The following is a 53529-nucleotide window of genomic DNA, read 5'->3' on the forward strand; positions in this document are numbered from 1 at the left end:
GCCCGCAACGCAGTGGATCAAGTCCACCTACAGCGATTCGCAAGCAGGCCAGTGCGTCGAGTGGGCCCCGGAGCACGCGTCCGGCAGCAACGTCGTCCCCGTCCGGGACAGTAAGGACACCGCGCGGGCGCCGCTCAGCTTCTCCCACGACGCATGGGCGGCCTTCATCCACGACGTACGAAGCAGCGCACTCCGCCACTGAGCATGGAGGGCACGGCATGAGCGGGCAGCTCGCATGGATCAAGTCCAGCTACAGCGACGGCGAGGGAGGGCTGTGCCTGGAGTGGGCACCGGAGCACGCGTCCGGCAGCAACGTCGTCCCCGTCCGGGACAGTAAGGACACCTCGCGGGCGCCGCTCAGCTTCTCGACCGGTGCGTGGGCCGCCTTCATCAACGACGTACGGAGCCACGGACTCTGCCACTGAGTGAGGAATCTCCGGCATGAGCGACAGGCCCGTATGGCTCAAGTCGGGCTACAGCGACGGCGGGGGCGGCAACTGCGTCGAGTTGGGCCCCGGGACTGGCGTGCGGCGGCAACGTCCCCGTCCGGGACAGTAAGGACACCACACGGGCGGCGCTCACCTTCCCCACCGACGCGTGGACGACCTTCATCAACGACCTACGGGACAGCACACCCCGCCACTGAGTGAGGAGCACCCGGCATGAGCGAACAACCGGCGTGGATCAAGTCCAGCCACAGCGACGGTCACGGCACATGCGTCGAGTGGGCCCCGGAACTCGCGTCCGACCGCAGCGTCCCCGTCCGCGACAGCAAGGACACCTCGCGGCCGCCGCTCACGTTCTCCGTCGACGCGTGGAGGACCTTCGTCAACGACGTTCGGATCAGCGCGCTCCCCCACTGAATATGGAGGGCACGGCATGAGCGGCCAGCTCGCATGGATCAAGTCCAGCCACAGCGACGCGCACGGCACATGCGTCGAGTGGACCCCGGAGCACGCGTCCGGCAGCAACGTCTTCCCCGTCCGGGGCAGTAAGGACACCGCGTGGGCGGCGTTCGTCGACGGGGTGCGGGAGCACGCGCGCCGTCGCTGAGCAGGGGCCCCACCCGGCATGAGTGACGAACCGGCGTCCGGCCACAGCGCAGGCGTCGTCCGGGGGCGATGAGTTCCGGGCCCCGCGTCGGTCCATATCCCGTCACCGCATACCGCCGCAGACGAAACGGTGAGGGAGAACCATGAGTACGCACGCGCTACCGCCTGTCGTGGACGCGGAGACCTGGCAGCGGGAGCTGGACGCGCTGCGGGTCCGGGAGAAGGCCGCGACCAGGGAGCTCGACGCGATCGCCGCGCAGCGGCGGCGGCTGCCGATGGTCGGGGTGCCGGACTACACGCTGGAGGGCGAGGACGGGCCCGTCCGGCTGGCCGAGGTGTTCGACGGCAGGTCCCAACTGATCGTCTACCACCACATGTGGTCCCCGGGCGAGGAGTGGCAGTGCCCGGGCTGCACGGGCTACACCTCGCAGTTCACGCGGCTGGGGTTCCTGGGCAACTACGACGCGCGGTTCGTCGTCGTCACGCAGGGCCCGATCGAGGAGGCGCTCGCGTACCGGCGCAAGGTCGGGAACACGATGCCCTGGTACTCGACGGCGCACAGCTCCTTCGGCGCGGACGTCGGGGCGCCGCCGGGCGGCGGGTTCGCGCTCAACGTGTTCCTGCGGGACGGCGACCGCGTCTACCGCACCTGGCACACCAGCGGCCGGGGCACCGAACAGCTGAGCCATTCCTTCGCGTTGATCGACGTACTCCCCTACGGGCGCCGGGAGGAGTGGCAGGACTCGCCGGAGGGCTGGCCGAGCGAGCCCACGTACAGCCGGTGGAGCAACTCGGAGGAGATCGCCGCGCTGTACGGGCCCGAGGCGGGGGCGTAGGGGCTCAGCGCGGGTCGCGGCGCATGCACCAGGTGCGGGGGCCGTCGTCGGGGAGCGGGATCTCGGCGGTGACGGTGAAGCCGAGGCGTTCGTAGAGGCGCACGTTGGGTTCGCTGGAGGTCTCCAGGAAGGCCGGGTGGCCCGCGCGTTGGGCCTCCTGGATGCCGGGGGCCAGCACCGCGCTGCCGAGGCCGCGGCCCTGGGCCTCGGGCGCCGTCGCCACGGTTTCCAGGTACCAGCCGGGCTGCCGGGGGCGGTACGGGGCGACGGCCGCGTCCGCGGCCTCGGCGGCGGAGGCGCGGTCTCCGGCGAGTGCGCCGAGGAGGGGGCCGAGTTCGGCGAAGGCGGGCGACGGGTCCGCTCCCGGCACGGACCAGACGGCCACGGCGCGGCCGCCCTCGGCGGTCCAGACGCGGCCGTACACCATGCCGACGCGGGTGAGGCACAGCTCCTGGTAGCGGCGGACACGTTCCTCGTGCGCCTCGGCGTCGATCACGTGCCGGGTGAAGGGGTGGTCGGCGAAGGCCCGGGCGAGGGTGTCGACCGCGACGGGGAGATCCGCCGCGGTGAGGGGGCGTACGGCGGGGGTGTTCACCCGGTGATCCTGGCACCGGGTGAGGGCCCCGGCAAACGCCTTCCGGGCGGCGCCCGTTGGGTGCTTGCTTCGAGTCCGCTCCAGGGGCTTGGCTTGGCGGTCATGGAGTACACGCAGCTGGGACGTACCGGACTCAAGGTCAGCCGCATCGTGCTCGGCACGATGAACTTCGGGCCGCAGACCGACGAACCCACGAGCCACGCGATCATGGACGCCGCGCTCGGCGCGGGCGTCAACTTCTTCGACACCGCCAACGTCTACGGATGGGGCGAGAACAAGGGCCGCACCGAGGAGATCCTCGGCAGCTGGTTCGCGCAGGGCGGCGGGCGCCGGGAGAAGACGGTGCTGGCCACCAAGGTGTACGGGAACATGGGCCCGGACGGCCCGGCCTGGCCCAACCACGACAAGCTCTCCGCCGCGAACATCCGCCGCGCCGTCGACGCCAGCCTGCGGCGGCTGCGCACCGACCACATCGACCTGTACCAGTTCCACCACGTCGACCGGGCGACGCCGTGGGAGGAGATCTGGCAGGCCATGGACGTCCTCGTCCAGCAGGGCAAGGTGCTCTACGTCGGCTCCTCCAACCACGCGGGCTGGAACCTCGCGCAGGCCAACGAGACGGCGGCGCGGCGCGGTTCGATGGGTCTGGTCAGCGAGCAGTGCCTGTACAACCTGGCGGAGCGGCGGGCCGAGATGGAGGTCGTGCCGGCGGCGCGGGAGTACGGGCTCGGGGTGATCCCGTGGTCGCCGCTGCACGGCGGGCTGCTGGGCGGCGCGATCCGCAAGGAGAGCGCGGGCGGCGCCTCCCGCACGGGCTCGGGCCGGGCGGCCGACGCACTGGCCGACCCCGGCGTCCGCGCCCGGGTGCAGCGGTACGAGGACCTGCTCGCGCAGCACGGGCTCGAACCGGGCGAGGTCGCCCTGGCCTGGCTGCTGACCCGGCCCGGGGTGACGGGACCGATCGTCGGCCCGCGCACCCGGGAGCAGCTGGAGGGGGCGCTGCGCGCGGTCGGACTCCGGCTGGACGACGGGCTGCTGGCCGCGCTCGACGAGATCTTCCCGGGCCCCGGTCCGTCACCGGAAGCCTTCGCCTGGTGACGTTCCGTACTGCGTGACGTCCGTGGCCGGTGACGGAGGGCGGCCCTGCCGCCCGGGGCCCGCGTACGGGGCTTCGGGTCGGTGGGGCTCAGCCGCCGAAGGCGGTGGCGATCGCGACCACGACGAACATCAGCACGAGCGCACCGCTCACGATCCGCATCCTGGTTTTGGCATTCACGCCCCCCACGGTAACCGGACCGCTCAGCTCCCCAGCGGCCAGCCCACCAGCCGCTCGTAGCGCGGCTGCTCGCCGGGCACCCCGCTGACGGGCAGGTGACTGCGGACGAGCACCAGCTCGCCGGCGGTCCACGGGGTGCCCCGGAAGGCGTCCAGCGCGTCGACGTAGGCGGGCAGGTCGACGTCGCGGCGGCGGGGGCGGGTGTACGCGAGCGTCACGTGCGGGCGGAACCGGTGCCCGTCGCCCGCGCCCTCGATCCCGGCGCGACGCCCGGCGGCGGCGCAGGCGCGGGCGAGGCGACGCAGCGCTTCTGTGCCGGGGGCGTCACCTCCGGCCCTGTGCTCCTGCTCGGGGGTGTGCGCGTCGGCGTCGCCCGCGTCACCGTCTCCGTGCTCCGGCCCGGCGCCGTGGACGCCGGCCCGTCCGGGCTCCGGCCCGGCGCTGTGGACGGCGGCCCAGAGGGCGCGGTCGGCGAAGCGGCCGCCGCCGGTGAGGGTGAGGCGGGCGGGGGTCGCGCGGGAGGCGGCGCGGGCCAGGCGGTCGCTGAGCTCGTCCAGCTGCTCGTCGGTGACGCGGGGGTAGAAGGCGAGCGTGAGGTGCCAGTTGCGGCGCTCGGTCCAGCGGAGGTCGCCGGCCCGGGGCAGCGACCTCAACCGGGCGACGGCGTCCCCGAGTTCGTCGAGCGCGTCCTCCGGCGGCAGCAGGGCGGCGAACAGCCGCATCACGGAGTCCATACGTCCATGATGGGCGCCCCGTCAGGGGCGCGGGGAACTGCGCGAACGACCACGACGTACGGGGCGGGCCGGTGACGGCATGGGGCACCCCGCGCCGGGGCTAGGCGCTGCGCTTGCCAGCCCTGCGCCTACGGCGCAGTTCTCCCAAGCGGGGCGGGCCCGCGAAAAAGGGGCGCGGGGAACTGCGCGAACGCCCACGGCGGCGGGGCAGCCGACGAAACGGCGCGAACCCCGAAAAGGGGCGCGGGGAACTGCGCGAAAACCCCAGCCCCGAAGCACCCGCACCCCGCGACGCACCCGCCCGCGAAGAACAGCGCACCCCGCGAAGCACCCCTCACGCCACCGGCGCCACCTGCTCGCGGCGCGGCTCCGCTCCCGACCGCGGGACGAAGGCGACGTGCCGGTGCCCGCGGCGGAGGTCGACGCGGAGGCGGAGCCCGCTCGCGCGGGCCAGGACGAGGCCGACGAGGACGGCGATCCCGGCCGAGATCAGCCCGCCGGAGAGGAAGCCGATCCGCGCGCCGAAGGTGTCGGTGACCCAGCCCATGAGCGGCCCGCCGATCGGCGTACCGCCGACGAAGACCATCATGTAGAGGCTCATCACGCGCCCCCGCATCAGCGGGTCGGAGGCCATCTGGACGCTCGCGTTCGCGGTGACGTTGAACGTCAGGCCCATGATCCCGATGGGCGCCATCAGCGCCGCGAACAGCCAGAACGACGGCGAGACGGCGGCGGCCATCTCCAGCACGCCGAACAGCAGCGCGGCCCCGGCCATCAGCCGCATCCGCGAGCTGCCGCGCCGCGCGGCGAGCAGCGCGCCGACCACGGAGCCGACGGCCATGAGCGTGTTGAGCAGCCCGTACGTCCCGGCGCCCTCGTCGAAGACCTTGTCGGTGAAGGCGGTCAGCCAGATCGGGAAGTTGAAGCCGAAGGTGCCGACGAAGCCGACGAGGACGATCGGCCAGAGCAGTTCGGGGTGGGTGCGGACGTAGGTGAGTCCCTCGCGGAGCTGGCCCTTGCTGCGTGGCGCGCGGTCGGTGGTGAACAGCTCGGAGGTGCGCATGAGCAGCAGTCCGGCAAGCGGCGCGAGGAAGGACAGGCCGTTGAAGAGGAACGCCCAGCCGCTGCCGACCGCGGAGATCATGACGCCGGCGACGGCGGGGCCGATGAGCCGGGCGCTCTGGAAGTTCGCGGAGTTGAGGGAGACGGCGTTCCGTATCTGGTCGGGGCCGACCATCTCGGAGACGAAGGTCTGCCGGGTCGGGTTGTCGACGACGGTGGCGAGTCCGAGGACGAAGGCCAGCGCGTAGACGTGCCAGACGTGGACGTTGCCGCTGAGCGTGAGGGCGGCGAGCGCGAGCCCGGTGAGGCCCATGACGGACTGGGTGACGAGCAGCAGCTTCCGCTTGTTGCAGCGGTCGGCGATGACGCCGCCGTACAGGCCGAACAGCAGCATCGGCAGGAACTGCAGGGCCGTGGTGATGCCGACGGCCGTGGAGGACCCGGTGAGGCTGAGCACCAGCCAGTCCTGGGCGATGCGCTGCATCCAGGTACCGGTGTTCGATATGACCTGGCCCATGGCGAAGAGCCGGTAGTTCCGGACCTTCAGCGAGCTGAACATGGACGGCTTGGGGTCGGTCCCGGGTTCGCGGGCGCGCTCGTCTCGGTGGTCGTGGTGACTGTGGTGGTTCCCGGGTGCGGGTGCGGAGTCTCCTCCGTTGCCCGTACTCACAGCGGGTTCGCCTCCTCGGCTTCGTCCGGCTCGTTACAGGTGCGCGAGCTTCTCCAGTACGGGCGCCGCGTCGCGCAGGCGGGCCCATTCGTCCTCGTCGAGCTGGCCGACCAGCTCGGCCAGCCAGACGTTCCGCTTCTCGCGGCTGGCGGCGAGCATGGACTCGGCCTGCTCGGTCTGGGTGACGACCTTCTGCCGCCGGTCCTCGGGATGGGGCTCCATCCGGACCAGTCCCTTGGCCTCCAGCATGGCCACGATGCGGGTCATGGACGGCGGCTGCACGTGCTCCTTGCGGGCCAGCTCGCTCGGGGTGGCCGAGCCGCAGCGGGCCAGGGTGCCGAGCACCGACATCTCGGTGGGGCTGAGCGACTCGTCGACCCGCTGGTGCTTCAGTCGCCGGGAGAGGCGGAGGACAGCGGAGCGGAGGGCGCTGATGGCAGCTGAGTCGGCTTCGGCTTCGTCGCCGTGTTCGGACAGTTCCGGCATGGTTTTTAGGGTAACTCATTACCCGGTCTAAAGACCAACCGGGGGCCGGTGCGCATCCTCCCGCCGATCCGCCCCGCGGGTCCGGGTGTAAACGGCGCTTCACACATACGGGTGAGCCGAGGGGGAAATCTGACGCACCGCGCCCGCCGGGCCGTGGACCGTGGTGGGCATGACGATGCCCTCCGCCACACCCGCGACGGCCTCGCCCGGGACGCCCTCCAAGGTCCTGAGCCTGCGGATAGACGCCGAACTGTTCGAGCGGCTCCACACACATGCCGCAAAACGCGGAATGAGCGTCCAGGACTATGTCGTCCGGACGCTCATTCGCGATGACTTCGACGAGCGCTTCCGCACCTCGGTCGACGAGACGGAACGCTTCTACGGCACCTCGGCCTAGCGCACCCCGAGGACCTGCTCGATCGGGTCGAGCAGGAAGTAGACGAGGAAGCACAGGCCGACGACGTTCAGCAGCCACGGGACCTCGCGGATCCGGCCGGTCGCGGCGCGGAGCAGGATGAACGACAGCACGCCGATGCCGATGCCGTTGGTGATGCTGTACGTGAAGGGCATCGACACCAGCGTCAGGAAGGCCGGGACGGCGACGGTGTAGTCGCTCCAGTCGATGTCGCGGATGTTCGACGCCATGATCAGGAATCCGACGACCACGAGCGCCGGGGTCGCCGCCTGGGAGGGCACGACCGTCGCGAGCGGGGTGAAGACGAGGGCGAGCAGGAACAGCCCGCCGGTCAGGACGTTCGACAGGCCCGTCCGCGCACCCTCGCCGACGCCGGCCGTGGACTCGACGAAGCAGCTGTTCGCCGAGCAGGAGCCGAGGCCGCCGCCCGCGACGGCGATGCCGTCGACCATCAGGATGCGGCCCATGCCGGGCAGCTGGCCCTTCTCGTCGGTCAGTCCGGCCTCCTCGCCGACGCCGATGATGGTGCCCATCGCGTCGAAGAAGCCGGAGAGCAGGACGGTGAAGACGAACAGGCAGCCGGTCAGCAGTCCGACCTCGCGGAACCCGCCGAACAGGCTGATCTCACCGACCAGTCCGAAGTCCGGGGTGCCGACGACGGAGTCGGGGATGTTCGGCACGGCGAGGCCCCAGGCCTCGTCGGGTATCTCCGCGATCGCGTTGATCACGACGGCGAGGACGGTCATCGCGACGATGCCGATCAGGATCGCGCCCTTGGTCTTCCGCACGACCAGCACGAACATCAGCGCCAGGCCCAGCACGAAGACCAGCACCGGCCAGCCCTGGAGCTGACCGCCCTGCCCGAGGCCGAGCGGGACGGTGGTGTGGGCGGCGTCCGGGTTCCGCGTGACGAAGCCGGAGTCGACGAGTCCGATCAGGCAGATGAACAGGCCGATGCCGATCGCGATCGCGCGGCGCAGCCCGTTCGGGATCGCGTCCATCACGCGCTGCCGCAGCCCGGAGGCGACGAGGATCATCAGCACCAGGCCCGCGAGCACGACCATGCCCATCGCGTCGGGCCAGCTCATCTTGGGCGCGAGCTGGAGCGAGACGACGGCGTTGATGCCGAGCCCGGCGGCGAGCGCGATCGGGACGTTGCCGATCACGCCCATCAGGACGGTGGTCAGGCCCGCGATCAGCGCGGTGGCCGTGACGAGCTGGGCGTTGTCCAGCTGGTGACCGAACTTGTCCTGCCCCGCGCCGAGGATGATCGGGTTGAGCACGACGATGTACGCCATCGCGAAGAACGTGGCGAGACCACCGCGGAGCTCCCGGCTGACCGTCGAGCCGCGCTCGGAGATCTTGAAGTACCGGTCGAGGGCGTTCCTGGCGGGCGGGGGCGGCGACTGCGGAGCGCCTGACGGCTGCTCGGATTCGACCGTGGAGGTGGTCGAAGCGGACATGCGTGACCTCGGTGGTGCGGGCCTGTGGGGGCCGGGGCGGGGATCTGTTTGGAGCATTCGACGAATGATTAAGGACAGATCCAGTGCGGTTCAGTATGAACAAACAACTAACGTGATCGCCATCTTCGCGCGTAGACCCCCGTGAACCCCGGTGCACGCCCGCCCCGGGACGGCTGTGCGCACGCAAAAGCCCCGGACCGGAACCGGTCCGGGGCCCGCTCGCGGAAACGCTCAGCCCGTACGGCCGTCGTCGCCCTCGCTCCCGGCGGCCTCCGCCGCGTCCGCCTCCGCCCGCCGGATCGCCGCGTCGCGCCTGCGCACGTACCAGTAGCCGAGGAGGCCCAGGCCCGCGCCGGCGGCGCAGGTCCACACCCACCAGGTGTGGCCGTGGTCGGCGAACCAGCCGTAGAAGGGGAGCTGGCCGACGAAGAGGACGAACCAGATCACGGTGCCGGTGAGGATCGTCGCGGGCACGTTGCCTTCCAGGGGCTCCGGCGCCTCGCGATCGCCGCTGGTCCACCTGTCCATCAGACCCATTGCCACGGCTTCCTCTCCCTCAACGGTCCCCCGCCTTCTCCCGCAGGGCGCGGGCTCTCTCCACCCGGGGGCCGGGTCAAGGGTAACGAGACGCGATCCCCGAGATTTCCCCGAGGCCCGCCGGAACCCGGGCGTCCGTCGCGAATCGCCCGTACCGTCAGGCTCATGACCTACGGGGCGAAGACGGAGGACGGCGGGGAGCCGGAGGAGGCGGTGCCGCCGGGCGGTGTCCGGGCGGGGCTCAGTGCGGCGCAGGTGCGGGAGCGGGTCGCGCGGGGCGAGGTCAACGACGTGCCGGTGCGCAGCAGCCGCTCCGTCACCGACATCGTCCGCGCGAACGTCTTCACCCGGTTCAACGCCATCATCGGCGTGCTGTTCCTGATCATCCTCGTCGTCGGGCCGATCCAGGACGGGCTGTTCGGCTTCGTGATCGTCGCCAACACGCTGATCGGCATCGTCCAGGAGCTGCGCGCCAAGCGGACGCTGGACAGCCTCGCCGTCGTCGGGGAGGCCCGGCCCACGGTGCGCCGGGACGGGCGGGCCGCGGAGATCCCCACCGACGGCATCGTCCTCGGCGACCTCGTCGAACTCGCGCCGGGCGCCAAGTGCGTCGTCGACGGCGAGGTCGTGGAGGCCGACGGGCTGGAGATCGACGAGTCGCTGCTGACCGGCGAGGCCGATCCGGTGCTGAAGCGGCCGGGGGACGCGGTGATGTCGGGCAGCTTCGTGGTCGCGGGCAGCGGGGCCTTCACGGCGACGAAGGTCGGGCGGGAGGCGTACGCGGCGCGGCTCGCGGAGGAGGCGTCCCGCTTCACGCTCGTCCACTCCGAACTGCGCAGCGGGATCTCGACGATCCTGAAGTACATCACCTGGATGATGGTCCCGGCCGCCGTCGGCCTCGTCCTCAGCCAGCTGCTGGTGAAGCACACCGACCCGGACGACGCGATCCGCCGCATGGTCGCCGGGATCACGCCGATGGTGCCCGAGGGCCTGGTGCTGCTGACGTCGGTGGCCTTCGCGATCGGGGTGATCCGGCTCGGGCGGAAGCAGTGCCTGGTGCAGGAGCTGCCCGCGATCGAGGGGCTCGCGCGGGTCGACGTCGTCTGCCTGGACAAGACGGGCACGCTCACCGAGGGCGGCATGGACGTCACCGAGGTCCGGCCCCTGGACGGCGCCGAGCCCGGCTACATCGGCAGCGTGCTCGCCGCGCTCGGCGGCGCCGACCCGCACCCCAACGCGAGCCTGCGCGCCATCGCCGACGCCTACCCGGACGGCGCGGGGCCGCACCCCGCGAACAGCCCCGCGCACGGCGGCGGTTGGCAGCCGCTGGCCACGCTGCCGTTCTCCTCGGCCAGGAAGTACAGCGGCGCGACGTTCCGCGAGCCCGGCGGCGCGAGCAGCTCCTGGCTGATGGGCGCGCCCGACGTGCTGCTCCCCGAGGCCCACCCGACGCTCGCCGACGTCGAGGCGCTGAACGAGGAGGGCCTGCGCGTCCTCCTCCTCGCCCGCACCGGCCGCGCGCCCGACGCCGCCGACGCCGCGCGGCACGCGCGGCCCGTCGCCCTCGTCGTCCTCGCCCAGCGGCTGCGCCCCGAAGCGCCGGACACGCTGCGGTACTTCGCCGAGCAGGACGTCGCCGCCAAGGTCCTCTCCGGGGACAACGCCGTCTCGGTCGGCGCCGTCGCCGCGAAGCTCGGGCTGCCCGGCGCGGACGCGCCCGTCGACGCCCGGAGGCTCCCCCGGGACGACGCGCGGGCGATGGCCGGAGCCGTCGAAGCGGGCAGCGTCTTCGGCCGGGTCACCCCGCAGCAGAAGCGCGACATGGTGGGCGCGCTCCAGGAGCGGGGGCACACCGTCGCCATGACGGGCGACGGCGTCAACGACGTACTGGCCCTGAAGGACGCCGACATCGGCGTCTCCATGGGCGCGGGCTCCGAGGCGACCAAGGCCGTCGCGCAGATCGTGCTGCTCGACAACAGCTTCGCGACGCTGCCCTCGGTCGTCGCCGAGGGCCGCCGCGTCATCGGCAACATCGAACGCGTCGCCAACCTGTTCCTGACCAAGACCGTCTACAGCGTGCTGCTCGCGCTGCTGGTCATCTGCTGGCAGGTGCCCTACCCGTTCCTGCCCCGGCACCTGACGCTGCTGTCCTCGCTGACCATCGGCGTCCCCGCCTTCTTCCTCGCCCTCGCGCCCAACCGGGAGCGCGCCAGGCCGCACTTCGTACGCCGGGTCATGCGGTACGCCGTACCCGCCGGGATCATCGCCGGGGCCGCCACCTTCGGCACCTATCTGCTGGCGCGGCACCACTACGCGGGCGCGGGGGCGCTGGCGGCCGAGACCAGCGCCGCGACGCTCACGCTGTTCCTGATCGCCATGTGGGTGCTGGCCATCGTCGCCCGCCCGTACACCTGGTGGCGGGTCGGGCTGGTGCTGGTCATGGGCGCCGGGTTCCTCGTCGTCCTGGTCACGCCGTGGCTCCAGGACTTCTTCGCGCTCCGGCTCGTCGGGGTGACGATGCCGTGGGCCGCCGTCGGTGTCGCCGCGGCCGCCGCGGTGGCCCTGGAGATCACCTGGCGCGTGGTGGCCCGCCGGGTGCCGGCCTGAGCGCGCGGCTCAGAACGGGTACCAGCGCACCCTGCGCTCGCCCTCCCGCAGGGAGGCGACGCGGCGGGCGAACTCGCGGCGCGCCGCCGGGTTTCCGGGCGCGTGCTGGGAGACCCAGGCGCAGCTCGCCGTCTCCCGGGCGCCGCGCAGCACGGCGCAGCCCTCCCACTCGCGCACGTCCCAGCCGTAGGTGCCGGTGAACGCGTCGTACGCCGCCTCGGGGACGCCGTAGCGGTCGTGGCTGAGGGCCATCACGACGAGGTCGTGCTCGCGGAGGTCGTCGGAGAAGGTCTCCAGATCGACGAGGAACGGTCCGTCCGGGCCGACGTGCACATTGCGCGGCAGCGCGTCCCCGTGGATCGGGCCCGGCTCCAGCACCGGCTTCAACTCGGCCGCCGCGGCGGCGAAGTCGTCCCGGCGGGCGCGCAGGTACGCGGCGTCCTCCGGCGGCACGGCGTCGCCCGCGAGGCGCAGCCAGCGCTCGATGCCGCCGAGCAGCTCGCGGCGCGGCAGCGGGAACGGGGCCGGGCCGAGGGCGTGCACCTGCCGCAACAGGCCCGCGAGATCGGCCGGTTCGGTCTTCCGGACCGCGTCCGGCAGCCGCTGCCAGCGCGTCACGGGGTGGCCGTCGACCAGGGCCACCGTGTGCGAGGCGGGGCGGACGGCCGGTACGCCGCGGGCCTCCAGCCACACCGCGACCCGCAGTTCGTGCTCGGCCCGCGCGGCCAGCTCGCCCGAGGCGCGGCCGACCCGGACGACGGGTCCGTCACCGTCCGGCGCGAACACCGCGTTCTCGCCCAGGGACAGCAGCCGCGCCCCCGCCTCGTCCTCCCCGGCGGCGGCCAGCACGGCGCGCGCCGCGGCCTCGGTGAATCCCTGGTTGTCGCTCACGCCCGCAGGTTATCCGGTGCCGGGGCCGGGCTGGTGGGGGTGCCGGTCGCCTGACTACAGTCACCACATCGCGTCCCTGTCCCGGCAGGCGACGTCCCCCACCGGAGATCCACGAGAAAGCCGCATGACGACTCAGCTCTCCCCTTCCCCGGCCGGCGACGCCGACAGCACCGACACCCCCGACGACGTCGCGGCACACCCACCGCACCGCGACCGGCCGGACGAGGTGACCGAGGCCGAGTGGGTGCTCGCCATGGTCTTCCTCGTCCCCTCGTTCCTGCTCCTCCAGTTCGTCAACCGGCACGGCTGGAACGTCTCGCTCGCCTGGATCACCTGGACCATCGGCACCGCCCTCCTCGTCTGGGGCTGGACCCGCCTCATCCGCACCCGCGGCCGCGGCGCCTCCGGCTGGCTCATGTTCCTCGCCGCCCACGGCTCGGCGCTCTTCTCCCTCACGCAGCTGCTGGGGGTGTGACGGGGTCGGACTCGTGCCGGGAGCGGGGGCTTCCGGCTCCCGCCACGACCCGTCAGGTAGTTGATCCCGCCCAGGATTCGGATCACCGTGCCGTATGCGTAGGCGGCTGGTGGTGCGGGTGGGGCTCGGGGTTCTCCTGGTGGCGGGTGCCGGGTCCGCGGGGGCTGCGGAGCGGGGGAACGGTCTGCGAAGGTTCCAGGTGAGGCACGGGCTGCCCGCCACGGGGCGGGTGGACCGGCGGACGGCCGCGGCGCTGGGGAAGGCGAGTGATGCCGAGATGGACGAGGTGTTCCGTACCGCGGAGGATCTGGGGCCGGAGCAACGGGCCCACGCGCGGCGGGTGATCGGGGTCGGGAAGGGCGCGGGGATTCCCGGGCAGGGGCAGGTGATCGCGTTGATGACGGCGATGCAGGAGTCCCGGTTCGTGAACCACACGACGCCCCTGGACAACGACTCGCTGGGCATCTTCCAGCAGCGCCCCGGCATGGGCTGGGGCACGCCGGAGGAACTCACCGACGTGGTCACCGCGTCGAAGCTGTTCTACGGCGTCGCGCCGGACGCCGCGAACCCCGGCCTGCTCCAGATCTCCGGCTGGCGGTCGATGCCGCCGGGCGACGCCTGCCAGGCCGTCCAGCGCTCCTCGCACCCCGGCCGGTACGCGCAGTGGGAGGAGTTCGCGCGCGAACTCCTCGCCACCGAGGGCCCGTCGGCCGACCCCGTCACCTGACGGGGTCGGCCGGGGCCCGTCGCCGTCAGTCGAACCAGCGGGCCGTGGCGAGCTCGCCCGCCCGGTCCGGGTCCTCCAGGAGCGCGGCCACCTCGAAGCGGCGGGACCAGTGGCCCGCCGCCCAGGCCAGTCCGGCGGCGACGCCCTCCAGGGTGGCCGCGTGCAGGGTGCCGTCGGCCGCGAGGTGCCAGTCCAGCTCGACGCCGGCGACGGTGAGTTCGTCGTGCTCGACGTACGTGCCGGGCGCCCCGGGCAGCACGGTGCGCACCGGGGGCGGGACCTCGCGCTCCGTGCCCCCGCCGACCGGCTCGGTGCCGACGGACTCGCTCAGCCGGGGCACGTCCAGCAGGGCCGCCAGCTCGGCGGCGCGGTCCGGGCGCACCGGCAGCAGCGGGCGGTCGCCGGCGAGGGGCAGCAGGTCGGGGGCGTCGGCGACGACCGCGTCCGCCGCCTCGACGACGCGCAGCGTGCCGTCGCGGGTGACGGCGCGCAGCGTGTCGGGGAGGGTGACCTCGTTCGGGTCCAGGTCGGCCAGCAGGCCGTACAGGGCGTGCAGTTGAGCGGCTCCGCCGCCGGGCGTCAGCTCCGGGTCGGCCAGCCGGGCGAGGAGTTCGGCGGCGCCGCCCGGCTCGTCGAGCAGCGACTCGGCCGAGGTGCGCACGCCGAGGGCGCGCAGCACCTGCGGGTCGCCGACGGCCGAGGCGTCGGCCTCCTCGTAGAGCCCGTCCAGGGTGGGGCCTCCCCGGACGGAGTCCGGGGAATGGCCGGCGCCGGCGGCGCGGAGGCCGGCCGGGCGGCGGCCGTCGAGGACGGGGTGCCCGCGCAGCCACCAGGCGGTGTACGGGCGTACGGTCTCGGTCCCGCCGTCGGGGAGCAGGACGCGGACGGGGGCGGTGAGCGCGTCGCGCAGCGGCGGCCGGGACAGCATGGCCAGGGCCTCGGGCCAGCGGTCGTCGTCGACGAGGTCGAGGTCGCGGACGGCGACGAGTTCGGTGACCACCGGGGGTACGGGCGTCTCGGGCAGCTGGTCGAGGACGTCCTCGCACCACACGTCGACGGCGTCGAGGAGGCCCGGGTCGTGGGCGTAGTCCGGGTCGGACCAGTCGCCGTCGCGGGGCTCGAACTCGTCCGGGTCGAGCACCACGTCGGTGGCGCGGACCAGGGCGAAGGCGGCCTGCACGCCGACGGCGGTCAGCGGCTGCTCGCCCCAGCGCTCGACGAGCGCGGTGTCGCAGGCGGCGAGCTCGCCCTCGCGGATGACGCGTGCGAACGGGCTGCCGGGACAGACGAGTTCACCCGCGGGTGCCAGCTCGCCGTCCTCGTCGGGGAGGGCGAGCGCGGCCAGCCAGGGCTCGTCGCCGGGGGCGAGCGCGGCGTCGCGGACGAGGCCGAGGACGAGGTCGGCGAGCTCTTCGGCGTCGGGCGCCTCGGCCTGCTCGTCCCAGATCTCGTCGGCCTCCAGCGAGGCGGCGACGGCGGCCCGCACCTGCGGAGTGCCGAGCACGGCGCGCGGGGTGGCCGAGGTCGCGCCGAGCTTCTCCAGCAGGCTGTGCGCCGCGTCCCGGTGCGCGACCTTGAGGCCGAGGCGGGCGAGCAGCGCGGCCCGGTCGGGGTCGCCGTCGTCGGACAGCGGCAGCAGCACCTGGCGGGGGCCGACGGTGGTGCGGCCGTCGGCCAGCGGGACGGGCAGGCCGGTGAGGCGGTCCGGGTCGACCCCGGCGAGCGAGTCGTACAGCCGCCGCCACCACTCGGGGGCGCGTTCGACGCCGGCGAGCCGGTCGATGACCTCGCCGAGCGGGACCCGGGCGACGTCCAGGGCGCGCAGCTCGGTGCGCCGCTCCAGCCCGGCGGGCAGCAGGTTGGGGAACAGCTCGGCGAGGACGCGTACGGTCTCCTCGCCCGCGCCCTCGACGAGCTCGGCGTCCCGCGGCCGCAGCGCGACGGGCGCGCCGTCCTCGGCGGTGGCGGCGCCGGCGAGGAACGGGACGTCGGGCAGCCGCTCCAGCAGCAGCTGCCGCAGCTCGCCGTCGAGTTCACCCCGGCCGAGCGGGCCGGGGACGAGGGCGACGGTGGCGGTCTCGGCCGGACGCCAGTCGCGCAGCAGCTCCGCGTACGCCTCGGCGGCGCGGTGCAGCAGGAAGCCGGTGAGCGGGCCGGGCGCGATCCGCCGCCGGGTGGGCTCCATCGGGAACCCGGCGATCAGCAGCGCGGGCAGCCCGAGCGGCTCGTCGGTGGGCGTGGGCGCGTGGATGTACGGCGCCGTCCCCGGCGGTACGGGCACCAACCGCTCGCCCGGGCCCGCACCTTGGTCCTCCGGCGCCGGTTCCACGGGCACGGCCCAGGTCACGGACCAGGCGGGGCGGCGGCGTTCCTCGACGGGGCGGTCGGCGAGCAGCGCGGGCTCGGCCACGCCCGTCCTGGTCAGCGTGCGCCAGCGGCTGACGTGCGCGGTCCCGTCGGCGTCGCGGTGCTCGATCCGGACGGTGCCGGCCGCCCGGTCCGCCTCCGGCGCCTGCGCGGTGCGGCGCAGGGTGCGGGTGCGGGTGCCGCCGGAGTCCGGGGTGTCGACGGTGACTTCGGTCAGTCCGGGGAGGGTGAGCAGCAGCGCGTCGTCGACGGAGTCGAGGAGGCGTTCGGCGAGTTCCCCGGCCGCCGCGTCGCGCAGCGGGAGGATGACGGCCGTGTCGTAGCCCTCGGGCGCGGTGCCCTCGGCGGGCAACGGGAGGCGCAGCAGCGGCACATGCCCGTCCCGGCGGCGCAGTTCGGCGTCCAGCGCGGGCACGTCGGCGGCGGCCTCCCGCACCAGCCCGGCGGCCTCGGCGTGCGACCAGCGGACGCCGCCCGTCCGGCCGACGACGGCGGGTTCGTCGGTGACGGCCAGCACCGCCGCGAAGCCGACGCCGAACCGGCCGACGGAACCGGCGAGTTCGGGCCCGTCGCCGTGCGGCTGCCCGGGCTCGTCCGGGCGCTTGGCCGAGGCGCGGAGGGTGGAGAGCGAGAGGACGCCCTCGGCGTCGAGCGGCTCGCCGGTGTTGGCGGCGACGAGCACGCCGTCGCTCAGGGTGAGGCGCAGCCGGCCGGGGACGCCGGCACGGGCCGCGGCGTCGGCGGCGTTCTGCGCGAGTTCGACGACGAGGCGGTCGCGGTAGCCGCCGAGGACGAGTTCCTGTTCGGCGTTGGCGTCCTCGCGGAACCGTGCCGGGGAGGCCGCCCACGCGTCGAGCACGCTCTGCCGCAGCCCGGCCGTCCGGAAGACGTCGGCCTCCGGCCCCTCGCCGCGCCCCACCACCGCTTTGCCGCCGCTACCGGTCACGTCGCCGCCTCCTTCGCCATGGCCTGCTCGCGCGGCCCGCCTCCGGTGCGGCGGACGCCGCACCCCGACCCGGTGACGGTACAGGGGCGCGCGCCGCACGCCGGAAACCGACCGGAGGCACCCGGCCCGGGCGCGGTGCGGGGCGGGAAGGGTCAGTCGGCGAGGGAGAGTTCGTCGTTGCGGGTCTCGTCGAGGACCGGGGCCGGCGGCTGGGGCGCCTTCGGCATGACGGCCGCCTCGGAGTGGCCTCCGCAGCCGAAGGCGAGCGAGACGACGCGCCCGTCGGCCGGGCTGAACTCGTTGGCGCACACGCCGAACCCCTGCTTCAGCGAGCCCGCGAGCGGGACGAGGAAGGCGCAGCTCACGCAGGGGCCCGGGGCCGCCTGGGCCATGGCCGTCCGCGGTCCGTGGCTCTCCTCCCAGCGGTCGGCCGCCTCCTGGAGCCCGTACCGGGACAGGACGCGCGCCCGTCCCATGCCGAGCTCCTCGGCGACGGCCTTGACCGAGCCGCGGGAGGGCGCGGGGGTGACGTCCTCGGGTGCCTGCTCCGGCGGCGCTTCGGCCTCGGCGGCGGCCGTTGCGGCCTCCTCGGAGACCGCCGAGTTCGGCGGCGGGGTGTCCTCGCCGCTGAAGCCGGGCTCCAGGCGCAGGTCGTCGGCGTCGGTGGGGAGGAGATCGCCGGGGCCGAGGTCGCCCGGGCGGAGGCGCTCGCTCCACGGCACCCACTCCGGTGCGAGCAGCGAGTCGGGGCCGGGCAGCAGGACGCTCTCGTCCAGCGTGACGACCTTCGCGCGGGACGCCCTGGCCACCGTGGTGGCCCAGCGCCAGCCCCGGTAGGCGGGCTGGAGGCAGGCGAAGTAATGGGTGACGACTCGGTCGCCCTCGGCCACGGCCTCGATGTGCTCACCGACCGTGCCCGGCAGGGCGGTCTCCTCGGCCGCCGCGCGCGCCAGCTCTACGGCCTCCACGCACAGCTTGTCGGGTGCCCGGCGGCTACGGCCGCTCCGCGTCGCGGCACTCATGCAGCACTCACAAGAATCGTCTCTCCTACGCCATAGCGCCGGTTGTCGGCTGTGCTGCGTACCCGTACGGCGCCGTGGAGGGTGACGGGCGGGGTGTGGACGGAGCGGGACCGGGTGGCCGCTGCGACGTCCGCGCCCCGCTCGGGGCCGTGCGGAACGCACCGTCCACCCACGCTACCCCACGGATTAACGGAGGGAGTCAGGAGGGAACCGGGAAGCGCCCCCGAGCGGCCGCCCGGCCCTGAACTGCGCGGACCGACACGCGCCGACGCCACTCCGGTCCCGGCCGCGCCCCGGCGCGCGCACCGCACCCCGGCCGCCTCCCGGACCGAACCGGAACCGGGAGCGGAGGCGGGCTCGGAGGCAGGCCCGGAGGCGGGGGCGCGGCAGCCCGTGCCGGTGCCCGCCGGGCGGGGCAGACTCGGGGATGTGGCGTCCGAGTTCCGCCCGTCCCGTCCGCCGGGACGCTCCCCGCGGCGCTTCCCGAACCGCCCGCGGCGGCTGGGGAGGCGGAGACCGCGACGGCCTTCGCGGGAGCCGCGGGCCGCGCGCCGGACGGACGGGGGCGGTACGGGGCAGGGCGGGCGGCGGGACCGGAGCCGGCCGGTCCGGGTTGCGGGTGCCGTGGGGCGCGCGCCCGCCGGACTCGCCCGTTCCGTGCGGCGCGCGACGCACGCGCAGGGCGCCGGCGAGTCGGGGCTCGGCAAGCTGACGGAGCTGCACGCGGTCAACTCGTCGGGCGACATGATGATCACCGTCGCGCTCGCCTCGACCATCTTCTTCTCCGTCCCCACCGGCGAGGCCCGCGGCCGGGTGGCGCTGTACCTGCTCGTCACGATGGCCCCGTTCGCCCTGCTCGCTCCCGTGATCGGCCCGCTGCTGGACCGGATTCCGCACGGCAGGCGCGCCGCGATGGCCGGCGCGATGCTGGCCAGGGCGCTGCTCGCGCTGGCCCTGTCGGGCGCGGTCGCCTCGGGCGGCCCGGAGCTGTACCCGGCGGCGCTCGGCGTGCTGGTCGCGTCCAAGGCGTACGGGGTGGTGCGCTCGGCCGTCGTACCCCGGCTGCTGCCCGCCGCGTTCTCCCTCGTCCGCGCCAACTCGCGGGTGACGCTGGCCGGTCTGCTCGCGACGGGGGCCGCCGCGCCGGTCGCGGCGGTGCTGCACCGGATCGGTCCGCCCTGGCCGCTGTACGGCGCCTGCGCGCTGTTCTGCCTCGGCGGCTTCCTCGCCCTCCGGCTGCCGCACACGGTCGACTCGGCGAAGGGCGAACGTCCGGCCCATCTCGTGCCCGGACACCCGCACTTCCCGGGCCACGCGCCCGCGTCCGACGGAGCGGAAGGGCGGAAGCGGAACCCGAAGCGGAAGCCGGACGCGCGGCCCGGGCTGCGGACCGTGGGCACCTCCGTCCGGTGCGCGCTCGCCGCCAACTCCGCGCTGCGCGCGCTCTCCGGGCTGCTCACCTTCTTCCTCGCGTTCCTGCTCCGCGAGCACCCGCTGGGCGGGCTGACGGGCGCCTTCTCGCTCGGCCTCGTCGCCGTCGCGGCCGGGACGGGCAACGCGCTGGGCACGGCGACCGGCGCGTGGCTGAAGGCCCGCGTCCCCGAACTGATCATCACCTGTGTGCTGACGGTGGCCCTGGCCGCCGCCGTGCTGTCGGCCCTGGAGTACGGCACCGTCACGGTGGTGGCCGTGGCGGCGACGGCCGGACTGGCGCAGGCGCTGGGCAAGTTGTCGCTCGACGCCCTCATCCAGCGGGACGTCCCCGAGGCGGTGCGGACGTCGGCGTTCGCGCGCTCGGAGACGCTGATGCAGATGTCGTGGGTGGCCGGCGGCGCCGCCGGGATCTCGCTGCCGCTGCTCCCGCCCGCCGGGCTGTGGACCGCGGCGGGCGTGGTGTGCCTCGGCGCGGCCGGCGCGGCACGGGGTCTGCTGGGCGCCGCACGCCGCGGCACGCCGCACCCGCGCGTCATGTGAGAAGAACCGCCCGGTAGCCTGCCCGCTATGAGCTACGCGATCTCCCGGCGGGGTGTCCGCACCGCCACCGCAGTCGGTGCCGTATCCCTCGGACTTCTCGCCCTCTCGGCCTGCGAGAAGCCTTCTCCGATGGCGACCGCGACCGTGAACAGCACGAGCGTGTCCACCGAAGCCGCCTGCTACAACGACGGCGACACCATCGCCCAGTCCGAGGCGAAGTCGTGCCTGTCGAAGGAGGCGGAGAAGTCCGTCACCGCCGGCCCGGGCGACAAGGTCCGCATCGGTGTCGAGCCGGACGTCGCCGAGGGCGGCTGGCTGCTCTTCATCGACGGCCAGCCCGTGCTGCCCGAGCCGATCAAGAAGACCTACTACACCTTCCCCGGCGAGGCGTTCTTCCAGTCGCAGACGCCCACCGGCCAGGCGCAGAAGAAGGACTCCGCGCAGGTCAGCATCGTTCAGGCGGACGGCAGCCAGTTCAAGGGCATCTGGCACCTGAAGCTGAAGAACGGCTCCTGACCCGGAGCGCCGCGTGCCGCACGTACTGATCGTCACCGCGGTCCCGCCCGAGCGGGACGCGGTGACGTCCGCTTTCCGGGGCACCGCGCCCGTCACCGAGGCGCCGCTGCCCGGCGGCCGCAGGCTGCACCGCCTGGCCGACGGCGGCGGCACGCTGGACGTGCTGGCCGGCGGGGTCGGCCCCGCCGCCGCTGCCGCCGCCACCGCCACCGCGCTCACCGCGGCCGACCTCGCCGGGCGCCCGTACACGCTCGTCGTCTCGGCGGGCATCGGCGGCGGCTTCCCGGACGCCGAGGGGGCGCCGGCCGCCCCCGGCGGCGTGATCGTCGCCGACGCGCTCGTCGCCGCCGACCTGGGCGCGCAGACCGCGACGGGCTTCGCGCCCGTCACCGCGCTCGGCTTCGGCACCGACTCCCACCGCTCCCCCGCACCGCTCGTCCGCGCCCTGGCCGAGGCCACCGGCGCCCGCGTCGGACCCGTGCTGACGGTGTCGACCGCGACCGGTACCGCGCGGCGCGCCGCCGAGCTGGCGGACCGTCACCCGGGCGCGGCAGCCGAGGCGATGGAGGGTTTCGGGGTGGCCGAGGCCGCGGCGGCGCACGGGGTGCCGGTGCTGGAGGTGCGGACCGTCTCCAACGCCGTCGGCCCGCGCGACCGGGACGCCTGGCGCATCCCGGAGGCGCTGGCCGCGCTCGGGGGCGCCTGCGCGGCGCTTCCCGGGGTGCTGCGAGCATGGCAGGCATGACCGACAGCACCGAGCCCACCCCGACCGGCGGCACCAGCAGCGGGCAGCCGCTGCGGATCGCCTTCTCGCCCTGCCCCAACGACACGTTCGTCTTCGACGCGTGGGCACACGGCAGGGTCCCCGGAGCGCCGCCGCTCGACGTCACCTTCGCCGACATCGACGTCACCAACGGCCTCGCCGAGGCCCGGGACGAGCGGCTCGACGTGCTCAAGGTCTCCTACGCCGTGCTGCCATGGATCCTGGACGACTACGCGCTGCTGCCCTGCGGCGGCGCGCTCGGCCGGGGCTGCGGCCCGCTGGTTCTGACCCGCGCGCAGGAGACGCCGGTGACGGCCGCCTCGCTGAGCGGGCGCCGGGTCGCGGTGCCGAGCGAACGGTCCACCGCGTACCTGCTGTTCCGGCTGTGGGCGGCGGCCGAAGTCCCGGGCGGGGTGGGCGAGGTGGTCGTCCTGCCCTTCCACGAGATCATGCCCGCCGTGCGGGACGGCAAGGTCGACGCCGGACTCGTCATCCACGAGGCCCGGTTCACGTACCAGGACTACGGGCTGCACCGCGTCGCCGACATGGGCGAGCACTGGGAGAACACCACCGGACTGCCGATCCCGCTCGGCGCGATCGTCGCCCGCCGCTCGCTCGGCGCGGACGCGCTGCGCGCGCTCGCCGAGGCCACCCGCACCTCGGTGCGGATGGCCTGGGACGACCCGGAGGCCACCCGCCCGTACGTCGCCGAGCACGCGCAGGAGATGGACCCGGCGGTCGCCGAGCAGCACATCGGCCTGTACGTCAACGAGTTCACGGCCGACCTCGGCGAGGACGGGTACGCCGCGATCCGCGGGCTGCTGACCCGGGCCGCCGCCGAGGGCCTCGTCCCGCCGCTGTCGCCGGACGCGCTCAGCTTCCCGTGAGCCGCCGGACGTGACGCCAACACCCCGGTGTCCGCCGGGGTGTTGGGGTGCGGCGGGTCAGACGTCCAGCTGGTCGGCGACGGCGCGGAGCATGCCGGCGATCTTCTGGCCGCTCTGCTTGTCCGGGTACCGGCCGCGCTCCAGCGACTGGGAGACGCCGTCGAGGAGCGTGCTCAAATCCTGGACGATGGAGGCCAGTTCGTCCGGCTTGCGGCGCTGGGCCGCGGCGACGGACGGGGCGGGGTCGAGCACGGTGACGGACAGCGCCTGGTCCCCGCGCTGTCCGGCGACGACACCGAAGTCGACGCGCTGTCCCGGCTTGAGCGCGTCCACTCCGTCCGGCAGCACGGAGGAGTGGACGAAGACGTCGCCGCCGTCGTCACGGGAGAGAAAGCCGAAGCCCTTCTCGCTGTTGAACCACTTGACCTTGCCGGTAGGCACGTCGCGTCCTCGTCCTCGTACTCGTCCGGGCAGCCGGGCTGCTGTTGCTGGTGACTGATGTTGCCGCTGGGGGTTTCGACCGCCCAGGTTATGCGCGCGGAACCCGGTGTCACCAGCGACTTCCGCGCCGCGTGTGACGTGATCCCGCCGAGCGCCCCCTCCGTGCGGTTGCTGACCGATCTACCCTGGGCGGGTGAACACTGAAACTCCCTCCGCCGGTGATCTTCTCGTACGTATCGGCGGGATCGTCTTCCTCGTCGGCGCCGTGGCCACCGTCGTCACGGTGGCACCGCTGTTCCTCGGCACGGAGCCGTTCCCGGCCCCCGCCTACTTCGTGTGCATGCTCATGGGGCTCGGGTTCGTGATCGCCGCGGCGGGCGTGCTGCGGTCGGCTGCCGCGGAGCGGCGGGCCGCGAAGCCCGCCGCCGGTGAGGTTCCCTCGGCCTGACGCCGGCTACCGGCGCGGGTACCCGGCGAACCACTCCGGGAACTCGGCCAGTCCGCCCTCCAGGACGACGTCGGCGCCCGCCTCGCGCAGCTCGTCCGCGCTGATCGGGCCCGTCGGGACGGCCACGGACAGCGCGCCGGCGGCCTTCGCGCCGCGCACATCTCCGATGTGGTCGCCGACGTACACGCTCGCGCCGTGCTCGCGCAGCGCCTCGGCCTTCGCCTCCGCCCACAGCCAGCCGATCACGGCGGCGGGGTGGATGCCCAGGTGGGACAGGTGCAGCGCCGCGTTCGGCTGGTGCTTCGCCGTGACGACGACGGCGCGGCCGCCCGCCGCGGCGACGGCGTCGACCGCCTCGCGCGCCCCGGGCATGGCCAGGCTGGGCTCGATGGCGTACTCGGGGTAGAGCGCGCGGTAGCGCTCCCCCGTCTCCTCGATCCGGTCCGCCGGGAACCAGTGCGCGAGCTCGACGTCCAGCGGCGGGCCGAGGCGGGTGACGGCCAGGTCCGCGTCGATGAAGGTGCCCGTCTCCGCCGACAGCGCCTCGTACGCGGCCTTGATGCCGGGCCGCGAGTCGATCAGCGTCATGTCGAGGTCGAAGCCGACGGTGACGCCGCCGGGTGCGGCGACCTGCGGGACCTGCGCGGACGAGGCGTGCGGAGCGTGCGAAACCATGCCCGCCATTCTGCCCTGCCGCCGCCGGGAAACTCCCCGGCCCCGGCGTCACCCCTGGCCCTTACACTTAGGCCCCCCTTACCTTGGGGGCGCTCCGGGGGACGCCTTCGGGGCCCGGGCATTCCCCTGCCCGGGTCCCCTCCCCGGTCACGTACCGACACCGCTCGCACCGACCGAGGACGCCATGCCCGCCGTCACGGCCCCGCCCCAGCCCCAGCCCCCGGCCGGCTCCGGAAGACCAGGCAGTTCCGGCAGCGCCGACGGTTCGGGGGCGCGGCGCGGGCCCACCCGGGGCGCGGCGGTGCGACGCACCGCGCTGCTGCTCGCCGCCGCCCTGCTGCTCGCGGTGTCCGTGCTGCTCAGCCTGGCGCTGGGCGCCCGCTCCATACCGCCGGCACAGGTGTGGGACGTGCTGGTGCAGGGGCTCGTGCACGGCGACGCCGGGGCCGCCGGGGACAAGGCGGCCGAGGTCATCTGGTCGCTGCGGCTGCCGCGCACCGTCGTCGGACTGCTGGTCGGCGCGGGGCTCGGGCTCGCGGGCACGGTCATGCAGGGCCTGACCCGCAACCCCATCGCCGAACCGGGCATCCTCGGCATCAGCCAGGGCGCCTCGGTCGGGGTCGTCCTGGCGATCGCCTTCGCGGGCGTGCACACCCTCGCCGGGTACGTGTGGTTCGCGTTCCTCGGCTCGGCCGTCGCCGGGGTCGCGGTGTACGCGATCGCCGTGCGCGGGCGGGGCGGCGCGACGCCGGTGAAGCTGGCGCTGGCCGGGGCCGCGGTGAACGCGCTGCTGGTCTCCGTCATCTCCGGCGTCCTCACCACCCGCGCCGCGACGCTGGACGAGTTCCGGTTCTGGCAGATCGGCTCGCTGGCCGGGCGCGGACTGGACGTGGCCGGGCAGATCTGGCCGTTCCTGCTGGCCGGGCTGGTGCTGGTGCTGTCCGTCGCGCGCGGGCTGGACGCGCTCGCGCTGGGCGAGGACGTGGCGAAGGGCCTCGGCCAGAACGTCGCCGCCGTCCGGATCACCGGCGGGCTCGGCGCGACGGTGCTGACCGGCGGCGCCGTCGCCGCCGCCGGGCCGATCGCCTTCGTCGGCCTCGCCGTCCCGCACCTCGCCCGCGCCCTCGTCGGCACCGGGCACCGCTGGCTGCTGCCGATGGCGGCGCTGCTCGGCCCCGTCATGCTGCTCGTCGCGGACGTGGTGGGGCGGCTGGTGCTGCCGCCGGGCGAGGTACCGGCCGGGGTGATGACGGCCCTGATCGGCGTTCCGTTCCTGGTCACCCTCGTCCGCCGGAAGGCGGTGGCGGCATGACGCTCCGCGCTCCCTCCCCCGCTCCCGCCGCTTCCGGTCCGCGGTCCGGCACGGCTTCCGGTTCCGGGCGGTCCGCGGTGCCCGCCGGGTACCTGGCCGTGCGGGCCCGGGACGCCTCGTTCCTGGTGCACCGGCGGTCGGCCGCCGTCGTGGGCGGGCTCCTCGCCCTGCTGCTCGCCGCCGTCGTCGCGAACCTGACGCTGGGCGAGTTCACCGTCTCCCCGGCCGAGGTCGTGAAGGTGCTGCTCGGGCTGCCCTCCCCGGACCAGCTCGTGGTCGGGACGCTGCGGCTGCCCCGGCTGGTGGTCGGGCTGATGGTCGGCGCCGCACTCGGCGTCGCGGGCGCGCTGATCCAGACCGTCGCGCGGAACCCGCTCGCCAGCCCCGAGATCATCGGCGTGACGCACGGCGCCTCGGCGGTGACCGTCGCCGGGATGACGTTCGGGATCACCTCGTACGCGGTGCTGCCGTACCTCTCCGTCGCGGGCGGGGTGCTGGCGGCCGCGCTCGTCTATGTCTTCGCGTGGCGCGGGAACCTGCACGCCACCCGCTTCGTGCTGATCGGCATCGGCTTCGCCGTGGCGCTGCGCTCCGTCACCCAGCTGTTCCTGACCAAGGGCGACCATCTCGTCGCGCAGCAGGCCAAGGTGTGGATGACGGGCTCGCTCAACGGGCGCGGCTGGGAGCAGGCCGGGCCGCTCGGCGTCGCGCTGCTGCTGTGCCTCCCGCTGGTGCTGTGGGCGGCCCGCGCCCAGCGCAACGTCACCCTCGACGACGGCACCGCCACCGCGCTGGGCGTGCGGCTGGGCCGGACGCGGCTGGGGCTGGTGGTGACCGGCGTCGTCCTCGCCTCGGTCGCCACCGGCGCCGCCGGTCCGGTCGACTTCGTCGCCCTGCTGGCGCCGCAGATCGCCCGGCGCCTCACCCGCACCGCGCAGATCCCGCTGCTGTCCTCGGCGCTGCTCGGCGCGTTCATCGTGACGCTGGGTGACCTGCTGGCGCGGCAGCTGTTCTCGCCGACCGAACTTCCCGTGGGTGTGCTGACGGCAGCGGTCGGCGCCCCGTACCTGATCTGGCTGATCGTCACCAGCAGCAGTCGTCCCGGAGCGCAGGCATGACAGACACCACCCCGCCCACCCTCAGCACGCCGAGCGCGGACGCGCCGTCCGCGCAGGCTCCGGCGACGCGGCTCGCGGCGCGCGGGCTCACGCTCGCCTACGGCGACCGCCCCGTCGTGGACGGCCTCGACCTGGACGTGCCGGACGGCGCCGTCACCGTCGTCGTCGGGCCGAACGCCTGCGGGAAGTCGACCACGCTGCGTGCCCTCGGGCGGCTGCTCGCGCCCCGCTCCGGGTCCGTCCTGCTCGACGGCGAGGAGCTCTCCCGCGTCCCGACCCGGCGGATCGCGCAGTCCGTCGGGCTGCTGCCGCAGGCGCCCGTCGCGCCCGAGGCGATCACCGTCGCCGACCTCGTCTCGCGCGGACGGCAGCCGCACCAGCGGTGGTGGCGGCAGTGGTCGGAGGCGGACGAGCGGGCCGTGGCGGACGCGATGGAGCGCACCGACGTCGCCGCGCTCGCCGACCGCCCCGTCGACGAGCTGTCCGGCGGGCAGCGGCAGCGCGTCTGGATCGCCATGGCGCTCGCGCAGGAGACGGAACTGCTGCTGCTCGACGAGCCGACCACCTACCTCGACATCGCGCACCAGGTCGAAGTCCTCGACCTCGTCCGGCAGTTGAACCACGAACGCGGCCGCACGGTGGTGATGGTGCTGCACGACCTGAACCAGGCCGCGCGGTACGCCGACCACCTCGTCGCCATGCGGGACGGCCGGATCGCGGCCCAGGGCCCGCCCGCCGAGGTCGTCACCGCCGGGCTGATGCGCGAGGTCTTCGGGCTCGACTCGGTGGTCGTGCCCGACCCGGTCACGGGGTCGCCGCTGGTCGTTCCGGGGACCCCGTGGTCGGCGAACGGTTCCGGTTCCGGGCCGGCCGAAGGTTCCGGTTCCGCCCCGTCCCCCGCTATGTCACCCCCCACGCCGTCCGACACCCGCTCCGGAAAGGCCCGCCCATGAGTCCGCTGACGCCCCCCGAGTCCGCCCACCCGTCCCGTTCCTCCGCTTCCCGCCGCCGCCTGTTCGTGGCGGGCGCGGTGGCGCTGTCCGGTTCGCTGCTGCTGTCCGCCTGCGGTGCGGGCGGTGACGGCGGCGCGGGCGCGGAGAAGAGCGCGGGCGGGACGCACCCCGTGAAGACCGTCAAGGGCTTCGTATCGGTGCCGAACCACCCGAAGAAGGTCGTCGTCCTCGACACCGCCGAGCTGGACTCGGCGATCACGCTCGGCGTGAAGCCGGTCGGGGCGACGCGTGCCGACGTCGGCACGTCCTTCCTCAGCTACCTGTCGAAGGACCAGGTCAAGGGCATCGAGAACGTCGGCACCATCGGCGACCCGAACCTGGAGAAGATCGCCGCGCTCCAGCCCGACCTGATTCTCACCAACGCCGAACGCGACGCGAAGAACTACGACAAGCTCAAGGAAATCGCGCCGACGGTCATGACGAAGACGACCGGCTACCCGTGGAAGGACAACTTCCAGGTGCACGCCGACGCGCTCGGCAAGAAGAAGGAGGCCGAGAAGACCGTCGCCGACTACGAGAAGCGCGCGAAGGACGTGCGCGCGGCGCTCGGCGGCGAGAAGGAGACGAAGAAGCTGGAGACGAACGTCGTCCGCTTCGTCGAGGGCGCGGACACCCGCGTCTACGGTCAGAAGAGCTACATCGCGACGGTGCTCGGCGACGTGGGCCTGGGCCGCCCGCAGTTCGCGCGGGACGCCAAGGGCTTCGGCGGCCTCGGCACGGACATCAGCCCCGAGAACATCGACAAGGCCGAGGCCGACGTCGTCTTCTACACCTCCTACGGCGACGCCGCGAAGTCCGGCGAGACGAAGACCGTCAAGGGCCCGCTGTGGAAGGGCATCACGGCCGTCGAGGAGGACCGGGCCTTCCACGTCGACGACGAACTGTGGATCCAGGGCATCGGCTACACCGCGGCAGGCAAGATCCTCGGCGAGATCGAGGAGGACCTGGGGGGCTGAGGGGCGCTTGCGGCCCGGGCCCGAGTCTCCTGTCCGACGATCCGGCTCAGAGGTCGTCGGGCAGGAGGCGGAAGGCGTGGTCGCCCGTCAGGGGCGTGATCGCGCGGAAGTCCCGGCGGTCGAGCGTCAGCACGGCCTCGGTTTCGTACGCCTCCGCCAGGACGACGTTCACCGCGTCGGTCAGGTCCAGCCGCAGCGCGGCGTAGCGCCCCTGTACAGCCCGGGCCCCGCGCATGCGCGCGGCGGACAGCGGAGGGACGGCCACTCGTCCGCTCCGTTCCTGCGCCAGCAACCAGTCGTTCACCGCATGCGCGGAACGACGGTCCACGTTCCGCGTGGTGATGTGCTCGATCTCCAGCAGCACCAGGGGCGAGACGACGAGCAAGGCCGCGGCACGCATCGCGGCGCGGGCCGCGGCGTGTTCGTGATCCGCGGAGTTCAGGGCGGCGACGAGGCCCGACGTGTCGCCGATGACGATCACTCGGTGTCCGCCCGGGTGTCTGCGTCCCCGTCGGTGCCCGTCACAGCGTCCGACACCGCCCGGTCGATCTCGTCAGCCGTCACCGGGTGTCCGAAGTCGAGGGCGGGGATGTCCCACTCCTCGTCCCATCGCTGCGAGCGGAGCGCCACCAGGTGGAACGCCTCCCGGAAGTACTCCGACTCCGAGCGTCCCTCCCGCGCCGCGGCCTCCTTGACCTTGGCCAGGTCCTCCTCGTCGACCATGACGGTCGTCCTCTTCAGAGCCATGAGGTTATGGTACCGGCACCATAACCTCCTGTGCCGGGTGGCTGTCAGGCCCCCGGGGACGGGCGGCGGGCGCGCCAGAGGAGGTAGAGGGCGCTGGCGACGGCGGCCACGCGGAGGAGGGTCGGGAGGGCGTCCGTCAGGGCCTGGAACAGGGCCTCGCCGCCGCCCTTCGCGCGCTCGCCCCCCTGGCTGTCGAGCTGTCCCCACAGCCACACCGCCGTGGCGGCCGCGACGAGGCCCGGCATGCCCGCCGCCGCCCACTTCGCCTCCGTGCGGCTGAGCTTCGGCGACCACCAGGCCGCGAGCCAGCCCAGGCCGAGCGGCAGCAGGGAGCCCATGACGGCGCCCGCCAACAGCAGTGCTGCGGCGGCGAGTTCGACGAAGCCGCCCGCGCGGGGGCCGGCCGCCGCTCCGGCGGGGCGGAGCCCGGCCGTGAGCCTGGCCAGCGGCGAGCGCGGGGCTTCCGGTTCCGCTGCGGGCTCGTCCTCCGCCTCGGCGTCCCCGGCGTCCTCTTCGTCCCGCTTCGGGGGCTTGAGGACCTCGGGGATCTCGATGCCGCCGGTGAAGCCGGGCACGGCCTCGCCCAGGCCGCCGTTGCCGCCGCCCTCGGCGTACGGGGACGGGTCGAGCCGCCACCAGTCGGGGTTCGACTCCTCGGGGCCGAGCTCGTCGATGCCCGCGAGGTGCGGCGGGTTGGCGCCGCCGGGGCCGCTGTTGAAGCCCCCGCCGTGCGGCGTGGGGCCGGCCGGGGCCTCCGGTTCCGGCTCGGTCCGCGGGCGCGGTTTGCGGAGGCTGGGGCGCACCCGCTTGCGCAGGCTCGGGCCCTCCCCGTCCCTGGGTGCGGGGACCTCCGGGCCGGAGTCCGCGCTCCCCTCCCGCTGGCCGGGGACCTGCGGCGGGGCCGCCTCGTACCCCGGCACGGACTCGGGCCCCGGCACGGACTCCGGGCCCGGGACCGACTCGGGGCCCGGCACGGACTCGGGCCCGGGCACCGCGGCCTCCGGCCCGTCGCCCTCGCCCGGGGCGGGGACGGGGTCGGGGTCGGGGGTGCGTACGGGCGCGGGGGCGCGGGCCGGGCCGTGGGCCGCGACGAGTTCCTCGGGGGTGCCGAGCCGCTTGAGGATCTTCCGGACGGCCGGTTTGCTCCGGGCGCCGCCCTCCTCGGCACGCATCCGGTCGATGCGGCCGCGCAGCTCGCCCACCAGCCGGGCACGCTCGCTCGCCGTCATCGCCGTGCCGTGCGCCAGGTCCCCGACCCGGCTCAGATAGTCGAATACGAGCTGATCGCTCTCGATCCCCACCAAGTCCCCAACGGCTGCTCGCTGTTGCACCACCGCACCGCCCCGGCCTCATCCCCGCGGCTGCGCCACCGCACGACCGTACCGGCCCGTGGTCGCCCGTGGACACCCGCTGCCGGACGGCGAGCCCGTACCCCCCGCGCCCGCCCGCAGGGGGTCACACCCGCCGTGGCCCGGCTACCGTGTGACGGATGAGCACCGAGCACAGCGACGGCCCCCCGCGTTCCGCACCGCGCACGCTCGCCGACGACCTCCGCGCCCGCGACGACGCGGCACTCGCCGAGCTGCTGCGCACCCGGCCCGACCTGCTCTCGCCGGTGCCGGGCGACCTGACGCAGCTCGCCACCCGCGCCGGTACCCGGGCCTCCGTCGTCCGGGCCGTCGAACGGCTGGACCGGTTCGCGCTCCAGACCGCCGAGGCGCTGGCCGTCGCCCCCGACCCCAGCCCGTACGCCACCCTCGCCTCCCTCCTCACCGGGGACGACGGGGACGGCGGGGAGGACGCCGAGACGCGAGCCGCCGTCGCCGAGCGGCTGCCGGACGCGCTCGCCGCGCTGCGCGCGCAGGCCCTGCTGTGGGGCGGCGGCGACCGGCTCCGGCTCGTCCGCACCGCCCGCGAACTCCTCGCCCCGGGCCCGTCCGCGCCCTCCCCCACCGGGCTCGGGCCGACGCTGGCCGAGGCGACCTCCGGCATGTCACCGGGGCGGCTCCAGGAGGTGCTGGCGGCCGTCGGCCTGCCGGGCACGCACGACCCCGTGAGCGCCCTCACCGCCCTCACCGGACTCTTCGCCGACCGCGCCCGGCTGACCGCGCTGCTCGCCCAATCCCCGCCCGGGGCACGGGAGATGCTGGAGCGGCTGCTCTGGGGCCCGCCGTACGGAACGATCGGCTCCGCCGAGCCTTCGCCGCCCGTCGCGTGGCTGCTGGAGCGGTGCCTGCTGGTCCGCTCCGGCCCCGGCACGGTCGTGCTGCCCCGCGAGACGGCGCTCAGCCTGCGGTCCGGGCGCGCGCACCGGCACCTGGAGCCGGTGCCGCCCGCGCTGGAGGTGCGCCGCGCCCACCCGGTGGCGACGGCGGACGCGACGGCGTCCGGACAGGCGTTCACCGCGCTGACCACCGTCGAGGAGCTGCTCGCGCGGTGGGAGGAGGAGCCGCCGCCGGTGCTGCGCGCCGGCGGCCTCGGCGTACGCGAGCTCAAGCGCACCGCCACCGCCCTCGACCTGCCCGAGCCGACCGCCGCCTTCTGGATCGAACTCGCCTACGCGGCGGGCCTGTTGGCCTCCGACGGCGCGGCGGACGAGGCGTACGCGCCGACCCCCGCCGCCGACGAGTGGCTGCGGCTCACCCCCGAACAGCGCTGGACGCGGCTGGCCACGGCCTGGCTCGCCGGCACCCGCGTCGCGGGCCTCGCGGGCGGCCGGGACGCGAAGGGCCGCAGCCTGTCCACCCTGGGCCCGGGGCTGGACCGCGGCCTCGCCCCCGACGTCCGGCTCCGCACGCTGCGGCTGCTCGCCGGGCACGTCGAGGCCGGCACGGCGCCGACCCGCGAATCCGTCCTCGCCCGGCTGGGCTGGGAGGCCCCGCTCCGCGGCGGCGCCCCGCGCACCGACCGCGAGGAGGGCGACGGCGAACCCGCCCTGCGCGACCGGATCGCGAGCTGGTCACTGGACGAGGCGGAACTGCTCGGCCTCACCGGCCGCGGCGCCCTCGCCTCCTACGCCCGCCCGCTGCTCCCGGAACCGGACGACGCCGCCCAACGGGCCGCCGCCGCAGGCGAGTCGGCGTCCCGCACCGGAAAGCGGAAGCCCGGCGCGCAGAGCCGCGCCGCGGCCCCCGCCCCCGCCGGCGACCCGGACGAGGCCGCCGCACGGCTCGCCCCGCTGCTGCCCGAACCCCTCGACCACGTCCTCCTCCAGGCCGACCTGACCGCCGTCGCCCCCGGCCCGCTGAAGCGGCCCCTCGCGGACGTGCTCGGCACCCTCGCCGACGTCGAGTCCAAGGGCGGCGCCACCGTCTACCGCTTCACCCCCGACTCCGTCCGCCGCGCCCTCGACGCGGGCCGCAGCGCCGCCGACGTGCACGCCTTCCTGGCCGCGCACTCCACCACCCCCGTGCCGCAGCCGCTCAGCTACCTCGTCGACGACGTCGCCAGGCGGCACGGCCGCGTCCGCGTCGGCGCCGCCTCCTCCTACGTGCGCTGCGACGACGACCAGGTGCTCGCCGAGATCCTCGCCGACCGCCGCGCCGCCGAACTCCGCCCCCGGCTCCTCGCCCCGACGGTGCTCGCCTCCCCGCTCCCCCCGGACCGGCTGCTGACCCGCCTCCGCGAGATGGGCTACGCGCCCGCCGCCGAGACCGAGGAGGGCGACGTGCTGATCGCCCGCGCCGAGGCCCACCGCACCCCGCCCCGCGCGGCCCCCGACCCCGTCCCCGACGGCCCGCCCGTCCCCGACCCGGCACTCCTCGCCGGCGCCGTACGCGCCATCCGCGCCGGCGACCACGCCGCGGCCGCCGCCCCGCCCGACGCCGCCCGCAAGGCCAAGGCCACCCGGAACGCCGCACCCCCCGGCGGCGGCCTCCCCCGCACCACCTCGGCCGACACCCTCGCCACCATGCAGACCGCCGCCCTCACCGGCACCGCCGTCTGGTTCGGCTACGTCAACGCCGACGGCGCCGCCTCCCAACGCGTCATCGCCCCCGTCCGCGTCGAAGGCGGCTTCGTCACCGGCTACGACCACACCGCCGACGAAATCCGCACCTACCCCCTGCACCGGATCACGGGGGCGGCGGAGGTGGAGGAGGGGTGAGGGGGGACGTTCCGAGGAGTTCGGTGCTCCGCTGACGGCCCGGCCCCAGATCCCCGGCGATCCGAGCGGACTCCCCGGCGCGGGCACCGTCCGTCACCGGCTCCCGCCGTTCCGTCGACCGAGGCCGCCCCCGCCCACCCATCCTGCACACTGGACATTTGGCCGTTCCCGCCCCCGTTCGGTCGGGGCCGGTGGGGAGGGGCCGTGAGATGGAGGGAGAGGCGCGTGGCCGGTGGGCCGTTGATTGTGCAGAGTGACAAGACGCTGCTGCTCGAGGTCGGTCATGAGCAGGCCGACGAGTGCCGGCGCGCGGTCGCGCCGTTCGCCGAGCTGGAGCGGGCGCCCGAGCACATCCACACGTACCGGCTGACGCCGCTGGGCCTGTGGAACGCGCGTGCCGCGGGGCACGACGCGGAGCAGGTCGTGGACGCGCTGGTGACGTACGCGCGCTACCCGGTGCCGCACTCCCTGCTCGTGGACATCGCCGAGACGATGGACCGGTACGGGCGGCTGCGGCTGCTCAAGCACCCCACGCACGGGCTGGTGCTGGAGAGCAGCGACCGGCCGGTGCTGGAGGAGGTGCTCCGGTCGAAGAAGATCCAGCCGCTGGTGGGCGACCGGATCGACGAGGCGACCGTGGTCGTGCACCCCTCCGAGCGCGGCCAGATCAAGCAGACGCTGCTGAAGCTGGGCTGGCCCGCCGAGGACCTGGCCGGGTACGTGGACGGCGAGGCGCACCCGATCGAGCTGGACCAGGGCGACTGGTCGCTGCGCCCCTACCAGGAGCAGGCCGTCGAGGGCTTCTGGCACGGCGGCTCCGGTGTGGTGGTGCTGCCGTGCGGCGCGGGAAAGACGCTGGTCGGCGCGGGCGCGATGGCGAAGGCGCGGGCCACGACGCTGATCCTGGTGACGAACACCGTCTCGGCGCGGCAGTGGAAGTCGGAGCTGGTGAAGCGTACGTCGCTGACCGAGGACGAGATCGGTGAGTACAGCGGTACGCGGAAGGAGATCCGGCCGGTCACGATCGCCACGTACCAGGTGATCACGACGAAGCGGAAGGGCGTCTACCCGCACCTGGAGCTGTTCGACTCCCGCGACTGGGGTCTGATCGTCTACGACGAGGTGCACCTGCTGCCGGCGCCGGTGTTCAAGTTCACCGCCGACCTGCAGGCGCGGCGGCGGCTCGGCCTGACGGCGACGCTGGTGCGGGAGGACGGCCGGGAGTCGGACGTGTTCTCGCTGATCGGCCCGAAGCGGTTCGACGCGCCCTGGAAAGAGATCGAGTCGCAGGGCTACATCGCGCCCGCCGACTGCGTCGAGGTCCGCGTCAGCCTGACCGACTCGGAGCGGCTGGCGTACGCGACGGCCGAGGCGGACGAGAAGTACCGCTTCTGCGCGACGACGGACAGCAAGCGGCGGGTCACCGAGGCGCTGGTGCGGCAGCACAGCGGTGAGCAGACGCTGGTGATCGGCCAGTACATCGACCAGCTGGACGAGCTGGGCGAGGACATCGGCGCTCCCGTGATCAAGGGCGACACCAGCAACGCGCAGCGCGAGAAGCTGTTCAACGCCTTCCGCGAGGGCGAGTTGACGTGCCTGGTGGTGTCGAAGGTCGCGAACTTCTCGATCGACCTGCCGGAGGCGACGGTCGCGATCCAGGTCTCGGGCACCTTCGGCTCGCGGCAGGAGGAGGCGCAGCGGCTCGGCCGGGTGCTGCGGCCGAAGGCCGACGGGCACGAGGCCCGCTTCTACTCGGTCGTCGCCCGCGACACCATCGACCAGGACTTCGCGGCGCACCGCCAGCGCTTCCTGGCCGAGCAGGGCTACGCCTACCGGATCGTCGACGCGCACGACCTGCCGGAGGGGTCGCCGGACTGACGGTCCTCCGGTTCCGCCCGCCGCCGGGGTTCCGGTTCCGGCCGGGTGCGGCGCAGGCACAGCGGGACGGCGGCGAGCAGGACCAGGCCGAGCAGCGGGTAGGGCGAGGCGAGGGGCTGCTGCCACCAGGACAGGTGCAGATCCAGGTCGCCTTCTTTGGGCAGCAGCCACATGCTGCGCGCGGTGAACAGCACGGTGAGCGCGGCGGCGAGGGCCGTACGGGCCCGGCCGGCCGTCGTCCAGGTGAGGACGATCAGCGGGACGCACCAGACCCAGTGGTGCGACCAGGAGATCGGGGAGACCAACAGCGCGGTCACCGCCGTCAGTTGGACGCCCCACGCGTCGTCGTACCGCAGGCTCACGTGGCGGGCCAGCAGCAGGCCGGCGAGCGCGACCACGGCGGCGGGGACCAGCCAGAGCAGGCCGGGGTGGGCCGCGTGGTCGAGGCGGGCGACGAGGCCCTGGAGCGACTGGTTGTCGACGATCCACGCCTTGCCGACGCGGGAGGTCTCCCACAGCCGCCGCGTCCAGAAGTCGACGCCCGCGCCGGGCAGGAAGGCCGCGCCCAGCACGACCGTCCCCGCGAACCCGGCGACCGCCGTGAACCCCTCGCGCACCCGCCCGGTCAGCAGCAGGTGGACGGCGAAGACGGCGGGGGTGAGCTTGATGCCGGCGGCGACGCCGATGGCCAGGCCCTTGCCGCGCGCCCCGTCGGGGCGGCCCAGGTCCCACAGCACCAGGCAGGCCAGCAGCAGGTTGATCTGCCCGAACACGAGGGTCTGGAAGACCGGTTCGAGCCACAGACCGAGCGCCGTCGCCGTGCACAGCACGGGCAGGCTGCGCGCGGCGCCCGGGCGTCCGGCGGCGCGCAGCGACAGGTGCACGAGGAACGCGAGGAGCGCCGCGTTGCCCGCCGCGAAGAGCACCTTGACCGCCGCGAGCGGCAGCAGCGCGAAGGGCACGAAGAGCAGCGCGGCGAACGGCGGGTAGGTGGCCGGGAGTTCCCACTCGGTGACGGTGAACCCGTACAGGTCGCCGCCGTCCAGGACGGCCTGCCCCTCGGCGCGGTAGACGTGCACGTCGGCCATGGGGACGCGCAGGGCGACGCAGAGCGCGGTGAACGCGGCGAGGGAGAGGGCCAGCAGCCCGGCGGCGGCCCAGCCGGCCCGTCCCCGCCGAAGTCCGCCGCGCCAGGGGCCGGTTCCGGTTTCGTCCGCCGTTCCGGTTCCGGTTCTGGTCCGGTCCGGCGGGGGTGTGCTGTCGGCCTTCGTCACCCGCGTCGCCTCCGTCCGGCAGGGGTCATCCGCTCCGGCGGGCCAGGCTAGCGGGAGCCCGGCCCGCTTTCAGCACGGCAAGCGCGGCCTGCGCGGCGAGCTCCGGCCGAAGGCGTACGTGACCGGCCGCGGTGTTGACGTCGCGGAGTCCGACGTCGCCCTGGAGCGCGGCGGCCTCGGAGCCGAGCTCCTCGATCTGCCCGACGACTCCGCCGGCGGCCCCGTCGGCACCCAGTTCGCGGGCGCACGCGCCACCTGTTCCACGGCTGCCGCCCGCGACCAGCGCGGTACGCCCTTCGGGCAGACGGGGCGCCGCCACGGACGAGGTCATGCGGCTCCCCGGGGATCGCTTCGGACGCCGGGCACGGACCGCCCGGACGGATGGGCCCGTGCCGCTGAACTCCAGCTCCGCCGAGGGCCGTTGGGGCACGGGACGGGGCCGCGCGCGGGACCCGGGCATCGGAGGAGAGCCGTCCGATACCCGGGTCCTTCGATACAAGATCCGGGCAGCCGCCGGCCGCACGTACCGGCGGAAAAGGGTTCGCCCCGGAACGTGGAGGCGGCGTACACTCCCGGGCCTTGCCTCCTCCCGCGCCGCATCCGGCCGGCAGGACCCCGGCCGCACGGAAACCGGCCGGCACCTTCGCGTACCCCTCGGCCGCACGACGGCCGCCCGCCGACCACGCGTTCCGACGCGTCCTGCCCGGAGGCAGCAACACCGTGAGCACCGCGCCCGCGCACGCCCACCCGTCCGACCCCGACCCCTACGAACCCGGCCCGCCCGGCACCGACCCGCTGGAGACCGAACGGGCCCACCTCGCCGCCGCACGCGCCGCCCTCCGCGCCATGCGCGAGGACGCCGAAGCACTCGACACCAGCGACGTCGCCACGGACTGGGTGAACGCCGCGATCCTCCGCTCCGACATCGACGCCCGCATCCGCGCCCTCGCCGACCTCAGCGACACCCCGCTCTTCTTCGGCCGCCTCGACTACCTCGACCACCGGACGCACACCGGCACCGAGGACGAGAGCGCCGACGGCACCTCCTTCCACATCGGACGACGGCACGTCCACGACGCCGAGGGCGACCCGATGGTCGTCGACTGGCGCGCCCCCGTCTCCCAGCCCTTCTACCGCGCCTCCGCGAAGGACCCCCAGAACGTCGCCCTCCGCCGCCGCTTCGGCTACGCGGGCGGACGGATCACCGCCTACGAGGACGAGCACCTCAGCGATCCGGGCGAGGCCGCCCGCTCCTCCCGGCTCCTCCAGGAGGAGATCGAGAAGCCGCGCGTCGGCCCCATGCGGGACATCGTCGCGACCATCCAGCCCGAACAGGACGAGATCGTCCGGTCCGGCATCGAGGGCACCGTGTGCGTCCAGGGCGCGCCCGGCACCGGCAAGACCGCCGTCGGCCTGCACCGCGTCGCCTACCTGCTCTACACCCACCGCGAACGGCTGGCCCGCACCGGCACCCTCGTCGTCGGCCCGAACGCCTCCTTCCTGCACTACATCGAGCAGGTCCTCCCCGCACTCGGCGAACTGGAGGTACGGCAGGCCACGGTGGACGAACTCGTGGCCCACGTCCCGGTACGGGGCACCGACAGCCCCGCCGCGGCCCGCCTCAAGGGCGACGCGCGGATGGCCACCGTCCTGCGCCGCGCCGTACGCGCCGGGGTGACCCCGCCGGCCGAAGCCTGCGTCGTCGTACGCGGCTCGCGCCGCTGGCGGGTACCCGGGTACGAACTCGCCGAACTCGTCGAGGAGTTGCTCAGCCGCGACATCCGCTACGGCGCGGCCCGCGAGGCACTGCCGCAGCGCATCGCGCACGCCGTGCTGACCCGGATGGAACAGGCCGGCGAGGCGCCCGACGACCGGGTGCAGGACGCCGTCGCGCGGAACGCCGCCGTCAAGGCCGTCGTCAAGACCGCCTGGCCCGCGGTCGATCCGGCGAAGCTGGTGCTGCGGCTGCTCTCCGACCCCGAGTTCCTGGCCACGCAGGCCGAGGGCGTCCTCGACGCGGACGAGCAGCGGCTGCTGCTGTGGGAGAAGCCCGCCAGGGGCGTGAAGTCGGCCCGCTGGTCGGCGGCCGACGCCGTACTCGTCGACGAGGCAGCCGACCTCGTCTCCCGCACCGCCTCGCTCGGCCACGTCGTCGTCGACGAGGCCCAGGACCTCTCCCCCATGCAGTACCGCGCCGTCGGCCGCCGGTGCAGCACCGGCTCCGCGACGGTCCTCGGCGACATCGCGCAGGGCACCACCCCGTGGGCGACGGCGAGTTGGCGCGAGGCGCTGCACCACCTCGGCAAACCGGAAGCCGTCGTCGAGGAGCTCACTCAGGGCTTCCGCGTACCGCGCGAGGTCATCGCGTACGCCTCCCGGCTGCTGCCCGCCATCGCGCCGGGGCTGCGGGAGGCCACCTCGGTGCGTGAATCCGCGGGCGACTTCGCCGTACGGACCGTACCCGACGGGGTCCTCACCGACGCCGTCGTGCACGCCTGCCGGGAGACGCTGGAGCGGCGCGAGGGCTCGGTCGGCCTGATCGCGGCCGAGTCCCGGCTGCCGGAACTGGCCCACGCGCTGGACGCCGCCGGAATCCCCGTCCTCGCGCCCGGCGAGGAGACCAGCGAACAGCGCCGCCTCACCCTCGTCCCCGCCACCCTCGCCAAGGGCCTGGAGTACGACTACGTCGTCCTCGACGAACCGGACGCGATCGTCGCCGCGGAAGCGGAGGCGCCGGACGGGGCCGGGCCCCGCACCGGGCTGAGGCATCTGTACGTCGCACTCACCCGCGCCGTCTCGGGCCTGACGATCCTGCACAGCCAGCCGCTCCCGGAACCGCTGCGGGACACCGGAGCGGAGTCTTGACTTGAAGTGACGTTCAACTCCTAACGTCCGAGGTGCAGTTCCACACCGCGGACCACAGGAGCACCCCATGAACGACACCACCCGCCCCACACTGAGCACCGACCCCGCCGCCCAGGCCGCGGCCGAAGAAGCCGCGGCCCGCTTCGCCCAAGAACTCCAACGCGGACTCGACACCGGCGACGCCGACATCTTCGACGGCCCCTTCGCCGCCGACGTCCTCTGGGGCAGCCCCTACGGCGCCACCCTCGACCACTACGCCGAACTCAACGCCACCCACCACCGACTCCTCGCCGCGGAAACCGCACCCCCCTCCCGCTTCGACGTCGTCGCCGTACGCGCCCCCGCCCCCGGCGTAGCCCTCGCCCACATCCGGCGACAGGCCCAAGACCCGGACGGATTCTCCGAGATGGCGCTGTACACCCTCGTCGAACGAGACGGTCGGTGGTGGCTCGCGGGGGCACAGAACACGCCGATCGCGGTGGGAGCTTGAGGGGGGGCGGGGGGCCGCCCCCCTCCCCCCCCTCCCCCCTCCCCCAGTGCCCCCGTCTACCAGTACCCCCCGTCCGTCCACCCCTCGAAGGTCGCTGCGTCGAGGGGGTCTTCGGCGTCGTGGGGGGTCAGGCCTTCGGTTCGGTAGGTGCCGCGGAGCCAGCCGAGGAGCATGTCGGTGAGGCCGCGGTCGAGTGGTGGTCCTTGGTCGGCGTGGCGGGGCCAGAAGACGAGTGGCCAGTCGTCGGGGTTCTTTTCGGTGGTGAGCCAGCCGAGTTCGTCGCCGTCGACGGAGTTGGCGAAGGGCAGGAAGCCTCCGGGCTCGGGCCAGACGGCGAGGGGGTACCACTCGGGGAAGTCGTCGCGCAGTGAGCGGTACGCCTCGGTGATCTCGGTGAGGTGGGAGGCCATGCGTCGTTCGCCGGTGCGGAGCGGGGTGAGGAAGCGCAGCCAGCCGGCCCAGCAGCCGGCGCCGTATTCCTCCATGAGTGCCGTGTATTCGCCGGGAAGTGCGGTGCCGAGTTCGTCGAAGAGCGCCTGCCAGGCGTCTTTCGGTTCGGTGGTGCCGTTTCCCAGGTAGGGGCGGTCGGGTGGCGGGCAGAGCAGGCGGAGTGCTTCGAGTCCGGTACCGGTTTCCAGTGCGTGGCGTCGTTTTTCGCCGGTGAGCCGGGGCGGTTCGGGTCGGGGCGGGGTCCAGGGGCGGACGGCTGCCAGGTAGGCGGTGCGGGCGACGGTGCCGCGCAGCGGGCCGATCAACGGGCCTGGTGGTGTGGGGACTTCGTCGGGTGCCCGGACGGTGTGCCGCAGGTAGCCGGTGAGGTTGAGGTCGTAGTGGTGCCAGGGTTCGAGGCCGCTGCCGGGGACGGCGCCGAGGTGCCGGACGACGACGGGCCAGGCGTCCGGGTTCTCGGAGGCTGAGGTGTCCCAGAACAGCAGGTCGCTGCCGCGGCTTTCGCCGAAGGCGAGCAGTCCGCCGGGGGCGGGGTGGAGGGCCGGGTGCGGGTGTTCCGGTTCGTGGCCGTCCTGTCCCGCGTGGTCCTGGGCTTCGTTGTCCTCGGCGCGGACGCGGCGGCGTACGCCGTGCAGCCAGGTGCCGTAGTCGAAGCGCTCGCCCTGGGCGCAGGGGACGTGGATCCACAGGTATTCGCCGAAGTCCAACGGGCCGTAGGTGTCGGCGAGTTGTTTGTAGTCTCCGGGGAGTGGGAGTCCGAGCCATTCCTCCACTTCTGCCCAGTCCACCCCGACGGGTGCGGGCGGGCGTTCGTGGTTCACCTCCGTGTATTCCGCGACGTCCACGTATGCGCCGACCTCCACAGTCCAGCCCCTCCCCGATGTGCCGTCGACCGGCCGCTCCGTCATTCCCCGGCTCCCTTGCCGTGGGTGACTGATCCTTCCGGGATCATGGAAGCGGCCTGTGACACCGCCGTGGGCGCCGACCGGGTGTGGTGCGGCGCGTGTTGGCGGTTGTCGTGTGTCCACCCAATCGTCGGGAGCGACAACCGTCCACACCCTGTGGAAAACCCGCCGTGCACCACAGGTCGCGCGGGTAACTCCATTACTCGTGCGGGTGACGGTGGGCGGGGTGGTCGCCAACCTCCGTACCTGCCGGCCGTGTTCGTCGCGTTTCTCAGGTTCACCGGGTTCACCGTTTCGTCCCCTTCGTCGCGTACACCGCAGTAACGCGGGCGGTGCACCGAGGTGATGGCCGGTCACCCGAAGATGTCATCCACGCGGTGCGTGCCCCTTCTCCACCAGGCCCCCCGTGGCCCTGGTGGAGAAGGAGCCGCAGTCGTGCCGGGAGGGTCAGTCCCAGCTGCCGTGGCGGAGGTGCTTCCAGGTCGTGGGGCCGACGACGCCGTCGACGGCGCGCTTGCCGCCGACCTTCTGGATCTTCTTGACGGCCCTCTCGGTCCCGGCTCCGAAGACGCCGTCGACGGAGACCGTTCCGGCGACGGGCTTCCAGCGCTTGTTGACCAGGCACTGGATCTCCTTCACCGCCTTGGTGTTGCCGCTGCCCCGGGCGATGACGGCCTTGTTCCCCTTGTAGTGGCCGCAGTAGCCGGAGACGGCGGTGGTCGCGGCCGTCCCCTTCCCGCCGGCCCCTTCTCCGGCGGTGGCCGTGGGGGCGACGAGTCCGACGCCCAGTCCTCCGGCGAGGAGGGCGGTGGCACCGGTCAGCGCGAGGCGCTTGTACTTCTGCATGACGTTCGGTCCTTCCCCGTGCACGTCGGCGTGCACGTCCCGGATGCGCATACGGTCGGCGTCCGCGGGCAGGAGCGGCAGGGCGTTCCCCCGTGCCGGCCGCTCCCGCCGTGGACGTTCCGATCGTGCGCCGTTCCGCGCCCCGGGGCCCAGCCCGTCGGCCGTGCCTGGGAGAGCGGGGGACGTTCCACCCTCCGGCCTGCGGGGATGCCGGTGCGGACGTCGCCGGCCGGGGACGCGGTGGGACGCCCGTCAGGGAACGGGCGGACCGGGACCGGGATTCCACACCCTGTGGACAAGCTCAGATCCCCGTCCCTCCGTCGACCGCCTGGCGCAGGAGGTCGGCGTGGCCGTTGTGGCGGGCGTACTCCTGGATGAGGTGGAGCATGATCCGGCGGAGGGACATCTCGGGTGCGCCTTCGCGGCGGCGGGCCGTGGTGTCGAGGGACGGTACGGCGGGCTCGATGCGGCGTGCGGCGGCGACTTCGGCGTGCCAGGCCGCGAAGGCGTCCTCGCGGGTGGCGTCGGTCGCGTCGTAGGCGGCCTGGAAGTCGCCCTCGTCGGACCAGACCAGGGGCAGGTCCTCGGAGTTCAGCACGCGGCGGAACCAGACGCGTTCGACCTCCGCCATGTGCCGGACGAGGCCGAGGAGGGAGAGGTCGGAGGGCGGGGCCGCCTGGAGGCGGAGCTGTTCGTCCGTCAGGCCCTCGCATTTGAGGGCGAGGGTGCTGCGGTGGAAGTCGAGGTAGCCGCGCAGGCTTTCGCGTTCGCCGCCGGTCAACGGCGGGTCGGTGCGCGGGAGAAGTAAGGACCGTTCCCCGGCCGCGGTGTCGTGTTCAGGGTTCACGCACCCCTCCTACCTCCGGTCCTTCCGACGTACACCGCGCGGCGTACGGGCGAGTCACAACTCGCGCAGGAGTACACATCCGACGCACAACGGGCGGCACCCACAAGCCGTGCACACAATCCGTACGAACAACTCACGGCATCCGCGCGGAGCTTGGGCCATGGCTGTGCGCGGTCCGCGTGCCTCCGTCCGACCTCCGTGAGCCGCGTGACGCGGGGTGCTGAGCAGGGCGCATGGCGGACATGTCCCGGTATCACACCGGCAGGATGTGACCGGTGCCCTTGGCACTCTGTCCCCGGACCACAGGTATCACGGCTAACGTCAGGTGAGGAGACAATGTCCTGACGGCAGTTGAGCGGATGAGGTCGAGGGGGATCGCCCGGCATGAGCATCGGCGGCGACGGGTTCGGCGAGCGTGAGCGTACGGGCGAGGACGGCCCGGCGTACGGTCACGGCTCCGGCCGGCTCACTACCCGCACCCACCTCCCCGAGGGGGAGGGCGGTGGCAGACCACCCGCCAAACCGGCGCGCAGCCTGGTCACCGTGGTGGGCGTCGTCGTCCTGCTGATCGCGGCGATCGCCTTCGCGAACCAGAGCGGTGACAGCACGGAGAAGGCGGGCGAGGAGCCCGGCAAGAACGCCGAGCAGGCCCGCCCGACGGCCCCCACCGGCGAGAAGCCCGTGGACAACCCGGGCGGAGGCATCCCCTCCGGCTTCCCGCACACCCGCCAGGGGGCGGAGAGCGCGGCGGCGAACTATGCGGTGGCGCTGGTCTCCTCCGACATCATCAAGCCGGGCACCCGTGACGGCGTCGTCGAACAGGTCTTCACCGCCTCCGAACAGACGGAGATGAAGGCCAAGTTGGACAAGGCGTACGCCCCGTCGTTCCTGAAGAAGCTGGGCCTGGACGAGAACGGGACGGCCAAGAAGGGCACGTACATCTCCCGGACGGCCCCCGTCGGCACGAAGGTGCTCGACTACGGGAAGCGGACGGCCGAGCTGGAGGTCTGGTGCACGGGCGTGTTCGGCACCGCGGGTGAGGGCTCGACCAACCCGGTGGCCAGCGACTGGTTCACGATGCGGCTGAACCTCCAGTGGTCGGACGGCGACTGGAAGGTGCAGGGCTTCAGCCAGAAGGACGGCCCCGCCCCGGTGGAGGGCGACAACAGGGCCTCGAGCGCGGACGACATGGCCGCCGCGGTGGAGGAGTACGGAGGGTTCACCTATGCCCGCTAATTCCCGACGGCGCACGGCCACGGTGCTGACCGCGCTGGGCGGCGTCCAGGCGGCCCTCTTCGCCGCGGCCACCCGCGCGACGGCGGCTCCGGAGGACGACTGCAGCCTCTATGTGGGGCAGGCCAAGGAGTACTGCGAACGCGGGGACAACGGAAGCAGCGGCGGCGGGAGCGGGAGTCCGGGCTCCAGCGTCACCGACTCCCTCGACCCCCTCCAGTCGCTGGCCAAGGGCTGCGCGGAGGCGGCGGCGTGGACGGTGAACAAGCTGGCGGATCTCGTGAACGCGACCACCAAGGTCGACTTCACCAATCCGGAGTTCCTGCGCCAGTACGCCGTGGTGTTCGCCGCGTCGACGATCCTGACGCTGACGCTGTGGCTGCTGGCCGTGGCGAAGCGGGCGATCCGCGGGGTGCCGCTGGTGGAGGCGCTGACGGAGGCCATCGGGTTCCTGTGGCTGACGGTGCTGGCCTCGGCGTTCACCCCGTTGATCCTGCACACGCTGGTGTCGGCGACGGACGCGGTGACGGAGGTCGTGGCCTCGGGCACGGCGGAGCAGACGGACAACTTCTTCGGCACGTTCTCGGAGGCGCTGGAGAAGGGCGAGGACATCGGCGGCGGCCCGATCATGCTGATCGTGGTCTCGCTGATCTCGGTGCTCGCCGCGGGCGTGCTGTACATCGAACTCGTGGTCCGCGCGGCCCTGTTGTACGTGGGCGCGCTGCTGGGCACGGCGGTGTACGCGGGCATGGTGGACAAGAACCTGTGGGGTCACGTCCGCCGCTGGGCCGGGATCATGGTGGCGGTGATCCTGGTGAAGCCGGTGATCGTGATCGTGCTGGGGCTGGCGGGCGCGCTGTCGTCGGCGGAGGGGCCGAACGCGTTCTCGGCGATCGTGTCGGGGCTGGCGATCATCCTGCTGGCGATCTTCGCCAGCGCGATGATCTACCGCTTCGTGCCGGGCTTCGGTGACGAGATCGTCAACCAGCGCAATTCCAGCCGCGATCCGGCGTCCCGTTCGGCCGCCGCCGTCGTCTCGTCCCCCGCCGCGCTCGTGAGGCAGGGCATCAACACGCACAGCGCGCGCGGCAACGCCGGAGGCTCCGCTTCCGGGGGTTCCGGCGGCGCGAACCCGGGCAACCCGGCGGCGGGCGGTGTCGCGGCGCACGCCTCCCGCGGCTCCGGCGGCGAGGGCGCCGCGGCGAAACCGCCGCCGCCTCCGCGCGCCCCCGAGCGCCCGTCCGCCGGCGGCGCGGCCGGTTCGCAGACCCCGCACAGCAGCCGCGCGCCGCGGTCCGGCGGGGGTGAGCGCGGGTGACGACGCCGACGCAGGCCACGGGGCTGCACGCGCCCCGCCGTACGTACATGGTCGGCCGGGCCAGGCCGAACGCGCTCATCGGCAAGAACCGGGAGAACGGCGAGATCGTGCTGATCATCGCCGGTGCCTTCCTGGGCATGATGTCCGGGCTGCTGATCCCGGTGCTGTCGTTCCGTATCCCGGCGCTCGTCGGCTTTCCCATGCTGGCGCTGGCGGCGGTCTACGTCCCGTACAAGGGGCGGACGTTCTACAGGTGGTACGAAATCAACCGCTCGTACAAGCGCATGGTGCGCAAGGGCTCGCACGTGTACCGGAACGGCGCCGCGGAGGCGGGTGTCCGGCTGGACGGCCGGGAGGTGGAGATCGGCCCGCCGCCCGGCGTCGGCCGGATCACCTGGCTGTCGGCGCCGTTCGGCCCGGACGAGCTGGCGGTCCTGCTGCACGCCGACCGGCGCACGGTCACGGCCGTCGTGGAGATCGAGGGCCCGGGGGTGGGCCTGCGGGACAGCGAGGACCAAGAGGCGCTGGTCGACCGGTTCGGCACGCTGCTGAAGCACGTGGCGAACGGCGACGGTTTTGTCACCCGGCTCCAGATGCTGGCCCGTACGCTGCCCGCCGATCCGGACGCGCACGCGAAGGACGTGGAGCAGCGCGGTGACGCGACGGTGGCGCCGTGGCTGCGGGAGTCGTACGACCAGCTGCAGTCGATGGTGTCCACGTCCAGCGAGCAGCACCGCGCCTATCTGGTGGCCTGCATGCCGTACGGGCGTGAACTGGCCGCGGAGGGCGCGACGATCGCGAAGGCGGCGCGGCGCAGCGCGGGCCGGAAGGTGTCCAGGGACGAGGGCCTGGCGATCATCATGGCCCGTGAGCTGACGGACATCTGTGCCCGGCTGGCGGAGGCCGACATCCGGGTGCGGCAGCCGCTGGGGCAGGCCCGGATGGCGTCGCTGATCCACTCCATGTACGACCCGGACCATCCGATCGACCATCTTCAGGCGATGTCGAAGCGGAACGCGTGGCCTGCCGAACTGGACGCCATGGAGCCGACGTTCCTCCAGGCGAAGACGCGGGAGTCGGTGACGCGAGAACCGTGGTGCCACTCGACGGCGTGGGTGAAGGAGTGGCCGATGACTCCGGTCGGGGTCAACTTCCTCGCCCCGCTGCTGGTGCACACCCCGGACGTGATCCGGACGGTGGCGGTGGCGATGGATCTGGAGCCGACGGAGCTGGCCATCGAACGCATGCTGACGGAGAAGACGAACGACGACGCGGAAGCGAGCAGGCAGTCGAAGATGAACCGCACCGTGGACCCGCGCGACATCGCCGCGTCGGGCCGGGTGGACCAGCGCGGCGAGGACCTGGCGTCCGGCGCGGCCGGGGTGAACCTCGTCGGGTACATCACGGTCTCGTCGCGTTCGCCGGAGGCGCTGGCGCGGGACAAGCGGACGATACGGGCTTCGGCGGGCAAGAGCTATCTGAAGCTGGAGTGGTGCGACCGGGAGCACCACCGGGCGTTCGTCAACACACTGCCGTTCGCGACCGGCATCCGCTGAGGGAGTTCCGTATGCCCACCGAGTTCCAGCTGAGAGGGGGAGGGGCCCGATGCCCGCGCGCGATCCACTGACCGCTCTGACGGAGGCGTTCACCAGCTTCCTCTTCGGCAAGACGGAGACGACCCGGCTGCCGGTCCGTACGTCGACGGGCCAGGCGCAGGCGGTGTACCTGCCGACGGCCGCGCCCGGACTGGGCGATTCCGGCGTCATCATCGGCCGCGAGGTGTACAGCGGCAAGGGCTACATCTACGACCCGTTCCAGCTGTACGGCCAGCAACTGCCCGCGCCGCACTGGCTGGTGCTGGGCGAGTCGGGGAACGGCAAGTCGGCGCTGGAGAAGACGTACGTGCTGCGTCAGCTGCGGTTCCGGGACCGTCAGGTGGTGGTGCTGGACGCGCAGGGCGAGGACGGGGTCGGCGAGTGGAACCTGATCGCCGAGGAGATGGGCATCACGCCGATCCGCCTCGACCCGACGGCCGCGCTGGACCAGGGCATCCGCCTCAACCCGCTGGATCCGGCGATCACCACCACGGGCCAGCTGGCGCTGCTGCGCACCATCATCGAGGTGGCGCTGGGGCACGGCCTGGACGAGCGTTCCGGTTTCGCGCTGAAGGTCGCGCACGCGTATGTGAACGCGACGACGGCGGGCCGCCAGCCGGTGCTGACCGACATCGTGGAGCGGCTGCGGCATCCGAAGCCGGAGTCGGCCGAGGCGATGAACGTGGCGCTGGACGACGTGCGTGCCTGGGGTCTGGACGTCGCGCTGGTCCTGGACCGGCTCGTCGACGGTGACCTGCGCGGCATGTTCGACGGGCCGACGACGGTGGGCATCGATCTCGATTCGCCGCTGATCGTCTTCGACCTGTCGCACATCGACCGGAATTCGATCGCGATGCCGATCCTGATGGCGATCGTCGGCGTGTGGCTGGAGCACACCTGGATCCGCCCCGACCGGAAGAAGCGCATCTTCCTGGTCGAGGAGGCGTGGCACATCATCAACAGCCCGTTCGTGGCGCAGCTGTTCCAGCGGCTGCTGAAGTTCGGCCGCCGGCTCGGCCTGTCCTTCGTGGCGGTGGTGCACCACCTGTCGGACGTGGTGGACGGCGCGGCCGCGCGGGAGGCGGCGGCGATCCTGAAGATGGCGTCGACGCGCACGATCTACGCGCAGAAGGCCGACGAGGCGAGAGCGACGGGCAAGGTCCTGGGTCTGCCCCGCTGGGCGGTGGAGATCATTCCGACGCTGTCGCCGGGTATCGCCGTGTGGGACGTCAACGGCAATGTCCAGGTGGTCAAGCATCTGGTGACGGAGGCCGAGCGTCCGCTGGTCTTCACCGACCGCGCCATGACGGAGGCCTCGGAGGGCCCGTCCGACTTCGCCGCCGGTCTGGAGGCCGATCTGGAGGCCGAAGCGGAGGCCCGGGCCCTGAGCATGGAGAAGGATCTGCCGCCCGGGGCCGCGTCGGCCAACTCGACGGTCGCGTAGGCGGCCGGGCATGTCCGCACGCGAACGGCACGGCTCCGCACGTCCCGACGGCGACCGCCGCGAGGGCCGCAGGCAGGGCGGGGTGCCGGACGGACTGCTCGTCGGCGGCCTGGCGTTCCTCCTCGGCTTCACCGTCCTCACCTGGACGGCGACCGGGCTGGCCGGGCTGTTCAGCCACGGCGCCTGGCCCACCGGCGTGACCTTCGCGCGTACCCCGGCGGCGCTGCGGGCGCTGGCCACCGAGCCGCACGACCTCGCGGGCGCCTGGCCGGGCACCCCGTCCGGGCAGCTGTCCGGGTACGGCCTGTTCTGGGGCCTGGTCCTGGGCCAGCTGCTCGTCGCCGTGGTCCTGACGGTCTTCGTGCTGGGCACGGTGGCCCGCGCCCGCGCCGTCCACGCGGCCCGCAAGGCCGAACGGGCCCGGGAGCCGGAGCCCGCGAACCCCCTCCACAAGCCCGAACCGGAACCGCAACCGGAACCCGTACCGGAACCTCGTCCGGAACCCGCGGCCAGCCCCCAGGTCCCGCTCACCGCGCCCCCGGTGGCCGCCCCCGCGCATCAACCCGCCCCCGCCGACCCGTACGCCCGCGTCCGCGAGGCCCCCGGCGCCGCGCTGGTCGCCACCCGCGACCCGGAGCTGTGGGCGGCGACGAAGGACGCCCGCGCCAAGCTCGGCCCCGTGCACGTCTTCGACCCGACGCACCGCTGCGACACCCCGGCCCGTATCCGCTGGTCACCGCACCACGGCTGCACCGACCGCGCCACCGCCGCGGCCCGCGCCACCGCCCTCCTGGAGCCGCTGCGCGGCTGGCGCCCCCCGCGGCCCGTCGACGCGGACGTGCACACCGCAGCCGAGACCCTGCTGCGCTGCTGGCTGCACGCCGCCGCCCTCGACAACCGGCCCTTCCGCGAGGTGCACCGCTGGGCCCAGGCGTCCGGAAGCAACGCCTCCGGCCCGGTGCGCATCCTCCGCACCCACCCCGAGGCCGGCGCCGGCACCGCGGGCGAACTGGAGGCCACCCTCACCGGCCACCCCGAACGCCGCCGCGCCGCCACCGAGTTGGTACGCCGGGCCCTCGCGCCCCTGACCCGGCTGCACGTCCGCGACGCCTGCACCGCGGGCCGCGCCGACCGCGTCGCCCTCGCTTCCTTCCCCGCCGAGACCGGCACCCTCTACGTCGTCGGCGACGACCCCGAGATCATGCCGCTGCTCAACGCCCTGGCCCGCGCCGTCGCCGACGAGGCCCGCAGCGCCACGGCCCCCCGCCTCGACCCGCCCCTCACCGAGATCGACGACCTCCGCACCCCGTCCTGAGCCGGGCCCGCCCCGTCACGGATCGAACCGCAGCTCCATCTCGTACTGGTTCAGCGCCGGATTCTTCGGGTCCGCGTCCGCCTCGCCCGTCCGCACGTAGCCGAGCCGCCGGTACAGCGCCTCGGCCCGCGGGTTGTCCTCGTGGACGTGCAGCCGCATCCGCCGCACCCCGATCCGCCGCAGCGGACGCGCCCACTCCTCCGCCGCCGCGAACAACTGCCCCGCCAGCCCCGTCCCCCGGTGCTCGGGCCGCACGTACACCCCGACGACGTCGACGCTGTCCTTCTCCACCAGCACCGTCACCATCCCCGCCCAACGCGCCACGCCGGCCGCTGAGTCGGCGCCGGCCGGCTCCCCGACGAAGGTCTGCGCGACCCGCCCCCGGTCGCCCTGCGCCGCCCGACGCCGCCAGAACTCGTCGCTCTGCGCGACCGCCTTCGCGTACGGCTCGGTGAACGCCACGGGCGCCGCCGGATCGGCCAGCGCCGCCAGCCGCAGATCCTTCAACTCCCGCCAGTCCTCGGCGCGCACGGCGCGGATCAGGTACGTCATGGCCCCGATACTGCCCCGTCACCGCGCACACGGCAGCGGAAACGCCGATCCGGTCCCACCCCCGTGCACCCCGGGGCGCCTCCCGGCGCACCACCGGCGCACCCCGGCCCACCCGGACCCGTACGCGCGGCCCTCCGTGCTCCCCCGGGTGAACCCCGGCGCCGCTGAGCTCACTTCCGTCCCGGGCACGGCTCCCCCACAATGTTCGCCATGCCCACACGCCGCAGCAGCACCAGCAGCGACGCAGAGCTGACCGCCCGAATACGGGACGCGCACGAGACCCCGCGGGGGCCGGAAGGCGGAGCCGACGGCGAGGCCGGTGACGGCGCCGCGCTCGACGAGCTCTTCCGCCGGCACCGCCCCGCCGTCCTCGCCTACGCCCGTACCTGCTGCCGCGACCCGCACACCGCCGAGGACCTCGCCTCCGAGGCCTTCACCCGCACCCTGAGCGCCGTACGCGCCGGCGGCGGCCCCACCGACGCCTGGCGCCCGTACCTGCTCACCACCGTCCGGCGCACCGCGGCCGCCTGGGCCGACACCGCCCGCCGCACCCAGCTGACCGCCGACGTCGAACGCGAACTGGAGGGCACCCCCGCCGCGGACAGCGGCGAGGACCGGATGCTCCAGGCCGAGGACGGCCAACTCGTCCTCCGCGCCTTCCAGTCGCTCCCCGAGCGCTGGCAGGCCGCGCTCTGGCACACCACCGTCGAGGAGGAGCCCGCACCCCGCGTCGCCGAACTCCTCGGCATCAGCCCCAGCGGCGTCACCTCCCTCACCGCACGCGCCCGCGAGGGCCTGCGCGAGGCCTACCTGACGGTGCACGCCGAACGCACCGACGGCGCCGGCGGCAACGACGAATGCCGCCGCTACACCGGCCTGCTGGCCGCCTCCGTCCGCCGTACGGGCCGCCGCCCGAACAAGGACCTCGAACGCCACCTCGCCGACTGCCCCCAGTGCCGGACGGCCCGCCTCGAACTCACCCAGCTCAACAGCAGCCTCCGCGCCGTCCTCCCCACGGCCCTGCTGCTCTGGGGCACCACCGCGTACCTCACGAAGGCCACGACGACGGCCGTCACGGCGACGACCACCGGCACCGCGACGGGCGCCGTCTCCGGAGCGGGCGGCATCTCCGCCAAGACCGCGGGCGTCCTCGCCGCGTCCGCCGCCTCGGTCGCCGCCCTGACCGTCGGCGGCTTCCTGCTCTTCTCCGGCGGCGACGACACCTCGGCCCGGGCCCCCGCCGCGTCCCCGCCGGTCACCACCCCCGCCGTCCCCACCGACCGGCCCACCACGAGCCCGCCGTCCCGCGACCGGAAACCCGCCAGGGACGCCCCCACCACCTCCCCCGCGCGGACGTCGGCACCGCCCAGCTGGTCCCCCGGCGCCGACGCCCGCACCCGGCTGCGCGTCATGGCCACCGGCCGATGCATGGACATCGCCCCGCAGGAAGGCGCCGCGCCCCGCGAGACCACCTGCGACGGCGGCACCTCCCAGCGCTGGGAACTCCTCATCGACCGCCCCGCGCAGGAAGCCCGCATCCGCAACCTCGCGACGGGCATGTGCCTCACCCACACCGACTCCACCGCCGACGGCGCCCCCGTACGCCAACGCCCCTGCGACGACGCCGAGTCGGCCCCGTACACCCGCTGGACGTACTTCCAGAAGCCGGACAACATCGTCTTCGCCCAGAAGGCCAACCGCCTCTACTTCCTCGGCCTCGACGACTGGCACGCCGCGGCCCAGGGCAAGCCCCACCAGCCCACCATCGGCACCACGGCGAACTACTACAACACCGAGTCCCTCCGCTTCCGCTACGACGGCGACCTGACCGACGGCTGACCCGCACGGCAAAGGGGCCGGCCCCACCACGGCGGGACCGGCCCCTCACTCAACTCCCGTACTACGCGGACCGCATGACGAACGTGTCCGCTCCCCCGACCGTCACCGGGTCACCGCCCGAGCGGTGCACCACCTGGTAACCGTCCTTGTTCTCCCCGGCGTTGGCCGTCATCCACCAGTGCTGACCCGCCGCACCGGCCTTGCAGTCCGCCAGCCGCGCCGCGCCTCCCTCACTCCGGGTGAGGCACTTCCCCGCCAGCTTGAGCTTGAAGTAGCCGCGGCCGCCGATGCTCCGCACCCACGTCCGGCCGTCGCCCTCGCAGTCCGCCAGCACCGGCGAACCACCCTTCGCCGCCAGACACTTACCGCTCTCCTGATCCACCAGGGACGTCGCCACCGGCTTCGCCGGCCGGTTCCGCATCAGGTACGGGCTCCGCGCCACGTTCTCCTCCGGATGCTCCGCCAGGTACGAGCCCTTCGCCGGACGCGGGTGGAAGTACCGGAACGTGTCCAGCCCGCAGTCGAGCACCGCACCCGAACGGGGTCCGTCACAACGCGGCGTCTCGTCGTAGCCACGGCAGATCGGGTCGTTCCCCTGCGACTTGTCCTCGTCGCAGTGCGTCACCCCGAACTGGTGGATCATCTCGTGCGTCATCGCCGACTCACCAGTGCAGCCCCACGACACCTCGGCCCAGCCGCTGTGCATGTCCGCCCGCGACTCCGGCCCCGGCGCACCCGCCGTACCGCACCCGTCCGGCTTGCCGGTGTCGTAGAAGAACAGCTTCCGGTGCGTACTGTTCCACTCCTCCTGCTCGGCCTCCGTCCCGCCGACCTTCTCGTCGACGGCCCGCTGCGCCAGGTCCCGCACCTCGCTCATCGAGTGCTCCTCACCGAGCCCCGAGACCTCGACGCTCATCACACTCGGCCGGCAGTTCTCGTCCTGCACCATCCGCGGCCGACGCGAATCGTCAAAGCCCGCATAGCGCTTGGCGCTCGCCTCGAAGGTCTGGTCGATGTCCCACAGCACCCGCTGCACGGTCCGCGGCCCCTCGGCGCTCTGCCCGCCGCCGGCACGCTGCACATAGACGGCCTGGTAGCGGCCCTTCCCGTCCCCGTCCTCACCGTCGTCACAGGCGACGGCACCGACCGGGTCCGTATCGACGGCGGCCGCCGCCTCCGCCGCACTCCTCGGCGCCGGCACCTCGTCCGCCCAGCCCGGCATGCCCATCGCGCTCCACACGAGCGCGAAAGCCACCGCCGCGGCACCACCCGGCGCCGCGAACTTCCAGCGTGACGCCCTGTGTCGTCCTTCTCGTCGCACACTTCCTCCTGTTGTGGGGGTCACTGAGGAAGAGCGACGAACACGGACCCGGTCCCGCGGGTATACCAACCCGTTACCAACAGCCCGGCGGCCAGGGACAATTCGGACCCCTGGAACGCGAAAAAGGGCTGTTGTCCCGGAATCAATCCGGGACAACAGCCCTTTCTCTAAAAGGAGTTCGGCGGCGTCCTACTCTCCCACACGCTCCCGCATGCAGTACCATCGGCGCTGAAAGGCTTAG

50 protein-coding genes and 1 pseudogene are annotated in these 53529 nt (G+C 73.8%); 30 read left to right on the top strand and 21 right to left on the bottom strand.

The window, feature by feature from the left end:
• From HCC30_RS27355 to HCC30_RS27380, 6 genes and pseudogenes are all read left to right on the top strand, one after another.
• A partial coding sequence (locus tag HCC30_RS27355; RefSeq protein ID WP_169445601.1) for a DUF397 domain-containing protein occupies positions 1 to 202 on the top strand: 202 nt, incomplete at its 5' end.
• 16 nt (positions 203 to 218) lie between these two features.
• The gene (locus HCC30_RS27360; RefSeq protein WP_169445602.1) at positions 219 to 425 is read left to right on the top strand and encodes a DUF397 domain-containing protein; all 207 of its coding nucleotides are present in this window, start codon (positions 219 to 221) and stop codon (positions 423 to 425) included.
• Positions 426 to 441: 16 nt separating this feature from the next.
• Positions 442 to 646 (top strand): annotated as a pseudogene (locus HCC30_RS27365) (DUF397 domain-containing protein).
• 16 nt (positions 647 to 662) lie between these two features.
• On the top strand, positions 663 to 863 hold the full coding sequence (locus tag HCC30_RS27370) for a DUF397 domain-containing protein (protein WP_169445603.1): 201 nt from the start codon (positions 663 to 665) through the stop codon (positions 861 to 863).
• 16 nt (positions 864 to 879) lie between these two features.
• Entirely contained in the window at positions 880 to 1053 is a 174-nt protein-coding gene (locus HCC30_RS27375) for a DUF397 domain-containing protein (RefSeq protein WP_169445604.1), read from the top strand.
• A 142-nt stretch (positions 1054 to 1195) separates the two neighbouring features.
• Positions 1196 to 1888 (top strand): DUF899 family protein, encoded by a 693-nt coding sequence (locus HCC30_RS27380; protein ID WP_169445605.1) that lies wholly within the window; start codon positions 1196 to 1198, stop codon positions 1886 to 1888.
• A gap of 4 nt (positions 1889 to 1892) precedes the next feature.
• Here HCC30_RS27380 and HCC30_RS27385 read toward each other — a convergent pair whose 3' ends face one another.
• Positions 1893 to 2483: a GNAT family N-acetyltransferase gene (locus HCC30_RS27385; protein WP_169445606.1), complete on the bottom strand. Its 591-nt coding sequence runs from the start codon at positions 2481 to 2483 to the stop codon at positions 1893 to 1895.
• Positions 2484 to 2585: 102 nt separating this feature from the next.
• On the opposite strand from HCC30_RS27385, the gene HCC30_RS27390 reads away from it, so the two are divergent.
• Positions 2586 to 3581, top strand: coding sequence for an aldo/keto reductase (locus HCC30_RS27390; RefSeq protein WP_169445607.1), 996 nt, complete (start codon positions 2586 to 2588; stop codon positions 3579 to 3581).
• Between the two features lie 201 nt (positions 3582 to 3782).
• Here the strand turns inward: HCC30_RS27390 and HCC30_RS27395 are convergent, their stop codons facing one another.
• From HCC30_RS27395 to HCC30_RS27405, 3 genes are all read right to left on the bottom strand, one after another.
• Positions 3783 to 4493, bottom strand: coding sequence for a 2'-5' RNA ligase family protein (locus HCC30_RS27395; protein WP_240979947.1), 711 nt, complete (start codon positions 4491 to 4493; stop codon positions 3783 to 3785).
• A 334-nt stretch (positions 4494 to 4827) separates the two neighbouring features.
• The gene (locus tag HCC30_RS27400) at positions 4828 to 6225 is read right to left on the bottom strand and encodes an MFS transporter (protein WP_169445608.1); all 1398 of its coding nucleotides are present in this window, start codon (positions 6223 to 6225) and stop codon (positions 4828 to 4830) included.
• A gap of 33 nt (positions 6226 to 6258) precedes the next feature.
• On the bottom strand, positions 6259 to 6711 hold the full coding sequence (locus tag HCC30_RS27405; RefSeq protein ID WP_169445609.1) for a MarR family transcriptional regulator: 453 nt from the start codon (positions 6709 to 6711) through the stop codon (positions 6259 to 6261).
• Positions 6712 to 6880: 169 nt separating this feature from the next.
• On the opposite strand from HCC30_RS27405, the gene HCC30_RS27410 reads away from it, so the two are divergent.
• Positions 6881 to 7108 (top strand): BrnA antitoxin family protein, encoded by a 228-nt coding sequence (locus HCC30_RS27410; RefSeq protein WP_240979948.1) that lies wholly within the window; start codon positions 6881 to 6883, stop codon positions 7106 to 7108.
• On the opposite strand, the gene HCC30_RS27415 is transcribed toward HCC30_RS27410, so the two are convergent.
• Entirely contained in the window at positions 7105 to 8589 is a 1485-nt protein-coding gene (locus HCC30_RS27415; RefSeq protein ID WP_169445610.1) for an NCS2 family permease, read from the bottom strand. The two genes, HCC30_RS27410 and HCC30_RS27415, sit on opposite strands and share 4 nt — an antisense overlap.
• Before the next feature lie 231 nt (positions 8590 to 8820).
• Positions 8821 to 9117 (bottom strand): DUF2530 domain-containing protein, encoded by a 297-nt coding sequence (locus HCC30_RS27420; RefSeq protein WP_206324408.1) that lies wholly within the window; start codon positions 9115 to 9117, stop codon positions 8821 to 8823.
• 174 nt (positions 9118 to 9291) lie between these two features.
• On the opposite strand from HCC30_RS27420, the gene HCC30_RS27425 reads away from it, so the two are divergent.
• Positions 9292 to 11733: an HAD-IC family P-type ATPase gene (locus HCC30_RS27425; protein WP_169445611.1), complete on the top strand. Its 2442-nt coding sequence runs from the start codon at positions 9292 to 9294 to the stop codon at positions 11731 to 11733.
• A 9-nt stretch (positions 11734 to 11742) separates the two neighbouring features.
• Here HCC30_RS27425 and HCC30_RS27430 read toward each other — a convergent pair whose 3' ends face one another.
• On the bottom strand, positions 11743 to 12624 hold the full coding sequence (locus HCC30_RS27430; protein ID WP_169445612.1) for an aminoglycoside phosphotransferase family protein: 882 nt from the start codon (positions 12622 to 12624) through the stop codon (positions 11743 to 11745).
• Between the two features lie 124 nt (positions 12625 to 12748).
• Here HCC30_RS27430 and HCC30_RS27435 point away from each other — a divergent pair, with 124 nt between their 5' ends.
• Positions 12749 to 13099: a hypothetical protein gene (locus HCC30_RS27435; RefSeq protein ID WP_169445613.1), complete on the top strand. Its 351-nt coding sequence runs from the start codon at positions 12749 to 12751 to the stop codon at positions 13097 to 13099.
• 94 nt (positions 13100 to 13193) lie between these two features.
• Positions 13194 to 13826 (top strand): peptidoglycan-binding domain-containing protein, encoded by a 633-nt coding sequence (locus HCC30_RS27440; protein WP_169445614.1) that lies wholly within the window; start codon positions 13194 to 13196, stop codon positions 13824 to 13826.
• A 25-nt stretch (positions 13827 to 13851) separates the two neighbouring features.
• Here the strand turns inward: HCC30_RS27440 and HCC30_RS27445 are convergent, their stop codons facing one another.
• Together HCC30_RS27445 and HCC30_RS27450 are read right to left on the bottom strand one after the other, a co-directional pair.
• Positions 13852 to 17112 carry a molecular chaperone Hsp90 gene (locus HCC30_RS27445; protein ID WP_169445644.1) on the bottom strand — a complete coding sequence of 1087 codons (3261 nt, stop codon included), beginning with the start codon at positions 17110 to 17112 and terminating at the stop codon, positions 13852 to 13854.
• A 179-nt stretch (positions 17113 to 17291) separates the two neighbouring features.
• Positions 17292 to 18161 (bottom strand): DUF3027 domain-containing protein, encoded by an 870-nt coding sequence (locus HCC30_RS27450; protein WP_169445615.1) that lies wholly within the window; start codon positions 18159 to 18161, stop codon positions 17292 to 17294.
• A 624-nt stretch (positions 18162 to 18785) separates the two neighbouring features.
• Here HCC30_RS27450 and HCC30_RS27455 point away from each other — a divergent pair.
• Genes HCC30_RS27455 through HCC30_RS27470 form a run of 4 tightly spaced genes read left to right on the top strand, consistent with a single transcriptional unit; the run spans position 18786 to position 22301 of the window.
• A complete protein-coding gene (locus HCC30_RS27455; RefSeq protein ID WP_169445616.1) occupies positions 18786 to 20135 on the top strand; it encodes an MFS transporter in 1350 nt (449 codons plus the stop codon).
• 27 nt (positions 20136 to 20162) lie between these two features.
• A complete protein-coding gene (locus HCC30_RS27460) occupies positions 20163 to 20651 on the top strand; it encodes a DUF2771 domain-containing protein (protein ID WP_169445617.1) in 489 nt (162 codons plus the stop codon).
• A gap of 13 nt (positions 20652 to 20664) precedes the next feature.
• Positions 20665 to 21396: a futalosine hydrolase gene (locus tag HCC30_RS27465; RefSeq protein WP_169445618.1), complete on the top strand. Its 732-nt coding sequence runs from the start codon at positions 20665 to 20667 to the stop codon at positions 21394 to 21396.
• Positions 21393 to 22301 (top strand): 1,4-dihydroxy-6-naphthoate synthase, encoded by a 909-nt coding sequence (locus tag HCC30_RS27470; protein ID WP_169445619.1) that lies wholly within the window; start codon positions 21393 to 21395, stop codon positions 22299 to 22301. Before HCC30_RS27465 ends, HCC30_RS27470 begins: the two co-directional genes overlap by 4 nt.
• Before the next feature lie 57 nt (positions 22302 to 22358).
• On the opposite strand, the gene HCC30_RS29105 is transcribed toward HCC30_RS27470, so the two are convergent.
• Positions 22359 to 22742 (bottom strand): cold-shock protein, encoded by a 384-nt coding sequence (locus HCC30_RS29105; RefSeq protein ID WP_169445620.1) that lies wholly within the window; start codon positions 22740 to 22742, stop codon positions 22359 to 22361.
• A gap of 193 nt (positions 22743 to 22935) precedes the next feature.
• Here HCC30_RS29105 and HCC30_RS27480 point away from each other — a divergent pair, with 193 nt between their 5' ends.
• The gene (locus HCC30_RS27480; protein ID WP_169445621.1) at positions 22936 to 23190 is read left to right on the top strand and encodes a hypothetical protein; all 255 of its coding nucleotides are present in this window, start codon (positions 22936 to 22938) and stop codon (positions 23188 to 23190) included.
• Between the two features lie 6 nt (positions 23191 to 23196).
• Here the strand turns inward: HCC30_RS27480 and HCC30_RS27485 are convergent, their stop codons facing one another.
• Positions 23197 to 23865: a haloacid dehalogenase-like hydrolase gene (locus tag HCC30_RS27485; protein WP_277348098.1), complete on the bottom strand. Its 669-nt coding sequence runs from the start codon at positions 23863 to 23865 to the stop codon at positions 23197 to 23199.
• A gap of 184 nt (positions 23866 to 24049) precedes the next feature.
• On the opposite strand from HCC30_RS27485, the gene HCC30_RS27490 reads away from it, so the two are divergent.
• Genes HCC30_RS27490 through HCC30_RS27505 form a run of 4 tightly spaced genes read left to right on the top strand, consistent with a single transcriptional unit; the run spans position 24050 to position 28264 of the window.
• Positions 24050 to 25177 (top strand): iron ABC transporter permease, encoded by a 1128-nt coding sequence (locus tag HCC30_RS27490; protein ID WP_169445623.1) that lies wholly within the window; start codon positions 24050 to 24052, stop codon positions 25175 to 25177.
• Positions 25174 to 26295, top strand: coding sequence for an iron chelate uptake ABC transporter family permease subunit (locus tag HCC30_RS27495; protein ID WP_169445624.1), 1122 nt, complete (start codon positions 25174 to 25176; stop codon positions 26293 to 26295). The genes HCC30_RS27490 and HCC30_RS27495 overlap by 4 nt, the downstream gene beginning before the upstream one ends.
• Positions 26292 to 27248: an ABC transporter ATP-binding protein gene (locus HCC30_RS27500; RefSeq protein WP_169445625.1), complete on the top strand. Its 957-nt coding sequence runs from the start codon at positions 26292 to 26294 to the stop codon at positions 27246 to 27248. The genes HCC30_RS27495 and HCC30_RS27500 overlap by 4 nt, the downstream gene beginning before the upstream one ends.
• Positions 27245 to 28264, top strand: a complete 1020-nt coding sequence (locus tag HCC30_RS27505; protein ID WP_169445626.1) for an iron-siderophore ABC transporter substrate-binding protein — start codon at positions 27245 to 27247, stop codon at positions 28262 to 28264. Before HCC30_RS27500 ends, HCC30_RS27505 begins: the two co-directional genes overlap by 4 nt.
• 46 nt (positions 28265 to 28310) lie before the next feature.
• Here the strand turns inward: HCC30_RS27505 and HCC30_RS27510 are convergent, their stop codons facing one another.
• The 3 genes from HCC30_RS27510 to HCC30_RS27520 are packed head-to-tail and all read right to left on the bottom strand — an operon-like array spanning position 28311 to position 30312.
• A complete protein-coding gene (locus HCC30_RS27510; protein WP_169445627.1) occupies positions 28311 to 28745 on the bottom strand; it encodes a PIN domain-containing protein in 435 nt (144 codons plus the stop codon).
• On the bottom strand, positions 28742 to 29011 hold the full coding sequence (locus HCC30_RS27515) for a ribbon-helix-helix protein, CopG family (protein WP_169445628.1): 270 nt from the start codon (positions 29009 to 29011) through the stop codon (positions 28742 to 28744). Before HCC30_RS27515 ends, HCC30_RS27510 begins: the two co-directional genes overlap by 4 nt.
• A 44-nt stretch (positions 29012 to 29055) precedes the next feature.
• A complete protein-coding gene (locus HCC30_RS27520) occupies positions 29056 to 30312 on the bottom strand; it encodes a hypothetical protein (protein WP_169445645.1) in 1257 nt (418 codons plus the stop codon).
• A 188-nt stretch (positions 30313 to 30500) separates the two neighbouring features.
• Between HCC30_RS27520 and HCC30_RS27525 the strand changes: the two genes are divergently transcribed.
• Together HCC30_RS27525 and HCC30_RS27530 are read left to right on the top strand one after the other, a co-directional pair.
• The gene (locus HCC30_RS27525) at positions 30501 to 33116 is read left to right on the top strand and encodes a helicase C-terminal domain-containing protein (protein WP_169445629.1); all 2616 of its coding nucleotides are present in this window, start codon (positions 30501 to 30503) and stop codon (positions 33114 to 33116) included.
• A 225-nt stretch (positions 33117 to 33341) separates the two neighbouring features.
• Positions 33342 to 34994: a DNA repair helicase XPB gene (locus HCC30_RS27530; protein WP_169445630.1), complete on the top strand. Its 1653-nt coding sequence runs from the start codon at positions 33342 to 33344 to the stop codon at positions 34992 to 34994.
• On the opposite strand, the gene HCC30_RS27535 is transcribed toward HCC30_RS27530, so the two are convergent.
• Positions 34946 to 36139 (bottom strand): glycosyltransferase 87 family protein, encoded by a 1194-nt coding sequence (locus HCC30_RS27535; RefSeq protein ID WP_277348102.1) that lies wholly within the window; start codon positions 36137 to 36139, stop codon positions 34946 to 34948. The two genes, HCC30_RS27530 and HCC30_RS27535, sit on opposite strands and share 49 nt — an antisense overlap.
• Before the next feature lie 154 nt (positions 36140 to 36293).
• Positions 36294 to 36599 carry a hypothetical protein gene (locus tag HCC30_RS28330; protein ID WP_206324405.1) on the bottom strand — a complete coding sequence of 102 codons (306 nt, stop codon included), beginning with the start codon at positions 36597 to 36599 and terminating at the stop codon, positions 36294 to 36296.
• A gap of 464 nt (positions 36600 to 37063) precedes the next feature.
• On the opposite strand from HCC30_RS28330, the gene HCC30_RS27545 reads away from it, so the two are divergent.
• Positions 37064 to 39133 carry an AAA family ATPase gene (locus tag HCC30_RS27545; protein WP_240979951.1) on the top strand — a complete coding sequence of 690 codons (2070 nt, stop codon included), beginning with the start codon at positions 37064 to 37066 and terminating at the stop codon, positions 39131 to 39133.
• Between the two features lie 67 nt (positions 39134 to 39200).
• A complete protein-coding gene (locus tag HCC30_RS27550; protein ID WP_169445631.1) occupies positions 39201 to 39623 on the top strand; it encodes a DUF4440 domain-containing protein in 423 nt (140 codons plus the stop codon).
• Between the two features lie 56 nt (positions 39624 to 39679).
• Here HCC30_RS27550 and HCC30_RS27555 read toward each other — a convergent pair whose 3' ends face one another.
• The 3 genes from HCC30_RS27555 to HCC30_RS27565 all read right to left on the bottom strand — a co-directional run bounded on the left by HCC30_RS27555 (position 39680) and on the right by HCC30_RS27565 (position 42671).
• Positions 39680 to 40981, bottom strand: coding sequence for an SMI1/KNR4 family protein (locus tag HCC30_RS27555; RefSeq protein ID WP_169445632.1), 1302 nt, complete (start codon positions 40979 to 40981; stop codon positions 39680 to 39682).
• Between the two features lie 444 nt (positions 40982 to 41425).
• On the bottom strand, positions 41426 to 41875 hold the full coding sequence (locus HCC30_RS27560; RefSeq protein WP_169445633.1) for a peptidoglycan-binding domain-containing protein: 450 nt from the start codon (positions 41873 to 41875) through the stop codon (positions 41426 to 41428).
• Positions 41876 to 42125: 250 nt separating this feature from the next.
• On the bottom strand, positions 42126 to 42671 hold the full coding sequence (locus HCC30_RS27565; protein WP_169445634.1) for a DinB family protein: 546 nt from the start codon (positions 42669 to 42671) through the stop codon (positions 42126 to 42128).
• A gap of 384 nt (positions 42672 to 43055) precedes the next feature.
• Here HCC30_RS27565 and HCC30_RS27570 point away from each other — a divergent pair, with 384 nt between their 5' ends.
• From HCC30_RS27570 to HCC30_RS27590, 5 genes are read left to right on the top strand one after another with little or no spacing between them, the layout of a single operon-like run.
• Positions 43056 to 43907: a hypothetical protein gene (locus HCC30_RS27570; RefSeq protein ID WP_169445635.1), complete on the top strand. Its 852-nt coding sequence runs from the start codon at positions 43056 to 43058 to the stop codon at positions 43905 to 43907.
• Positions 43897 to 45222 carry a hypothetical protein gene (locus HCC30_RS27575; RefSeq protein ID WP_169445636.1) on the top strand — a complete coding sequence of 442 codons (1326 nt, stop codon included), beginning with the start codon at positions 43897 to 43899 and terminating at the stop codon, positions 45220 to 45222. The genes HCC30_RS27570 and HCC30_RS27575 overlap by 11 nt, the downstream gene beginning before the upstream one ends.
• 47 nt (positions 45223 to 45269) lie before the next feature.
• The gene (locus HCC30_RS27580) at positions 45270 to 46778 is read left to right on the top strand and encodes an SCO6880 family protein (protein WP_169445648.1); all 1509 of its coding nucleotides are present in this window, start codon (positions 45270 to 45272) and stop codon (positions 46776 to 46778) included.
• A gap of 49 nt (positions 46779 to 46827) precedes the next feature.
• Positions 46828 to 48261 (top strand): ATP-binding protein, encoded by a 1434-nt coding sequence (locus HCC30_RS27585; RefSeq protein WP_169445637.1) that lies wholly within the window; start codon positions 46828 to 46830, stop codon positions 48259 to 48261.
• A 10-nt stretch (positions 48262 to 48271) separates the two neighbouring features.
• Entirely contained in the window at positions 48272 to 49576 is a 1305-nt protein-coding gene (locus HCC30_RS27590) for a hypothetical protein (protein ID WP_240979949.1), read from the top strand.
• Positions 49577 to 49591: 15 nt separating this feature from the next.
• On the opposite strand, the gene HCC30_RS27595 is transcribed toward HCC30_RS27590, so the two are convergent.
• Positions 49592 to 50128, bottom strand: a complete 537-nt coding sequence (locus tag HCC30_RS27595; RefSeq protein ID WP_169445638.1) for a GNAT family N-acetyltransferase — start codon at positions 50126 to 50128, stop codon at positions 49592 to 49594.
• A 210-nt stretch (positions 50129 to 50338) separates the two neighbouring features.
• Here HCC30_RS27595 and HCC30_RS27600 point away from each other — a divergent pair, with 210 nt between their 5' ends.
• Positions 50339 to 51967 carry a sigma-70 family RNA polymerase sigma factor gene (locus HCC30_RS27600; protein WP_169445639.1) on the top strand — a complete coding sequence of 543 codons (1629 nt, stop codon included), beginning with the start codon at positions 50339 to 50341 and terminating at the stop codon, positions 51965 to 51967.
• Positions 51968 to 52028: 61 nt separating this feature from the next.
• Here the strand turns inward: HCC30_RS27600 and HCC30_RS29255 are convergent, their stop codons facing one another.
• Positions 52029 to 53222 (bottom strand): ricin-type beta-trefoil lectin domain protein, encoded by a 1194-nt coding sequence (locus HCC30_RS29255; RefSeq protein WP_169445640.1) that lies wholly within the window; start codon positions 53220 to 53222, stop codon positions 52029 to 52031.
• Between the last annotated feature and the right edge of the window lie 307 nt (positions 53223 to 53529).

Origin of the sequence: Streptomyces sp. HNM0574 (assembly GCF_012726235.1) — a bacterium.
Lineage (GTDB): Bacteria > Actinomycetota > Actinomycetes > Streptomycetales > Streptomycetaceae > Streptomyces.

Bases quoted from the DNA above. Each gene is read 5' to 3' on its own strand.
- HCC30_RS27360 (WP_169445602.1), top strand. From the start codon at position 219: ATGAGCGGGCAGCTCGCATGGATCAAGTCCAGCTACAGCGACGGCGAG.
- HCC30_RS27370 (WP_169445603.1), top strand. From the start codon at position 663: ATGAGCGAACAACCGGCGTGGATCAAGTCCAGCCACAGCGACGGTCAC.
- HCC30_RS27375 (WP_169445604.1), top strand. From the start codon at position 880: ATGAGCGGCCAGCTCGCATGGATCAAGTCCAGCCACAGCGACGCGCAC.
- HCC30_RS27380 (WP_169445605.1), top strand. From the start codon at position 1,196: ATGAGTACGCACGCGCTACCGCCTGTCGTGGACGCGGAGACCTGGCAG.
- HCC30_RS27390 (WP_169445607.1), top strand. From the start codon at position 2,586: ATGGAGTACACGCAGCTGGGACGTACCGGACTCAAGGTCAGCCGCATC.
- HCC30_RS27395 (WP_240979947.1), bottom strand. From the start codon at position 4,493: ATGGACTCCGTGATGCGGCTGTTCGCCGCCCTGCTGCCGCCGGAGGAC.
- HCC30_RS27405 (WP_169445609.1), bottom strand. From the start codon at position 6,711: ATGCCGGAACTGTCCGAACACGGCGACGAAGCCGAAGCCGACTCAGCT.
- HCC30_RS27410 (WP_240979948.1), top strand. From the start codon at position 6,881: ATGACGATGCCCTCCGCCACACCCGCGACGGCCTCGCCCGGGACGCCC.
- HCC30_RS27415 (WP_169445610.1), bottom strand. From the start codon at position 8,589: ATGTCCGCTTCGACCACCTCCACGGTCGAATCCGAGCAGCCGTCAGGC.
- HCC30_RS27420 (WP_206324408.1), bottom strand. From the start codon at position 9,117: ATGGACAGGTGGACCAGCGGCGATCGCGAGGCGCCGGAGCCCCTGGAA.
- HCC30_RS27425 (WP_169445611.1), top strand. From the start codon at position 9,292: ATGACCTACGGGGCGAAGACGGAGGACGGCGGGGAGCCGGAGGAGGCG.
- HCC30_RS27435 (WP_169445613.1), top strand. From the start codon at position 12,749: ATGACGACTCAGCTCTCCCCTTCCCCGGCCGGCGACGCCGACAGCACC.
- HCC30_RS27440 (WP_169445614.1), top strand. From the start codon at position 13,194: ATGCGTAGGCGGCTGGTGGTGCGGGTGGGGCTCGGGGTTCTCCTGGTG.
- HCC30_RS27450 (WP_169445615.1), bottom strand. From the start codon at position 18,161: ATGAGTGCCGCGACGCGGAGCGGCCGTAGCCGCCGGGCACCCGACAAG.
- HCC30_RS27460 (WP_169445617.1), top strand. From the start codon at position 20,163: ATGAGCTACGCGATCTCCCGGCGGGGTGTCCGCACCGCCACCGCAGTC.
- HCC30_RS27470 (WP_169445619.1), top strand. From the start codon at position 21,393: ATGACCGACAGCACCGAGCCCACCCCGACCGGCGGCACCAGCAGCGGG.
- HCC30_RS27485 (WP_277348098.1), bottom strand. From the start codon at position 23,865: ATGGTTTCGCACGCTCCGCACGCCTCGTCCGCGCAGGTCCCGCAGGTC.
- HCC30_RS27490 (WP_169445623.1), top strand. From the start codon at position 24,050: ATGCCCGCCGTCACGGCCCCGCCCCAGCCCCAGCCCCCGGCCGGCTCC.
- HCC30_RS27495 (WP_169445624.1), top strand. From the start codon at position 25,174: ATGACGCTCCGCGCTCCCTCCCCCGCTCCCGCCGCTTCCGGTCCGCGG.
- HCC30_RS27500 (WP_169445625.1), top strand. From the start codon at position 26,292: ATGACAGACACCACCCCGCCCACCCTCAGCACGCCGAGCGCGGACGCG.
- HCC30_RS27505 (WP_169445626.1), top strand. From the start codon at position 27,245: ATGAGTCCGCTGACGCCCCCCGAGTCCGCCCACCCGTCCCGTTCCTCC.
- HCC30_RS27515 (WP_169445628.1), bottom strand. From the start codon at position 29,011: ATGGCTCTGAAGAGGACGACCGTCATGGTCGACGAGGAGGACCTGGCC.
- HCC30_RS27525 (WP_169445629.1), top strand. From the start codon at position 30,501: ATGAGCACCGAGCACAGCGACGGCCCCCCGCGTTCCGCACCGCGCACG.
- HCC30_RS28330 (WP_206324405.1), bottom strand. From the start codon at position 36,599: ATGACCTCGTCCGTGGCGGCGCCCCGTCTGCCCGAAGGGCGTACCGCG.
- HCC30_RS27550 (WP_169445631.1), top strand. From the start codon at position 39,201: ATGAACGACACCACCCGCCCCACACTGAGCACCGACCCCGCCGCCCAG.
- HCC30_RS27555 (WP_169445632.1), bottom strand. From the start codon at position 40,981: ATGACGGAGCGGCCGGTCGACGGCACATCGGGGAGGGGCTGGACTGTG.
- HCC30_RS27560 (WP_169445633.1), bottom strand. From the start codon at position 41,875: ATGCGCATCCGGGACGTGCACGCCGACGTGCACGGGGAAGGACCGAAC.
- HCC30_RS27570 (WP_169445635.1), top strand. From the start codon at position 43,056: ATGAGCATCGGCGGCGACGGGTTCGGCGAGCGTGAGCGTACGGGCGAG.
- HCC30_RS27575 (WP_169445636.1), top strand. From the start codon at position 43,897: ATGCCCGCTAATTCCCGACGGCGCACGGCCACGGTGCTGACCGCGCTG.
- HCC30_RS27580 (WP_169445648.1), top strand. From the start codon at position 45,270: ATGGTCGGCCGGGCCAGGCCGAACGCGCTCATCGGCAAGAACCGGGAG.
- HCC30_RS27585 (WP_169445637.1), top strand. From the start codon at position 46,828: ATGCCCGCGCGCGATCCACTGACCGCTCTGACGGAGGCGTTCACCAGC.
- HCC30_RS27590 (WP_240979949.1), top strand. From the start codon at position 48,272: ATGTCCGCACGCGAACGGCACGGCTCCGCACGTCCCGACGGCGACCGC.
- HCC30_RS27595 (WP_169445638.1), bottom strand. From the start codon at position 50,128: ATGACGTACCTGATCCGCGCCGTGCGCGCCGAGGACTGGCGGGAGTTG.
- HCC30_RS27600 (WP_169445639.1), top strand. From the start codon at position 50,339: ATGCCCACACGCCGCAGCAGCACCAGCAGCGACGCAGAGCTGACCGCC.